The following is a 57671-nucleotide window of genomic DNA, read 5'->3' on the forward strand; positions in this document are numbered from 1 at the left end:
GGAGAATCCGCGTATTTGCTTCGCAAATCCGCACCGGCTTCGGCCGCCTGCCGGCGTCCTCGCCCGCGGGCTAAAAACGCTTACGCGTTTTCTTTACGCCCGCGCCCTGCATAGAGTTCGATTCTCCGCGGTATCTATATGTAATAAAAAAGCAGGTAGAAACACTTCTCTACCTGCCTGTAACTATTGGTGGAGGCGCGGAGAATCGAACTCCGGTCCACGAAAGCCCCCTGATTGGCATCTCCAAGCTCAGTCGCTGGTTTAGTCTCGGACGCTTTGCGCGCAGCGACACGCTCGCGGCATCCCAACCGGTTCGGTCTTAGCCCGCGCCATACCGATTACGTGCGCGGGAGCATTCCCCTAACATGACGTCGCGCCGGTGTCGGGGAAATCACCGGGTTGACGCGCCGCTATAAACTAAGCAGCGAGAGCCATAGGCTCAAAAGAAGAGTTGTTGTCAATTCAATTTGACGGTACCCCTGTTTAACGAGGCGAGGAGACCTCGGCTTGCTTCCTCTCTCAGAGCTATCGTGTCGAAACCAGTCGCCCCCGAATGTTGGGAAAGTCTGGATGGTATCGGGCCTGCAAACACCCGATAACCGTCGACTTTTCAAGGAACACGCGGGATAAACCCCGCTCGTGGATAGCTATCTTACCACGTTCTAAAGGCAGACAGCTGCTCTATGCACGAGCTGTGAAGACCCTAATGTGCACCATACTTCGCATTTTTGCCACTGAACGCGTCACGTATATTTTCCCCAAGCAAAATTGACCCGTCGAAAGGACCGTTATGGATACCAAGCAGCAACTCGTCAATGCCCTCGCAGGCCTGGGCTCAACCATTACCGAAGCTATGGATGTCATCGAAGGCTTTGTCCCCTGCGGACATCCTGCCCTCACGGTATCAAACGCACTCGTCGCGCTGGACGCTGACGATGATGCAGCTCTCGCCCAGCAGTTTGAGACCGTCGCGGGCTTTATCGACCACGTGAGCGAGAACCGCGGCGTGGCCGCCTACCACGGCATCGAGGTCGAGCTCGCGGGTCCCAAAGCCGATCTGCTTGCAGCAATCCGCGAGGTAGGCGCCCTTATGCAGACCGCCGGCGTCAAGAACACCCAGGTCAACGAGTGGGTCTACCGCAGTCTAGCAGCACTAAACGATTCCGACGAAAAGGCCGCCGAGAAGCTCGTCGAAGCTCCCGTCATCAAGGCAGCGCTTTTGTAATTAAAGGATGCGTGGCCTTCTGAGCGCCGACGTTCCGAAGGCCACGCAAACAGTTCGCGCTAACCGATAGCCGCGCCACCACGTTCGGCCAAAGCTAGAATCGGCATCATTTGGCGCGGGGTCTTTGCTGCAAGATCGGCATGTTCGAGCAGCTTGCGATTGTTGGTCACCAAGTAATCGATCTGCGCGCGCTTGCACGCGGCGAGTACCAAGTTGTCCTCGTAATCGCGATGGAGCGCTAAGTATTTGTCGGCCAGCCAAAGGTCCGATGCATCAGCGCCCACGGCCGTGGCGTTTTCGGTCATGTTCCGAACAAACGCCGACGCCGCATCGCCAATTGCACGGACAGATGCCTCGTCGAGCGCTCCCCCGCCGGCAAGAACGCTACGCTTCGGCTCGTGTTGGACAACGTACAGCACGTCCTTGGCGATATGCACCGGAAAGAACAGCAACGCCCCCGTCTCCGTCGCCTGCCCAATAAACGCGCGCGGCAAGCGACTCGGTATGCTCGGCGCAAAACGAATCGACCCATACGTTGGCGTCCACCATAATCTTAAGGGGGCCTCCACTCACAGGATCATCCCCTTTTGGCGATAATGCTCATCCATGGCCTCGGAATAGATTGTGTCCCAGCTGCGGTCATCAGACGCAGATGATGTATCGATGCCCAGGTCCGCGTAAATCTGATCCACCGCCGCCCATGATGCGACAAACGGCGAGGTGGTACCAGCGCTAGGCGGCTGGTCGTCAATGGCCGACAACACCTCTTCGCACGAACCGCCACCCTGCGCAACCTTGGCCACCACCTTTTTGATGAGCTCGGGCAGTGACCCGCCCGAAAGCCGCAGCGCCTCCTCGGCGCGGTTCTTGACCTGGCGATCCACGCAAACGTTCACCTGCGCCATGCCGCTAGCAGCACCCACGTCGATCTCGCTCCCTTCAATTGCTAGCCTCGATAGCAACACTATATAGAGACGCTATCAATTGGGGTCAAATACAAAAGGCCTGCATCCGGACGACACCGATGCCGTCTGGGCGCATGCCAGATAACGTGGGCAAACACGTCTCCTAACGCAGATATGCCTTCGCGTTGCTCAGGCTGTAGGCGATTGTCGAGCCGTTGTGCAGCAGCGACGATGCCTGCGGGGCAATCGCGCCGGTAATGCCCAGTACCAAGAGCGCCGAGTTGGTGAGCATCACCTTAGAGTAGGAGCTCGTCAGACGATCAACGAGACCCTGGCTCATGCGGCGCAGACGCACGATCGCAGCAAGATCCGTATCGATCAGGATGATATCGGCGACCTCCTTGGCGATGTCGCTTCCGCCACCCATTGCAAGCCCCACGTCGGCCAAACCGAGCGCCGACGAATCGTTGACGCCGTCGCCCACCATGGCAACATGGCGCCCCTCGCTCTTAATACGCTCCACATACGCGTACTTGTCCTCGGGCAGCAGCTCGGCCTTAAACTCGTCGACCCCTGCCCCTCGCGCAATGCGCTCGGCCGTGCGCTCGGAATCGCCTGTGAACATAACGACATGCTTGACGCCCAGAGCATGCAGGTCGGCGATGACCTCACGGACCCCAGGCTTGAGCGGGTCCTCGATGCCGAGCACGCCGACGACCTTGCCATCGACCGCCAAATACAGCGGCGACAGGCCCTGCATCTGAGGCTCGATTTGCTCCTTAATGTCGGACTCGAGCTGCGCGCGCTCATCCTCAAATACAAAGTGCGCGGAACCGATGATGACGCGACGCCCTTCGATGGACGAAGCGATGCCGTGTGCCACGATGTGCTCGACGACAGCATGCCGCACGCAATGCCCTGCACGCAGGCATTCTTTACCGGAGCGCTGGCGAGCAGCTTGATGCCAGCCGTACCAAGCAGAAAACCGCCACCGACAAGCAGGGTGTTAAACGTCGACTTCTACATGTTGCTTCTCCCTTTTGCCGCATTGGACACGGCACGGTGCCTCAGCACCCGAGTGAATAAGTTTGCATGAGCACACTTTTGGATAATAGTTAAGTTGGACTAACTATTAAGGTCAAAAATGGTTAACTTTCTGGAAATCTTAGGGTGCAGACCGGCCGACTTTCGACAATCGGTCTGCCGCAACGTACATCTCCGGCATCCAAGAAAGACTCTCCCCCGTCCCAGCAAATCGAGGTCTAATACTTTTCCCGAGAAGTGAACGAGCAAAATCGGACCCCTGAAGCATCCGCATTTTTTAGTAACAAAACCGCAGGGAAAACTCGGCAAAACCGCAGGAAACAGCGTCCAAATAGTGTCGATACTTCAGAGGTCCAAATAAGGTCGTTCACTTCTCGGGAAAAGTATTAAGTTTCGCTTTCCACAGCCCAAAAATGTGACCAAGGGACCGTCCCTGCGCCACATCCACAAAAAAATGAGGGTGCCAACGGCACCCTCATTCACCAAATTCCATTCAGCCCGACTGACCAGAACGGCCGAGTCGCCACGGAACCGAGGGGCCGGGCGCAGGGCCTTGCCTCTCAATGAGTTCCGCACGAACAGGAGGCGCCAGTGGCGCCTCCGTCGTGAGTCAGGACTGTCCGAAATTGAGAGGCAAGGCCCTGCGCCCGGCCCCTCGGTTCCCGCTTACGAGAGCGAGGTTCTCAGCAACTCGTTGAAGAGCTTCGGGTTACCCTTGCCGCGACTCGCCTTCATGCACTGGCCCACCAAAAAGCCGATGACCTTCTGGTTGCCGTCACGATACTGCTGTGCCTGCTCGGCACAGTTTGCCAGCACCTCGTCCACAATCGGCTGCAGCGCGCCGGCATCGCTCACCTGACGCATACCGCGCTCGTCGACGATCTTGTTGGGGTCGTCGCCGGTCTGGGCCATGGCCTCAAAGACCTCGTGAGCCTGGTTGGAGCTGATGGCATCGGTCGCCAGCAGCTTGGCAAGCGCTGCCACCTGAGCCGGCGCGATGCCGGACTCGGCGAGCGACACGCCCGCGCCCTTAAGGTAGGCGATCATCTCGTTCACCAGCAAGTTTGCAACCGTCTGGGCCTCCTTGCCAGCCATACCGGCAGCGGAGGCCTCAAAGAACTCGGCAAACTCCGGGTCACCGGCGATTTGCTCGGCATCGGCCGCCTTAATGCCAAAATCGGCCTCAAAACGGGCGCGCTTGGCATCGGGCAGCTCGGGAATCTCACCTCGGCAGCGATCGATGAACTCGTCGTCCAGATCGAACGGCGCCAAGTCGGGGTCGGGGAACAGACGATAGTCGTCGGCCGTCTCCTTCACACGCATGACCACGGTGCGCTTGCGGCTGGGCTCCCAGTGGCGGGTCTCCTGATAGATAATGCCGCCCTCCTCGAGCACCTCGGCCTGGCGGCAAATCTCGTAGGCAAGGCCGTCGTGCAGGCTCTTAAACGAGTTGAGGTTCTTGAGCTCGGTTTTGGTGCCCAGCTTGGTCTCGCCGCGGCGGCGCAGCGACACATTGCCGTCGCAGCGCATGGAGCCCTTCTCCATGGAGCAGTCCGAAATGCCCAGCGTCACAAAAATGCGACGGAGCTTTTCCATAAACAGGCGAGCCTCCTCAGGCGTACGCAAGTCGGGCTCGGTGACGAGCTCAATCAAAGGCGTGCCGCAGCGGTTGTAGTCGACGAGCGACTCGGCAGCGGCGGTAATGCGGCCCTCGGCACCGCCCACGTGCACCATCTTGGCAGCGTCCTCCTCCATGTGGATGCGCAGGATGCGGATGGGCACCGTGTAGGAACCGTCCTCGCGACGCTCGGGCATCTGCAGGTTGGACGCGTCATAGCTGGCCAGATGGCCGGCGCGCTGGTTGCCCTCGCGCATGGTCGACGTCATGGACGTGGACAGGCCCTCGGCGTTGGCCGAGGCGCTCGCCAGGCTCTGGGCCTCGGCCTCGCCAAACGCGCAATCGGGGCGCTCTGCCGCGCCGCGACCAGTCACGTCCAGGTCCAGGTGACCGTACATGGCAAAGGCGACTGGACCCTGCGTGGTCTGGAAGTTCTTGGCCATATCGGGATAGAAGTAGTGCTTGCGGTAGAACATCGAGTGGCGCTGGATCTCGCAGTTGGTGGCGAGGCCGGCCTTAACGATGCTCTCGATGGCGCGCTTGTTGGGCACCGGCAGGGCGCCGGGCAGGCCCAAGCACACCGGACACACGTTGGCGTTGGGCTCGTCATCGTGGCTGAGCTTGCAGTTGCAGAACATCTTGGTATCGAGTGCGGTGAGCTCGGTATGAATCTCCAGGCCGATCACGGCCTCCCAATCCTGCAGGACCTCGGAAAGCTCCTTCATTACAGCTCGCCTCCCTTCCCGGCAAAATCGGGTGCGACGGAAAGCGCGGGCGCACCCGTGGCGTCATCGGCAAAGCCGCGCTCCAGGGCGCGGGCAAACGTGAGCAGCTGACGGTCCTTAAACGCCGGACCCACCAGCTGGGCAGAAACGGGCAGCTGAGTATCCTCGCCCAAGCCCAGCGGCACCGAGATACCACCGTTGCCGCAAATGTTGAGCGAGATGGTGTACAGGTCGGAGAGGTACATCTGCGTGGGGTCGCTGATCTCGCCAAACTTAAAGGCCGTGCGCGGCGAGGCGGGCATGAGAATGGTGTCCACCTTGGCATACGCGGTGTCGTAGTCCTGCGTGATGAGCGTGCGGGCCTTTTGCGCAGCGTAGTAGTACTTGTCGTACACGCCCGAGCTCAGCAGGTAGGCGCCGAGCATCTGACGGCGCTTGGCCTCGGCGCCAAAGCCGTGGGCGCGCGACAGCGAGCTCTGGTCGGACAGGTTGGCGCAGCCCTCCTCCTGATAGCCGTAGCGAATACCGTCGAAGCGGGCCAGGTTGGAGAACGCCTCGGCCGGGCCGATGACGTAGTAGGCGGCGATGGCGGCATCCAGGTGCGGCAGGTCGACCTCGACCAGCTCGGCGCCCTGGTTCTGCAGCTCCTGGGCGGCGCGCTGAACAGCGGCCTTGACCTCGGACGTCAGGCCCTCGGCCTCCATAAACGCGGGGATGATACCCACGCGCTTACCCTCGATGCTGTCGTTGAGATGCTCGGTAAAGTCGACGGCGCAATCCTGGCTGGTGCAGTCGTAGGGATCGTGGCCCGCGCCGGTAAGCGCGTTCATGGCCAGCGCGACATCCTCGACCGTGCGGCCGAAGGGGCCCACCTGGTCGAGCGACGAGCCAAAGGCGACCACGCCGTAACGGCTCACGGCGCCATACGTGGGCTTAAAGCCCACCACGCCGCACAGCGACGCCGGCTGGCGAATGGAGCCGCCGGTGTCCGAGCCCAGCGAGAGCGCGACCTCGCCCGCGGCGACGGCGGCAGCGGAGCCGCCCGAGGAGCCGCCGGGCACGCGCTCGGTATCCCAGGGGTTGTTGGTGCGGTGGAACGCCGAGCTCTCGGTGGAGCTGCCAAAGGCAAACTCGTCCATGTTGGCCTTGCCCATGGGCAGGCAGCCGGCATCGAGCATGCGCTGGACGCAGGTGGCGGTGTAGACGCTCTGGTAGTTCTCGAGCATGCGGGAAGCGCAGGTGGTGCGCGTGCCCACAAGGTTCATGTTGTCCTTGATGGCCAGCGGCACGCCCGCGAGCGGGGGCAGCGGCTTGCCTGCGGCACGATCGGCATCCACGCGCGCGGCGGCCTCGAGCGCAAGCTCGGGCGCCACCTGCAGGAATGCCTGGACCCCGCCCTCGCGCGCCTCGATGGCGGCAAGGGAGGCCTGGGCCACCTCGGTAGCGGTAAAGTCGCCAGCGGCAACGCCCGCGGCAATCTGGACAGCGGTAAGGGAATCGAAGCTCTGCGCCATTACTCGCTCTCCCCCTCTCCCAAAATGGACGGCACGCGGAAGTAGCGGTCGCGCGCGCTGCCGGCGTTTTCGAGCGCGACGTCGAGCGGCAGGTCGCGCTCGGGCTCGCGCAGGTCATCGCCCATCACGTTGGACAGGCTTCCGATGGGATGGAACGTGGGCTCCACGTCGGGCAAGTCATATTGCAAGACGGGCTCGAGCATCTGGACGGCATCGTTCATGTAGGACGTCATCTGGGCGAGCTCGTCATCGGTCAGTGCGATCTTTGCGTACTCGGCGATACCGCGCACGTCTTTCTCGCTGAGTGCCATAGGCGCTCCCTTCCGCATAACAGTTAAACCGCTCTAGTATACAAGGCAACGCCGGCTTGGAGCAGGCGCTTTACCCAAATGCAGCGAAAACGTAACGAGGGTGGCGGTTGGCAGGCGGCGGGCCGGCGGTTCTGCAGCGAAACCGCACCGTCCATAGCGAAAACCGCCACAAAGGTGCCTGCCCCCTTTGTGGTGGCCGGATCCGCAGGATGGCATGACCCGGGGCGCAAACCATCACAACATTCGACGTTATTCGGCAAAATCGCGATTTTCATCGAATGTTGTGATGGTTTTTACTGCTTTGCGGCACGATCCAAATGCCGGCGTCCAAACAGCAGCAGTGCCGCGGGAACCGCCGTCACGACCATACCCGCCCCGATGAGCGTCTGCTGCACGCCAAACGTCGCCGCCAGCCACGGGGCAATCGCCAGCGGCGCCACGCCGGCGAACATGTTGCCAAAGCCCATGACCGAGTTGACGCGACCGAGCTGTTCGAGCGGGGCCGTCGTTTGCACGATCGTGTTGTGGAGCGGGTTGACGACGCCCCAGGCCACGCCCAGGGCAATCTGGCCGACAAGGGCTACGCCCACGTACGGTGTCCCCACATAGAGCAAACTTCCCAGGCCCACGGACAGAAGCGCCACAAGCAGCGTCTTAAGGTTGACCAGGTGCGGCGGCAAGCGGAGCGCGACCACGGCGCCCAGCACCGCGCCCACGCCGCAGGCAGACGAGAGCCAGCCCATCCACTCGACACCGACGTGCAGAACATCACGGTAGAAGAATGACTCCAGTGGATCGAAGGCGCCATAGCCAAAGTTCGAAAGGAAAATAATGCAGAACAGCAGGGCGAGGACGCTGTTGGTAAAGACTGTCTTGATGCTGGTCACGAAGGTGACGCGGGTGGATTTATTGGAGTCGGAGCTTTGAATGGCAGTACTTGCCGTTGTGCTGCTATCCGCGGGAGCACTTTCGCGCGCGGCGACGCGACCTGCTTGCGGCCTAAAGCCCCAACCGGCGACGAGCGCCAGTACGGTAAAGATCATCATGAGCAAAAACACCGCGTGTGACGATGCAGCCGCCGCGACAAAGCCGCCCAGTGTGGGGCCGACGATAATGCTCACGTTGGAGAGCATGGCGATGGCGGAGTTGATGTCTTTGAGCTCGACGGGGTCGTCGGTGAGATACGCCGGATAGGACGTGGCGACGGGCTGGGTGAATCCTATCACAAAGCCCAGGAGCACCGCGCCGGCAAGGACTGTTCCGGTCGCGCTGCCAAAGGCGATAATCGCCGCGCCGGTTGCCAACGTGCCGAAGATACTCGCCCGGAAATGCCGGCACGGACCCCAAGCGTCAAGCGCCGCTCCACCCGCAAAGGATCCCAGGATCACGAAGACGTTCATAAACAGGACGGCCAGCGATGTCGCCACGACCGAGGCATCGTCTGCATAGGTGAGCGTTCCGATGACGCCGATGAAGTAGCTGGTCTGAAAGCCGGTATATATGAGGAAGCGCATTGCCACCAGGTGCTTAGCCTGCGCGGACAACGAAGGGTGAGGTTTTGAGAGAAGAGATACGAGCACGGAGACTCCTCGTTTCATACGAATACGGGCGGTGGACATTCGTCGCCGTCTGTCAAATCAATCTATCCGCATGAAACATTAAGGACGCATCAGGACCCTTCTCTCCGTTTTTCGCCCGTCATGAACTACTTGGTAGATTGTAAGGCATGTCACAAAAATCTACCAAAGCAAAAACCACCACAAAGGTGCCTGGCCCCTTTGTGGTGGAAATGACGTTTGCCCAGATAGAACCTGCCAAAATAAACCTGTCCCTTTTTGGCAGGTTTTAGGCCAGATGGTCTTGGATAAGGTCGCAGATGGCGCGGGCGTCGTTGATGTTGATGGCTCGGGCCGCAAAGCCTGCATCGAATGCCTGGCGTGCTAGGGCTTCGTTGCAGGCAAGGGCCAGCGTGCGGCCGTCGACCAGGTCGAGCGAGCTCTTGCCACGCAGACGGTCGACACCGGAGCGCGCGACCACGATGTTGTCGAAGCCCTCGGTCTTGTAGCCCTCGATGATCACCACGTCGACATCGTTGTAACGCGACAGCAGCTCGCGCGCGGGCATCTCGTCCTCCTCGCGCGTGTCGGCGTACTCCGCCCAGCGCGTGGCGCAGATGAGGCCCACGTGCTTGGATCCGGCCTGGTGATGGCGCCAGGTATCCTTAGCGGGCACGTCGATATCAAAGCCGTGGTGCCCGTGATGCTTGAGCGAACCCACGCGCAGGCCGCGGCGGGTGAGCTCGGCGATAACCTTCTCGACGAGCGTGGTCTTGCCCGAGTTTTGGTAGCCGATAAACGCGATCGCGGGGACGGCCGGTGTCGGAGCTGCGGGCGCGACGGCGACGGGTGCGCTCGCGGGTGCGGCACCGTCAGTGGCCACGGCCTCAACAGCAGCAGCCTGACGCTCTGCGCGGTCCCATACGCCCGAGCGGCCGCCCTCCTTGTGCAACAGGCGCACGTCGACGATCTCCATGCCGCGATCAACCGCCTTGCACATGTCATAGATCGTTAGGCACGCGGCACTCGCGCCGGTCAGGGCCTCCATCTCGATACCCGTCTTGCCCGTCACGCCGGCCGTAACCAGTACGTGAAAGCCAACCTGCCCGTCCGCGCGCGCCGGTGCCCAGCCCTCGGGCACGTCCTCGGCCGGCGTCCCCGCCGGAGCGATGGGCGCAATGTCGCACTTGCTCTTGGTAATGAGCAACGGATGGCACATGGGAATGATGTCGCTCGTGCGTTTGATGGCCATGATGCCCGCCACGCGCGCGCAGGCAAGCACGTCGCCCTTTTTGGCGCGGTCCTGCAACACCATGGCCTGTGTCTCGGGATGCATGAGGATGGTGCCCTCGGCGATGGCGATGCGATGGGTCTCGGCCTTGTCGGACACATCGACCATGCGCACCTCGCCCTTGGCATCCACGTGCGTCAGCTCGTTGCGACGTGCGTCACGGGCGGGTTCGGTGGCCGCGCTGGAGGTCGGCTGCGCGGACGCGTCGGCATTGCCAGCATTCGCCGCGGCCGTGACTTTGTGGGCAGACATCGCGGCCCTGCGAGCGGCCTTGGTGGCGTCGGCGTACCTGCTCTTGGCCATATGATCATCCTCCGATTTGGGACATAAATCGTTGCGTGCCCTCAATTATCGCGTGTTCCTGCGGTTTGTGGGCCACGGCATCGCGCCAAATCGAAAGTACCTGTATATCATCACCACGGCGCAGGGCGTCGCGCACCGAATACTCGGCATCGCTAAACAGGCACGGACGCACGTTGCCATCGGCCGTCAGGCGCAGACGGTTGCAATTCGCACAAAAATGGTTGGACATGGCGCTAATAAAGCCAACCGTTCCCGCCGCGCCCGGAAAGCGCCAATAGCGCGCAGGGCCCGCGCCGGCAGGAGCGTCGTTGATGTCGAGCGGCTCGAGCTCGCCCAGTCCCGTCGCGGTGGCCCCGGCATTGATGCGCGCCCGCAGCTCGTCACTCGGCACGGTATCGCTCGCGTCCCACAGCTCGAGATTGAGCGCGGGCGCATGCGGGTCCACAGCGCAATGCGAGCTCGTGTGCTCGTCGCCGATGGGCATATATTCGATAAAGCGCAGGTGGATGGGACGGTCGAGCGTGAGCCGCGCGAGGGCCGCCACATCCTGGTTGAGCCGGCGCACAACAACGCAGTTGACCTTAACGGGCTCAAAGCCCCAAGCCAGCGCCGCGTCGATGCCGGCCATGGTCTGCTCGAGCCGACCCAGGCGCGTGATCTTTCCAAAGAGCGTAGGGTCGAGCGTGTCGAGCGAGATGTTGACGCGGTTAAGCCCGGCATCTTTGAGCTGCGGCGCCAGCTTGGGCAGCAGGGCGCCGTTGGTGGTGAGCGAGATGTCCTCGATCTGAGGGATTGCGCGGATGTCGCGAATAAGCGGAATAATACGGCGGCTGACCAGCGGCTCGCCGCCCGTCAGGCGCACGCGGCGAATGCCCTCCCCCGCCACCAAGCGCACAAAGCGGGCGATTTCCTCGGCGCTGAGTAACTCGTCGTGTGCACGGGGCGCCACGCCATCGGCCGGCATGCAGTAAATGCAGCGGAAATTGCACTTGTCGGTAACGGCAATGCGCAGGTAGTTGATATCGCGGCCAAAACCGTCATGCTGCACGTGCCCGTCCACGCAGCCCTCCCCTCACGCGGCGTTTTATTCTTCGAAAAACATAATACCCCACGAGAGAATCATGCCGACACCCGTACGACAGGAGAGGTCGCTTCGAACAAGGCCGGCTTCCCAAGCCCATCCTCAACACGCAAACCTTGACTCTACAATCGTTATAGGGTTTTCACTACACTGGTACGTAAACAGACCCAGCCAGAAAGCCCCACCTATGGAACACGACCTCACACGCGGCAATGTCCTTAAGACCATCGCGGTCTTTGCCCTGCCCTATATGCTCTCGTACTTTTTGCAGATGCTCTACGGCATGGCCGACCTGTACATGATGGGGCAGTTTAGCGGTGCCGCCGGCATCACCGCCGTGGGCAATGGCGCGCAGACGCTCTATATCATTACCGTGACGCTCGTGGGTCTGGCCATGGGAACGACGGTTATCGTCGGCCACGCCGTGGGCTCGCGCCGCTTCGATCGCGCCGAGACCGCCATCGGCAACACCATCACGCTGTTTATGGGTGTCTCGGTAGTGCTGGCAGCCATCCTGCTCGCACTGTGCCCGCAGATCGTGGCACTTATTGGCACGCCAGCCGAGGCAGTCGAAGGAACCGCCGCCTACCTGCGCATCTGCTTTGTCGGCATCCCGTTTATCGCCGCATACAACATTCTCTCGGCCATCTTTCGCGGCCTGGGCGATTCGCGCTCGCCCATGTACGTGATTGGCGTGGCGTGCATCATCAACATCGCACTCGATTTTCTGTTTATCGGCCACATGGGACTCGGCCCCGTGGGCGCGGCGCTCGGCACGGTAACCGCCCAGACGGCCAGTGTTGCCCTCGCGCTCGTGTGGCTTAAGAGCCGCCGCACGAACATCCATGTTAAGCGCAGCGACCTGCGCCCCCAGCCCGAGGTGCTCGGCGGCATCCTTAAGATCGGCGTGCCCGTGGCCGTACAGGACGGCTGCATCCAGGTGGCGTTTATGTTTATCACCGTCATCGCCAACCATCGCGGCCTGGTCGACGCCGCCGCCGTGGGCCTGGTCGAAAAGATGATCAGCTTTTTGTTCATTGTACCGAGTTCCATGGGCGCCACCGTCAGCGCACTCACGGCGCAAAACGCCGGCGCGGGCAAGGGCGACCGTGCGCGTCAGGTGCTCAAAGACGCCATGACCATCTCGGTGGTGTACGGCTGCCTGATCACGGTGCTGATGTGGCTGGTGGCGCCGGCGTTTATCGGCTTTTTTGCCAAAGACCCCGCGGTGGTCGCGGCCGGCACCGGCTATATGCGCAGCTACATTTTCGATGCAATCTTTGCCGGTATCCACATTTGCTTTAGCGGATTTTTCGCTGCATATGGCAAGAGCTACATCGGCTTTGCGCACAACGTGCTTGCCGTGGCACTCATTCGCGTGCCGGGCGCGTGGCTGCTGTCGAACGCCTATTCCGACACGCTGTTTCCCATGGGCATCGCCTCGCCGTGCGGGTCGATTCTGTCGGCAGTCATTTGCGTGATGGCGTTTACCGTACTCAACCGCCGCGGAGCTTTTGACAAGTTGGCAGCGTAGCGGGGCCACGCGAAATCGCCCTCATTGACGACATCATCAGCGACGACCCCGCGACCTACGTGACGCAGATCACGATGCCGGTTTCCCCAACAAAGTAAGAACCGCCCGGAAGGCATCGCGCTTTCGGACGGTTCTTCAATTTGACTATTGATGCCTTAAGCCTGGGGCACCTCACCGGTAGCCAAGATCTGCTCGAGTGCGTCCTCGTCCAGCACGGGCACACCCAGCTGCTCGGCCTTGGTGAGCTTGGAGCCCGCTTTGGGGCCGGCGACCAGATAGCTCGTCTTCTTTGACACGCTGCCCGAGACCTTGGCGCCGAGCACCTTGAGCGCCGCGCCCGCCTCGTCGCGCGTGCGGTTGACGAGCGTGCCGGTCAGCACGAAGGTCAGACCCGCGAGCGGCTGTGCGTCGGCGAGCTCGCCTGCCACGCCAGCGTCGGCTGCGGCTTGCGCGTGCGCGGCGCCCAAATCGACCTCGAGCGAAAGGCCCGCCTGGCGCAGACGTTCCAGGACGGCAAGGTTCTCGGGCACGGCCAGGAACTGCTTGACGCTCGCCGCAATCTTGGGGCCGATGCCCTCGCACTCGGCAATATCCTCTTCGCTCGCCAAGATAAGCTTGTCAATCGACAGGAATCGCTCGGCGATGACCTCGCCCACGCTCTTGCCCACGTGACGGATGCCCAGGGCAAACAGCACGCGACCGAGCGGCTGACTCTTGGACTTGTTGAGCTCGGCGATGATTTTCTCGGCCGTCTTGAGGCCTACCGGAATGGGGTCGCCCTTCTTAACGCCCTTTTTGCTGTTGGAGCTGGCATAGGTGCGCCCCGTGTCCAGGCCTGCGATGTCGTCGACCGTGAGCTGGTAGAAGTCTGCGACGTCGTGAATCAGGCCGGCGGCGATCATCTTGTCGACGATCTCGTCGCCTAGGCCATCAACGTCCATGCAGCCGCGGCTCACCCAGTGGAGCAGGCGCTCCTTGAGCTGTGCGGGGCAGTCGATGGACACGCAGCGGTAAGCCACCTCGCCATCCTCGTGGACCACGGGGCTACCGCACACGGGGCAGACCTCGGGCATCTGCCAGTCGACCGAATCGGCCGGGCGCTTGTCGAGCACCGGGCCCACGACCTCGGGGATAACGTCGCCCGCCTTGTGCACGATGATAGTGTCGCCCTCGCGCACGTTTTTGCGACGGATCTCGTCGATATTATGCAGCGTGGCGCGCGCGATGGTGGAGCCGGCAACCGTCACCGGGTCGAACTCGGCGACCGGCGTGAGTACACCGGTGCGGCCCACCTGGATGCGAATTTCGCGCAGGACGGTCTGCTTTTCCTCGGGCGGGAACTTAAAGGCAATGGCCCAGCGTGGTGCGCGAGCGGTAAAGCCCAGGTCGAGCTGCTGCTGGAAGCTGTCAACCTTTACGACCACGCCGTCGATGTCGTAATCCAGGTCGCCGCGGTGCTCGAGCGCCTGGGCACAGAACTCGTGGACCTCGGTCGGCGTGGCACAACGAGCCACGTTAGGGTTGACGCTAAAGCCGGCGCTACGCAACCAGTCCAGAAACTCGCGCTGGCTGTGGACGTGCAGCGGATCGGTATCGGCGATGGCATAGATAAAGGTGGCCAGATCGCGGCGCGCCGTGACCTTGGGATCCTTCTGACGCAAGGATCCGGCGGCGGCGTTGCGCGGGTTGGCGAAGGGGTCGCGGCCCTCGGCATCGGCCTCTTCATTCAGGCGAACAAAGCTGCCCTTGGGCATATAGACCTCGCCGCGTACCTCGATGGTGCGCTCGCGGTCGGTGCCCATATGGGCGAGCGCCGGCTCGGATAGGTGCATGGGCACATCCTTGATAGTGCGCACGTTGAGCGATACGTCCTCGCCCGTGGTGCCGTCACCGCGCGTGGCGGCGCGTACGAAGGTGCCGTTTTGGTAGGTAAGCGCGACGCCCAGACCGTCGATCTTAAGCTCACAGGTATAGGTGACGCTACCGGCGCCGAGCGCATCCTCGGTGCGCTGGAGCCATGCGTCGAGCTCGTCCAGATCCATGGCATCGTCCATGGAATACATGCGTGCCATGTGCGTGACCGGCGTAAACTGCTCGCTCACGTAGCCGCCCACGCGCTGGGTATAGCTGTCGGGCGTCACCAGGTCGGGGTAGGCAGCCTCGATTTCCTGCAGCTCAACGAGCATTTTGTCAAAGGCAGCGTCCGTGATCTCGGGCGCATCGAGCATGTAGTAGCGGTAAGCATGGTAGTCGAGCTCGTGGCGCAACTCAGCCGCGCGCGCTGCCGCCTGGGCACGGGTATCGGCCGGCGCAGCGGTATCCGTGCTCGCTGGCGTTTCGGTATCGATGTCCACGCCGTCACCAAACAGGCTCGATTGCTCCATAGCGGCACTCCTTCGCTCGATTTCAAACGGATACAAGAGTACCACCGGTCGCGATGGGGCCGAATAGCAGTCTCCAACCGCACCGAATTGGCAGCGACCGAACCAGGGTTGGACAGTTAGTTCAGATTTGTATAATTACGCGCGCCGAATCGAGCTGAAATATCGGCTTTTCGCCCCAATCAATCGTTCTGAACGGCAAATTAGGTTTGCTTCCGTCTTCGAGACACCCATCTCGGCCCGTCTTTCATTTCAAAACCGCTCAAAACACGCCTCAGACCGCATCCGTTTTATACAAATCTGAACTAACTGTCCAAGCCCTTCCGAACCATGCCCTTGCCATTTCTAAATGATCCGTTTTCCTCCGCCCCCAACGGATCAATAGGAAAAGAGGGGCTGTCCCGCGCTGGCGGAACAGCCCCTCTGGCTTCGATATGTGCGATACAGCTCGTTAGAAACCCTGACCGTAGCCTTGCCCCTGACCCTGTTGGCCCAGCAGTTCTTCCAGGTACTGGCGCAGTTGCTCGTCGGTAATGCCGCCGTTGCCGGTGTCGGTCGCGCTGTCGTTCTGCTGCTGGTTCTGCAGCTCCTCATCAGAACCCAGCTCGACCGTGACCTTCTTCTCTTCCTTGCCGCGCACGAGCGTAATCTCGACCTTCTCGCCCACCTCGTGGCTGCGCAGCGCGATAATCAGGCCATCGGCGCTCGTAATCTCATCGTCACCCAGCTTGGTGATGACATCGCCCTCTTGGATGCCAGCCTTGGCGGCAGGACCGTCCTCGACGACACTTGCCACATACGCGCCGCTATCGGTGCCGAGATTGTTAGTGCGGGCGTTGAGCGCGTTGACGCTCGAAAGCGTGGCGCCCAGGTACGGATGAACCGGCGTCTTGCCGTCGATGATCTGGTCGGCGATGTTCTTGGCATAGTTGACCGGAATGGCAAAGCCCACGCCCGAGCTGGAGCCCGAGTAGCTCTCGATAAGAGAGTTAATACCCACGAGTTCGCCATTGTCGTTAACGAGCGCGCCGCCGGAGTTGCCCGGGTTGATGGCGGCATCGGTCTGGATCATGTTGGCGTAGATGGTGTTGCCGCTGGTAGAACTCATGGCCGTGGAGCGATACAGCGCCGACACAATGCCCGTGGAGACAGATTGCTCATTGCCGAACGGCGAGCCGATCGCCATGACCCACTCGCCCACGTTAAGCTTGGAGGAATCACCAATCTCGATCGGCGTGAGCTTGGAGGCGTCAGCATCCTTGAGCTTGATGACGGCCAGGTCGCTCGAGGCGTCGTTGCCCACGAACTCGGCCTCGTAGGTGGTACCGTCGTCCATGGTAACCACGTACTGGTCATAGCCATCGACCACATGGTTGTTGGTGAGGATGTGGCCCTCGGTATCGAGCACCACGCCCGAACCGACGCTGCCCGAACCATCCGACTCGTCGGCAGACTGCGAAAGCGAGCCATTCTGGCTACCGCTCGAAGTGGCGGTGATGGAAACGACGGAGGGCAGGGCCTTGGCAGAAACGGCCTCGGCAAGCGTGGTGTCCTCGGAGTCGATCGTAATCTTTTGCGTCGATGAACCCGAAGCACCCGCCGTCACGACATTCTTTCCGCCGCCAATGTTGAGCGTGCCACTCATAATGAGCGCGATGACCAGCAGGGCGCCGCAGGCGCAGCCGGCGAGCGCCGTAATAAAGATCGGTAGCTTTTTGGTCTTGGTCTTGACCACCGTGTGCTTGGTTACAACCTGCTGACCGCCCAGCGGCTGGCCGGTCTGTGTGTCGTAGGCCTGCACGTAGGGAATGTTGCCGTCGGCAGGCGTCGACTCCACCTGCACGCGCGGCTGCTGCTGGGTCTCGCCAGCGTTGCCCGCATCCTGGGGACGCTGGGAATCGTTCTCGCTCATAGCTGCGATCCTTTCGTCTAATAACCAAAGGCCCGCCAAACATGTGGCGGGCCATCATTGTTCACGTTGAGTTGTACCCCAATATGCGGGCGAGCGTGTATGAGAACGCAATCTTTAAGGAATGCTTAAGTTCTGCTGCAAACTCGAAAGGGATCCACGCATGCGGCAAAACCACCACGAAGGCACCTGCCCCCTTTGCGGTGAAAAGCTAGTCCTTAAACAGATAGCCCACGCCGCGGACGGTGGTAATGTGCGCCGCGATCTGCGGGCCCACCTTAGAGCGGATACGTCGAATGTGCACGTCGACGGTGCGCGTGCCGCCGCAGTACTCAAAACCCCACACGCGGTGCAGCAGCACCTCGCGGCTGTAGGCGCGGTTGGGGTGCGTCGCCAAAAAGCTCAGCAGCGAGTACTCCATCAGCGTCAGGTCGATGGGCTCGTCGTCGAGTGTCACCTGGTAGGTAGCCAGGTTAATCTCGAGGTTATCGATGTTGAGCACATCGTCGGCGGCGACGGTCTCCTCCTCGCCCATCAGGCGCTGCGCACGAGCCTTGAGCTCGTTGGGCGTCGCCGTGGGGCATACAAAGTCGGCATGCGCGTGATTGGGCAGGCGCAGGGTGCCGAGCGCCTCGTCGTCGACGATTACCAACATGGGAACGCCGCCGCGGTCGTCGAGCCATTTGGCAATCTGATCGATGCGGTCGCTGCGGATGCCATCGGAATCGAGAATCAGCAGGTCAAAGTCATGCGCCGCAGTCGGCGAATCGGGGGTTGCCAGGCTCACCTCGACACCCAGGGTGGTCGTCAAGCTGCGGGCAAACTCGTGGAAGCGCGTCGTGCGCGCCATGAACAGGGCACTCTTTTCGGACATATCGACCTCCAAGGAAATGAGCTCAATCGTACTGGAACGAACCAGCGCGATTAGGAGTTCGCCAGATAATGCTTGATCTCCCACTCGGTAATCGTGGACTCAAACTTATGCCACTCGTCGCGCTTCTTTTTGAGGAAGAAGCTGTGGATGTGCTCGCCGAGGGCATCCTTCATAAACTGCGAGTCCTCAAACACGTCGAGCGCCTCTTTGAGCGAGCGCGGCAACGGCGTATAGCCGGCCTCGACCATCTGACGGTCGGTAAGCTTGAGCGTCTCGGCCGTTGCCTCGGGCGGGAGTTCCAGCTTGCGCTCGATGCCGTCCAGACCAGCCGCCAGCGTGACGGCGTTGACCAGGTACGGATTGGCCATGGGATCGGGACTGCGCAGCTCGATGCGCGTGGACAGCTGCTTGCCGGGCTTGTAGACCGGGATGCGGACCATGCTCGCGCGGTTGCGCAGGCCCCACGTAGCGTACTGTGGCACGGAGTCGCCGCCCGTGGTGATGCGCTTGTACGAGTTGACCGTGGGGTTGGTGATGGCGCTGATCTCGCGCGCGTGTGCCAGAATGCCGGCCATATAGTGCTTGGCGATATCGGAGAGGTGGTACTTCTCGTCGTCCTCGCCCCAAAAGACGTTGTTGCCGTCGTGGTCGAACAGCGACTGATGCAAAAACATGGCGCTGCCGTCCTCGCCCGCCAACGGCTTGGGCATAAAGGAGGCGTGGCAACCGCTCTCGTAGGCCTGCTGCTTAATGATGAGTTTGGCCGTGGTGATGGCGTCGGACATGCTCAGGGCCTCGGCGTGACGCAAGCTCATGCCGTGCTGCGAGCGGCCGGCGGCGTGGAAGGTGTACTCCACGGGCACGGACATCTTCTCGAGCGTGAGCACCGTGTTGCGGCGCAGGTCGCGAGCGGCATCGCTCACCGAAAGGTCGAAGTAGCCCACGTTGTCGAGCGGCTCGGGGGTGTGCTCGTCGGGGAAGTAGTAATACTCCAGCTCGGCACCCACGTTGAGCAGGTAGCCGGCCTTCTCGGCCTTATAGAACATGCGGCGCAGGGCGTCGCGCGGGTCGCCGGCAAACGGCTTGCGATCGGGAGTGCACACATCGCAGAACACGCGGGCGACGCCGTTATGGCTCGGGCGCCACGGCAGGATCTGGAAGGTCGAAGCATCGGGGAATGCGAGCATGTCGGCTTCCTCGGGCGTGGCAAAGCCCTCGATGGCGGAGCCGTCAAAGCCAATACCCTCCTCAAAAGCGACCTCGAGGTCTTCGGGGCTAATGGCAAAGTTCTTGAGGCGGCCGAGAATGTCGACAAACCACAGACGCACAAAGCGGATGTCACGCTGCTCTACGGAACGGAGTACGTAATCGATGTTCTGCTGGTTCATGTCGCTCCCCTTTCTTTCGGGCGGGTTTCGACTGGTCTATATCGCAGATACTATCGCAGAAAAATGTTTCCGCAGGGTTAAAGCGTATCAAGCGCCCAAAAAACGTGCGCGAACAGGCAGTTACGAACGAGCGGCTAGCGCGAGGTCGAAGCGCGGTGTTCGATGTGGCCGGGAACCTCGATGCGTTCGGGCGCCAGCTTTGCGGCATCGCCCACGGTGGTGGTAACAACGTCGATACGCTCGGAGAGGCGATCGACCACGCGCTCGGCGATGGTGGGGGTGTCCTGCGCGGCCGTGGTGACTCCGCCAAAGAGCACATGGTTCCAGGGACAGTCGTCAAACGTCGCGATCTTGAGCCCCGCCGGCAGCGAGGGACCAAGCTGCGCCAGCGCCTCGGTCAGGCTCAGGAAAACCAGGCCGTTGACGGCAATGAGGCCGAGCTCTTTTCCTGCATAGCCGCGGATGGTCTCGTCCAGGCGGCCGACGCCCGTGGCACCGCCATCGGCCAGGGTGACGACCTCGCCGGAAAGGCCGCGGCGCGAAAGCTCGTCGGTAAAGGCCTCGTCGCGCTCGCGACGGACGGGGCTGTCGTCGCTTGCTTCGGTGAGCAGGCACAGGTGCTCGCTGCCCGCAGCAGCCAAGGCGTCTACCAGGCCGGCGACCAGCTCACGGTTGTTAGATGTCACCAGATCGACACCGCCGTCGGCAACGTCGCGGTCGAGCAGCACAACGGGCAGGCGTCCCGCTGCCGCGACGATCGCCTCGTCGTTACCACCGCAGGTATTGACGACCAGGCCGTCCACGCCAGCGTCGATAAGCCTGGTGAGCGACTCGGCCTCCTTGGCGGGATCGTTGCCGCTAATGGCTGTCATGAGCGAGCAGCCGCGCGCGGCGGCGCTGGCGGAAAGGCCCTCGAGCATGGCGCTAGAGAACGGGTTGGCGATGTCGGCCAAGATCACGCCGATGAGGTTGGTACGCGAGCTGCGCAGATTGCGCGCGGCGGCACGTGGGCGATAGCCGGTACGCTCGATAACCTCCGCAATGCGAGCACGGGTTTCCTCGGTCATTTGCCCGGGGCGGTTATTGAGATAGCGCGAGACCGTGGCCGGGCTCACACCCGCCTCGACGGCAATGTCCTTGATTCTCATCTGCGCCATAGCGCACCCCGTTTCCCCATTGTCGGCAGTCTGAGCCATTTTAGGCATTTTTTAAAATTCTCGGTTGCAAAACGCTGTAGGTGAGCAGCATCGTTTTTGCGTCTCGAGCAGATGCGATAATGGGCTAGATAGCCGAGTCTTTGGACAGCTCAAAATAATCGGGCTGTAAGGCGATAACCGGACCTTGCTCTTCGGGCATCAGGTGCAGGTGTGTCTCGGCCAGATAGCTCGCCGCGTCGGTATCGCCCCTCTTAATGGCCTCGAGAATCCGGCGATGCTGCCGACGAATCGGCTCCCAATCTAGATCCTGCGACACCATACGCAACCAGTTGTATCGCTCAAAATGCGTATTGACGCTCTTCATCCAATCCCACAACATGTGACGGCCGGCAATCTCAAAACACGTCTCATGGAACAGGTTGTCCAGGTCAAAGAAACGACGCGTTTCGCCATGGTCGAGCGACTCGGACTCGGCAAGAATCTGATCGAGCCGATGCTTTTGCTCGGGTGTGGCGACCGAGCAGCATTTAATGAGTACGCTTCGCTCGAGTTTCTCGCGCAAGAAACAGGCGTTCTCGGCGCGCTCCATGCTGATCTTAGAGACGTAGGTGCCGCTTTTGGGACGCGTTTCCACCAGCTCCTGCTCACGCAGGCGCACAAAGGACTCGCGAATGGGCGTACGCCCGATTCCCGTCTCCTTTTCCAGACCAATCGCCGAAAGGCGCGTGCCGGGCTTGAGCTCGGCATAGATGATCTTGGAGCGCAGTGCATTGTATGCCTGATCTTGCAAGCTTTGATTATGCTGGTGCTGTTCCATAAAGCCCTCGGATAAACCCTCGGTTAGTCGAATACCACCATGCAATACTATCGCATCGACACGCCCCAGCTCCCAATCAGTCTTTTTGGGACGGGGCTCTTTTAGCTACCCTAGCCCGCAGATCGGCCCCTTGCCACAAAAGTGGCCCATTTACTACGTTAACACGGATAGCCTCGGCCATACCAAAAACCGTGAAAACAAAACCGCAGGTAGGCAGCTTGTCGATTTTCGAAAAAGCCGACTATGGTTGACCCCTTCGGCTTAAACGTAGTAGATAGGCCCTTTTCGTGGCGCAGCACTACTGCACCCCAAATTGGCACCCCGAGCCTGTTATAAGTTGCTGCGAAATACGGACGGTTGATGATCAAGGCGCGCTATGCGGGTTGCTATAGCTCGAACGTCCCACGTCCGATGCACCAAAGCATTTGCGACAGCTTCGCGAAACGCCTCGAGAGGAATTCGATCGGTTTGGACGCGCTCCATCCCTTCGATACGCTCATAACGGTAGTAGCGTGCAAACATAGCTACCGCCCTGTCCACCCGCTCAATTGCGGATACATTTGTCGCCGCCTCGCGATCCAAGATCACATCCTCGGTATCACCAAAACGGACGCAATCGATGCCAGGAAAATCATTCTTATCCGCCAAAATCGCCGCAGCGTTGGTATAGCCGTCCTTGCCGAGCAAGCGAAGCGTGCGCATAATATCCGACGTTAGTTCAGAAATGCCGAGATGTTCAACGCACTTATGCTCGAGCGTGTGAAAACTCAAGTCCTAGCGAACCGACGCGAGCGCGTCGAACGTTACGTTGCTGCCTTCGAGCGTCAGCCTGCCATACTCAAACCGGTCGACCTCCACCGTTGCCGAATCGTTTCGCCTGTAGGCCTTCAAGATATAAGACGAAAACCGTTTGCGTACTGATTTATCCGAGACGCAAACGGTTTTCGTCTTGATTTGCGTACGGAATTAAGATGCATAATTTCGCTTTCGTATGGCTCAATACCGGACGCAGACTGTTTTCGTCTGTCAATACGTCTGCAGTCCAAACGAAAAGAGCCCCGAGCTCGTATGAACTCGGGGCTCTTGGTGCCGCACATCTATGAGAGGATAAATTCGATGCGTACGGGCGCTATTCCATGAAGCCGCCCTGGGATGGCGGCAACCTCGTCGTTACCCGTCTGATGGGTGTGTTCAAGGCGTCCGTTCCCCTTTTTATCGACGTAACGGGCAAAAAGCTCGTCGAGGAGACCATCCACACGCACCACGGTGCGGCCGACGCCATCGAGGCGCACAACCCCACTGCCGCTCACGATGCGATGTATCTGCACCTTGCCTACAACCGCAACATGATTGTGGAAGGCACACAGACAAAAGGCATTTAAGGCTCGGCAATGATCTTTCTTTGATAAAACGCAAGCGGCGGCCGCCCAAACACGGGACGGCCGCCGCTTGCGTTTTATCAAATGGTGCAATGGGGTCAGGTTCACATGCACCAAGTTGGTGCAAAGCAACCTGTCCCCATGCAACAAGGGGTTGACTAGAGCTCGCAGGCGACCTTGTAGCCATCGCCGATGGCGTCGCGGATGTTGCCGCACTTGTTGGCGTCGCCCAGCACATGGACAGCAACACTGGCTGCAGCCAGGTCGTCGGCCAGTTTGGTATTGGGACGATAGCCCATAGCCAGCACCAGCGTATCGGCACCGGTGATGGTGTGGACCTCGCCGTCCTTCTCGTAGCTGATGGTGCCCTCCGTGATCTCGGTCACCTTGGCCTCGGTCAGCACGCGGACACCCTTGGAGAGCATGCGCGTGATGAGCACCGCGCGACCGGCGCCGCCCTCGTTGGCGGCGAGCGTCTTGGTCATCTCGATAACGGTGACGTCGCGGTTGGCCGGCGAGAGGTCGTTGACCAGCGGGGCCAGGTAATCGGCCGTCTCGCAGCCAACGGTGCCGCCACCCACGATGACGATCTTCTTGCCCGGGAAAGCCTTGCCGCCCAGAAGGTCGTCAGCCGTCATAACCTGCTTAAAGCCCTGCATGAAGGCCGGGGCGATAGGCTCGGCGCCATAAGCCAGGACGACCTCGTAGTCGGCGTAGTCACGCTGAATGTCCTCGGCAGTAAGCTCGGTGCCAAAGACGCACTTTACGCCGGCCTCGGCCAGGCGACGGTACTGATACTTGACCACGCGGGTGAGTTCCTGCTTTGCCGGCGGAACGGCTGCGATGCGCATCTCGCCGCCCGGCTCGTCTTGCTTATCCACGAGCACCACGTTATGACCGCGTTTGGCGGCAATGTAGGCTGCCTCCATGCCCGCGGGACCGGCGCCCACAACCAGTACGTTCTTGGCCTCGGCGGCGGGCTCGTAGCCAGCCTCGTCGCGCTCAACATCGGGGTTGACGGTGCAGGAGATGCGCTTGCCAAACATAATGCCGTTCAGGCAACGCAGGCAACCGATGCAGGGACGGATCTCGTCGGCGTTGCCAGCGGCTGCCTTGTTGCAGAACTCGGCATCGCACAGATTGGCGCGACCCATCATACAGATGTCGGCCGCGCCGTCCTCAATCAGCTCCTCGGCGATCCAGGCCTCGTTAATGCGTCCGACGGTGGCGACGGGAATGTTGACGTGCTTTTTGATCTCGCGCGAGCAGGCGGCATGCGAGGCCTGCTGCGTGCCGGCGGCGGGAATCGCGGAGCCGCGCTTGATGGTGGTACCGCCCGACACGTGAATCATGTCGACGCCGGCCTTCTCCAGGCGACGTGAGACGTAGATCATGTCGTTGAGGGTCAGGCCGCCATCGGTGTACTCATCGCCCGAGATGCGGACGTCGATGATAAAGTCCTTGCCGCAGCGCTCGCGAATCTCGGCGATGACCTCGAGCAGGAAGCGCATGCGGGCGTCGAGCGAGCCGCCGTACTCGTCGGTACGCTTGTTGTAGAGCGGGGTCAAAAAGCCGCCGAGCATGCCGTGGGCATGCGCCGCGTGGACCTCGACGCCATCGACACCGGCCTTCTGCATACGCACGGCAGCGTCACCAAACTGATGCGTGAGCTCGTGGATCTCATCGACCGTGATAGGACGCGGTGCCTCGCGGGCATAGGACGGGCCCACAAAGGACGGAGCGATCAGGCGCGGCGTGCCCGGAATGTTAAAGGCCATGTAGGCGGGGTGGAAGAGCTGCGGCATGATCTTGCAGCCATACTCGTGGACGGCTGCGGCGAGCTTTTCCCAGCCGGGGATAAACGTGTCGTCGTAGCAGCACATGTCACCCGGCAGATAGGTATAGGTGGGCTCGACCGTCACGACCTCGGTGATGATGAGGCCAACGCCGCCCTTGGCACGGGCACGGTAATGATCGACCAAGTCGTCGGTCACATAGCCGTGATCGGCCAAGTTGGTGGACACCGGCGGCATAAAGACGCGGTTCTTAACCTCGGTCGTACCGACCTTGATCGGGCTAAAGAGCATCGGGTAGGCACAGGACTCCATACAGGCTTCCTTTCGTTTAAGCCGCTCGGCGGCAGTTGCTGATGTACCTATCGTATCAGCGACCGCCGCATCTGCAGTCATACATGCCCAAGCGCCGTTCGACTAATGAATACCGCGGCCCAAGTCTTCGGCGATTTTGTCCACGCCCTTAAGTGCGGCACACGTCTTTTTGTTGGAGCAATGCCCCGTGCAAACGCCACCCTGAGCACAGTCGGCGCAGGTGCCCTTGCGGTAGATGCGCACGCATACCGCGACAAACGCAATACCGATAACAGCCAGAACAACAATATCGATAGGTGCCATAGCAAGCCTCCTCTAGTTAACCATCACTTACTTTACCCCATTTTCCACCTGCCAAAAAGGGACAGGTTTATTTTGGTCGGTTTTATCTGCGGAAACGCCACATCTTACTTCTGGATCAAAGCAATCTGTCCCCCATTACGCCAAAAAGCCCGAGTGTCGCTGGGACACCCGGGCTCGTGGAAAGGGGCCAATCCTTATTCGGACTTAAGCGGAAACTGCGGCGGAAGCAGTGTTGGTCTCGTCCTCGTCGGTCCATGCATGCGCGGGGATAGGGCGAAAGATCTGGAAGAGCATCGCAACCAGCAGAACGATGGCCACAATCGTCCAGATACCAAACTGTCCCAACACAAACAGGTTGTAGAACTGGTTGATGAACAGGCCGATCACCCAAGCGAAGGCGCACTCGTAACCGATGGCAATCGCGGTCCACTTGCCGGACTCCATCTGGTTGCGGATAGTACCCATGGCGGCAAAACACGGAGCGCACAGCAGGTTGAACGCGCCAAAGGCAACGCAAGCGCCCATGGTGGGGAACATACCGGCAAACGCAGTCCACAGGCTCGGGTCGGTCTCGGCGGCGTCAGCCACGGACAGCAGCGAGCCGGCGGTGGCGACGACGTTCTCCTTAGCCACAAGGCCCGAGACGGTCAGCGCAGTTGCCTGCCAGGTGCTAAAGCCGAGCGGGGCGAAGATCCAAGCGACCAGGTTGCCGAGCATGGCAAGCACGGAGTAGTCCATAAACTCCTCGGGGATGCCGTCCATCGCAGGCAGGAAGCCAAAGGAACCGTTGTAGCTTCCAAAGTTGGAGAGGAACCAAACGACGACGGTGGACGCGAAGATGACCGTGCCGGCCTTCTTGATAAAGGCCCAGCAGCGCTCCCACACGTGCAGCGCCCAAGAGCGGATCGCCGGGAAGTGGTAGGCGGGAAGCTCCATAACGAACGGCGTCGGGCGGCCGGCGAAGAGCTTGGTCTTCTTGAGCATAAGGCCCGAGGCGATGACGGCGAAGACGCCCAGGAAGTAGAAGAGCGGGCTGATCCACGCCGCGGTGGTGGAAGAATCACCGATGATGGAACCCATGAGCAGGGCGATGATCGGCAGCTTGGCGCCACAGGGAATAAACGTGGTGGTCATGACCGTCATGCGGCGGTCCTTCTCGTTCTCGATGGTCTTGGTGGCCATGACGCCGGGGACGCCGCAGCCCGAGGACACGAGCATGGGGATAAAGGACTTACCGGACAGGCCAAAGCGGCGGAACACGCGGTCCATGATGAAGGCGACGCGGGCCATATAGCCGCAGTCCTCCAGGAAGGACAGCATCACAAAGAGCAGGAACATCTGCGGCACAAAGCCGAAGATAGCGCCCAAACCGCCGACGATGCCGTCGCAGACCAGCGAATCGACCAGGCCACCGTCTTCGGTGCCACCCGCCACAAGGGCATCGTGCACCACGGTGGTGATACCCGGGACATAGGGGCCGTACTGCGCTGGGTCAACCGAGTCGGCATCGTTGCCCGCAGCCTCGACGGCTGCATCGTAGGCGTCGCGGCCCTGACCGAGCACATACCAACCGTCGGTACCGAAGAGCTGGTCGTTGGTGAAGTCGGTCACCGTGCCGCCTAAGGTGGAAACGGCGATGTAGTACACGCAGAACATGATGACCACAAAGATCGGCAGGCCCAGGATACGGTTGGTAACCACACGGTCGATCTTCTCGGAGGTGCTCATCTTGGCCGGAGCCTTGGTGAGGCACTCGTCGATGATGTGCGCGATGACGCCATAGCGCTCACCGGTAATGATGGACTCGGCGTCGTCATCGCAGTCCTGCTCGCACTGGGCGACCAGCTCTTCCACGCGAGCGGCCTTCTCCTTGGTGAGGTTGATGAGCTTGCAGGCGTCCGCATCACGCTCAAACAGCTTGACGGCATAATAGCGACGCTTGTTAGCGGGAACGCTCGCCGGAAGGTTGTTCTCGATGTGGTCCAGAACGTCCTCGATGGAGGAATCGAACTTGTGCTCCGGCACCTGGCCCTTGGAAGCAGCGGACTTCTTAACCTGCTCGAACAGCTCCTTAATACCCTTGTTCTTAAGGGCCGAGATCATCATGACCGGGCAGCCGAGCTTCTTGGAGAGCTTGTCCGTGTCGATCTTGTCGCCGTTCTTCTCGACCAAGTCGGCCATGTTGAGGGCGACGACCACGGGCAGGCCGGTCTCGATAACCTGAAGCGCCAGGTACAGGTTGCGCTCGAGGTTGGTGGCGTCGACCACCTGGACGATCACATCGGGCTCGCCGCTCATGAGGTAATCGCGCGAGCATTGCTCCTCGGGGCTGTAGGGGGAAAGCGAGTAGATGCCGGGGAGGTCCGTGATGGTAACGTTCTTGTCGCTTAGGAGCTTGGCCTCCTTTTTCTCAACCGTGACGCCGGGCCAGTTGCCAACGTAGCCGTTGGCGCCGGTGATCAGGTTGAAAAGCGTGGTCTTGCCGCAGTTGGGGTTACCCGCCAGCGCGACATGGATCTGAGAATCCGCCATTCAATCCTTCTTCCTTGTGCGCCCGCGCTGCTTTCTCCGCGCGGGCTGGATGATGTGCTTCAAAATTGCTGCATTAAGTTAGAAAAATCTAACTTAATCTGCAGAAATATACGCCGTGGGCCCTTACTGGACCTCGACGACGGCCGCCTCCTCCTTGCGGATGGAAAGCTCGTAGCCGCGCACGTTGAGCTCGACCGGATCACCGAGCGGTGCAACCTTCACGACCTTGAACGAAGTACCCTTGATGAGCCCCAGGTCCATAAGGTGGCGGCGAAGTGCGCCCTCACCGTGAAGCTTGACGATGGTAGAGCTCTCGCCCACCTTAACGTCACCCAACGTCTTCATCCTCTTATCCCCCTTTCGGTTTTTATGAAATGCTGCAGATTAACCGACGGTCATGATGTGCATGGCAACCTTGGAATCGATGCCAAAGCGTGAGCCCAGCACTGTGACGATGATATTGGCGCCACTCGAGCTCACCACGTGGATCTCGCTGCCCTCGACAAAGCCGAGGTCCTTGAGACGGTGCTTTATGTCCTCATTGCCCTTTACACGAGACACGTGCACGGTTTCGCCCGCTTTTACCATAGAAAGCGGCATGGCCGGCATCTGCGGTCCGCAAGACATGAGTGAGCTCCTAACATCGGTTCGTCCTCAACATCGACGCGATAAAAGTTAACCGCGTCTATGTTCGAACTAGTAAACTAACACGTGGTTAACTTTTTGGAAAGGATCTCTATTCAGTTTTCGAAAAAGTTTCCCATATTAAACAAAGGCTCCGCAAAGACGGTCTCTTTGCGGTGCCTTGTCATACCAATGTATGCAACAGAGGGGACTCTCCCCTTTTTACATTGTTCCGCTTAGAGTGAGAGATTTCTGATCGATGTGACGCAGGAGGCCTCATCCACGCCCGAAACACGAAAGACGACGCTCTCACCGCACTCACCATAGAGGGCCATGAGTCCCATGATATCGCGGCCATCCGTGTGGCGATCGCCGATGCTGACCGACACGTCACTACGATGCTTGGCGATAATGCCATAGAGAAGCGCAACCGGGCGGGCATGTAGTCCCAACGGATCTTTAATCGTCTTTGTAAACTCGACCATGTCCCCTCCCGCAGCATCGCACATTTGGCCGGCCAAACCCAGCCACGTGGTAGTTATTGTAGCGTTAGATGCTTGTCGAGAGCGGGACGGAAACCACATCCCACTTCGAGTGTCAACGATGGGACACAGTTTCCGCCAGAAGGCTCAACCGGAAACTGTGCCCCATTATTTTGCCGAATTCTGGGCCGCGCTTTCCCAGAGGGCCCCCTTTGGGAAAGCGCGGCCCATTCTGGACGCAGATTCCGGGACGCACTTTCCGCGACGTCCGGTCACCCTATGCCCTCGCAACGCCCGCGCATAAAAAACGAGGGAAGGCACGAGTCCTTCCCTCGTTAGAGACAATATGTAGCCGCTCGCCTACATCAAGCGCAGGCTGACGTCCTTGAGCTGGGCGCCGGAAACGGCACTCGGGGCGCCCGACATAAGGTCGGAGCCGCTGGCCGTCTTGGGGAACGCCATGACGTCGCGGATGGAATCGGAGCCAGTAAGCAGCATGCACACGCGGTCCAGGCCCAGGGCAAAACCGCCCATCGGGGGCGCACCAAACTTGAGCGCCTCCATGAGGAAGCCAAACTGCGACTCGGCGCGCTCCTCGGTAAAGCCCAGGAGCTTGAGCATGGACATCTGCATCTCGGCGTTATGGATGCGCATGCCACCGCCGCCGGCCTCAAAACCGTCCATGACAAAGTCGTAGGTGCAGGAACCGGCAGCCAACGGGTCGGCCTCGATCTTGGCGATGTCGGTCTCGGTCGGCAGAGTGAACGGCTGGTGCTCGGCTGCATAGGCCTTGCGGTCCTCATCCCAGTGGAACAGCGGGAAGTTGACGACCCACAGGAAGTCGTGCCCCTCGCGTTTGATCTCGAGTGCGTTGGCCATGTGAGAGCGCATGCCGCCCAGGATCTCGTCAGAGAGCAGGCGCGGGCCGGCGGCGAACATCACGAGGTCGCCAGGCTCGACGTTCATGCGCCCGCGCAGAGCCGCCATCTCCTCGTCCGAGAAGAACTTGACGATGGGGCTGTTGATGGAGCCGTCCTCGCGGAAAGCGATCCAGGCCAGACCCTTGGCGCCAAACGTGGAGGCCACGCCGGCGAGCTTATCGATCTTGGCACGTGCCCAGGCACCGGCGCCCTTGGCGTTGATGGCCTTGACGACAGAGCCCTCCTCGTTTGCGGCAGTTGCAAAGACCTTGAACTTGGAGTTGGCAAAGATGTCGGTCAGATCGACCAGATGCATGCCATAGCGGGTATCGGGCTTGTCGGAGCCATAGGTGTCCATGGCCTCCCAGTAGTCCATGCGACGCAGCGGCATGGGCATCTCGACACCCATGCGACCGAAGGCGTCGGCCAGGACCTCTTCGAGTGCGCTCATGACGTCGTTCTGGTCCACGAAGGACATCTCGATATCGACCTGGGTGAACTCGGGCTGACGGTCGGCACGCAAGTCCTCGTCGCGGAAGCACTTGGCAACCTGGTAGTAGCGCTCGACGCCACCGACCATGAGCAACTGCTTTAGGAGCTGCGGGGACTGCGGCAGGGCGTAGAAGTTACCCGGCTGAATACGGCTGGGAACGATGAAGTCGCGGGCGCCCTCGGGCGTAGACTTGAACAGGGAGGGCGTCTCGACCTCCATGAACTCACGGTTGTGAAGCGCCTCGCGAATGGCAAAGGTGAAGTCGGAGCGCAGCTTGAGGTTGGCCATCATCTCGGGACGACGGAGGTCCAGATAGCGATAGCGCAGACGGGTGTCCTCGCTGGTCTCGATGCCGTCCTCGATCTGGAACGGCGGGGTGACGGAGGTGTTGAGCACCTCGGCGTGGTCGGTCAGGACCTCGATCTCGCCGGTCGCGAGCTTGGCGTTGGTGGTTTCCTCGCCACGGGCGCGCACGACGCCGTGAATCTTGATGGGCCACTCGGGACGCATGGTCTCGGCGATCTTAAAGGCATCGCCGTCGGAGTGCTCGGGGTCGAAGGTAAGCTGCGTGATGCCCTCGCGGTCGCGAAGGTCGCAGAAGATAAGGCCGCCGTGGTCACGGCGACGGCTCACCCAACCGGTGAGGGTGACCTCTTCGCCCACGTTCTCGCGGCGAAGCTCGCCGCAGGTATGGGTGTGCATGGAATGCTCGTCGATGGGACGGGTCTGGCTCATACCAGTGATCCTCCTTTATGGATCTGTGCCGCCCCGTGTCGTTCCGGGCGGCGTCGTACAGATTTGCCCAGCCTGCGTAAACCGCGCAGCCGGACATGGCGTTCTATCTTATCGCACCCGCGCCGATGTACCGCGAAAAAGTGGCTCCCGCTCAAAGACTTGACGGAGACGAAACAATTGGCGCACCGCACTGCCCGCCCGCGCTTGTCACGTGCGACAATGTGCCTACAATACAACCGCACTCGGAAAGGCCCACCATGACTGCACGCCTCATCGTTATGGATATCGATTCCACGCTCATCAACCAGGAGGTCATCGACCTGTTGGGCGAGGAAGCAGGCGTGGGCGGGCAAGTTGCGCGGATCACCGAACGCGCCATGCGCGGCGAGCTCGACTTTAAGCAGGCGCTCGAGGAGCGCGTGGGGCTGCTTGCCGGCCTGGACGAGAGCGTTTTCGAGCGCACCTTTGAGCGCGTGACGTTTACCCCCGGCGCACTGGAGCTTGTGCGCTCGGCGCACAGCAAAGGCTGGAAGGTCGGCGTGGTAAGCGGCGGCTTCCACGAGGTCGCCGACAAGATCGTGGCCGCTGCGGGCATCGATTTTTGCCTGGCCAACCGGCTGGAGGTCGTAGACGGCAAGCTCACGGGCAAGCTGGCGGCAGACATTGTGACCAAGGAATCCAAGCTCATCCAGCTACTGGATTGGGCGGTTGAGTGCGGTGTCGATATGGCCCATACCGTGGCGATCGGCGACGGCGCCAACGACATCCCCATGATTCAGGCCGCGGGCACGGGCATCGCATTTTGCGCCAAGCCCAAGACGCGCGAGGCCGCTCCGTTTGCCATCGACGAGCGCAACCTGATGCTCGCCATGGACATCATCCTGCGTGACTAGCCGATCCATCTAACAACAGAATCAAATCCCCTATATCTAGTTTCCGAACAATTTTGTCTTAGTGTTCGGAAACATACCCTTTGAGTGCTAGACTTTGCGCCGTCGAAGGGAAGATATATGGATAAGCGAGATCTAGAGCAGCTGCTGAGCGATGTTGCCGACGGAGCAGTCACCCCGGCAGTCGCCCTTACGCGCATCCAAACGGCGCCAACCGCCGATCTGGGTTTTGCGCAGCTCGATCTTTCGCGCGGGGTGCGCCAGGGAGCCGGCGAGGTTGTCTACGGCGCCGGTAAAACCGCCGAGCAGATTGCCACCATTATCAAAGCGCTGCGCGATGCCGGTCAGGAGCGCACCCTGGTTACGCGCCTGGATGCCGAAAAAGCAGCCCGCACCTCGGAGCTTCTCGACAACGGGATCGACCTGGGATATGTCCCGAACGCCCAGCTCGCCCTCGTAGGCGGTAAGCCCTCCCCTACCGGTAACGGACGCATCGTTGTCGCCTGCGCCGGTACGAGCGACTTGCCCGTCGCCGAAGAAGCCGCGTTGACGGCCGAGTTCTACGGCAACGAGGTCGACCGCCTCTACGACGTAGGTGTCGCCGGCCTGCACCGTCTGCTCGCGCATGCCGAGGAACTTGCCCAGGCACAGGTGGTCATCGCCATCGCCGGCATGGAGGGCGCGCTGGCGAGCGTTATCGGCGGTCTGGTAAGCTGTCCGGTCATCGCCGTTCCCACCAGCGTGGGCTACGGCGCGAGCTTTGGTGGCGTAGCCGCGCTGCTCGCCATGCTCAACTCCTGCGCCAGCGGCGTTTCGGTCGTCAATATCGACAATGGCTTTGGTGCTGCCTACCAGGCAAGTCTTATCAATCATCTGAGCGCCGGAACACCCTGCGCCCGTTAAGGAGCATTCCATGTCCAACCATCAGCATACGCTTATCATCGACGGCACCTCGGGCATCAGCGGCGATATGACCGTCGCGGCCCTGCTCGATCTGGGCGCCAGCGAGGAGCACCTGCGCGAACAGCTCGCCACGCTGCCGGTCGACGGCTTCACGATCGCCGTCACGCGTGCAAACAAGCATGGCATCGACGCCTGCGACTTTGACGTTCAGTTGGCAGAGGAGCTCGAGAACCATGATCACGATATGGCCTGGCTCTTTGGCAACGAAACAGCTGCCGAGCACACGCACGAGCATGAGCACCACCATCATGACCATGGCGGACATGAACACGAACACTGCCACGAGCATACGCACGAGCATGACCACGAGGCTCACGACCATGGCCACGAGGACCATCACCACGCCCACCACCATCACCACCGCTCTTTGGCGGACGTCACCGCCATCATCGACGGCTCACAGCTAAGCGATGGCGCCAAGCGTCGTGCCCTCGCCATCTTTACCGCGCTCGCTGCTGCCGAGGCCAAAGCTCACGGCAAAACGCCCGACACCGTCATGTTCCACGAGGTGGGCGCCATCGACTCCATCGTCGACGTCTGCTCGGTCGCCATCTGCCTCGACGACCTGGGCATTGAGGATGTTGTGGTCGAGTCGCTCTCCGAGGGTCACGGCACCATCCGCTGCGCCCACGGCCTCATGCCCATTCCCGTCCCCGCTGTCGTCAACCTGTGCCAGGCAGGCAATATCGCCCTCACGCCTGCACCGGTCGCCGGCGAGCTCGTGACGCCAACGGGCGCCGCCATCGTCACCGCGCTGCGCACGTCCGACCAACTGCCCTCACGCTACCACATCGAAGCCGTCGGCTACGGCGCCGGCAAACGCCCCTACGAGGGTTGCTCCGGCACGCTCCGCTGTCTGCTCGTTCACGCGGACGCATAGCCATGGATGCCCGCAAGGCAAAAAGCCGCGCTGCCATCGTTGCGGCGTTCTCCGAGCTCCTGCGCGAAGAGGACTACGGCAAGATTGCCGTTGGCGACATCATCGCTCGCGCCCATGTGGGTCGGGCAACGTTCTACGGCCTCTTCAAGAGCAAAGATGACCTGCTCGCTGAGTTCGTGTGCGATATCTGCACCCATGCCCTCGACGATGACGGTACACCCCTCAATGACCCGCTCGTACAGGTCGAGCATATCCTCAACAACCTCTGGGATCGTCGTCAGGGCGTACGCGCCCTCGTAGCCGGCGCCGGCTCGCGCGTCTTCGCCGACTGTCTCCGCAAGACCATCATGTCGCGCGCAGCCGAAACCGTCCCTGTCGACCCCGCAGGCCCCGCCAGCACCATGGATCGCAACTTCCTCCTCCACCACATAGCCTCAAGCTTCGTAGCCACCGTCCAATGGTGGGCCTGGCACAACTTCCAAGCCGACAAGGCCGACGTAGCCAAAGACTACCTCTCAGCCATAAAACCCCTCTTCACCTAAGTAAGAGGCTCATCCCAGAGCATCGCCCCAACCCAAGGCGCCCGCGCATCCCAACGTGTCACTCGCACTTCAACGCCCCCAACAGCAACAAGCCCCTCCCATCCAAATTCAGATATATATGTTGGGTTGCTTGTACGAACGCAACAAAGACCCCGCAGCTGGCCGCATGGGGTAACTTCCCAGCGCATTCCGCAGGACGAAAGAACCCCCGCCGCACGAAGTGCGCAGCGGGGGTTCTTTCATGTCCGAGGACGCGCTGGGAAGTTACCCCATGCGGCCAGCGGACAACTATGTGGCCTTGGACTAGAACATGCCCAAGAAACCGTGCACAAACAGCGCGGCCAGAGCGGCACCGATAAACGGAGCGATGCCAGGAACGAGCAGGCCGTACTTCCAGTTGTTGTCAGCCTTGTTCTTGATCGGCAGTACCTGATAGGCCATGCGAGGACCAAGGTCGCGTGCCTGGTTCATGGCGAAGCCGGTGATGCCACCCATGCCCATGCCAACGGCCCAAACGATCAGGCCGACGCAGATAGCGAGCATCAGAACGTTCTCGCCGGCGCGGCTAGCGGCAGCAAGGATGGCGCTGATGAACACAAAGGTGCAGATAGCCTCACAGAAGAAGTTGCGGGCATAGTTCGTGCCCTCGGTGGTGGGGTTGGTCGAGAAGATGTTGCGCTGGGCAATGGGGTCGACGACGCCCTCGGAAGCCTTGAACTCGTCGGTATACATAAACCAAGCGATCACGGCGCCCACAAAGCCGCCGAGCATATCGGCAATCATGAAGGGGATGCAGCTGCTCCACGGCACCAGACCGACGATGCACTGGGCAAGCACCATAGCCGGGTTCATGCACACGGCGCCGCCAAAGACAAACAGGCAGACCGAGATGCCAAAAGACCAGGTGGTGATGGCAAACATGTGGCCGGAGCCCTGATACTTGGTGCCCTTAAGCACGGTATCGCAGTGTACGCCCACGCCAAAGATGATCATGAGGGCCGTTGCACCGAATTCGCTGAGAAGTTTGGTAAGCATAAAACCTTATCTTTCTTGTCGGTAACAAACGATTCGTTTAGGCCGCGCGCTAGTGCTGAGCGACGACAACGCCCAGGCCATCGGGAATGACGGCTACCTTGGCATCGGCACCCTTCATTTCAAAGGCGAGCTTGAGCGCCTCCTCGAGGGTGTTGACCGGCGTCATATGCATATCCTTGAGCATCTGGTGATCGCACAGGTCGGTGACCATGATCACAGGGTGATGCGCCAGGATGCGGGCAAAGATCTGGCTCGTCCACTGGTCGGGCAGGGTCTCGTCCTTAGGACGGTCGATGCAGGCGCGCTCAAACTCTGCCGGATCGTTGTCAGCGATGTTGTGATAGAAGCCCTCGCCACCGTGACCATCGGCGCAACCGGCGACATCGATGATCACGCCGCCCTCGGGAAGTGTGGCCTCGGCAGCGCACATGCCCTTCACGGCCTGATAGACGTTCTGATCGAGCGGATAGCCACCGTTGGTGGTGATGGCAATCTCGCACTCGACGGGCTCAACGCCGGCAAGGCTCTTCACAAACTCGCAGCCGGCCTCGTGCGCCTTGTGAATGTCGCCGGCAAAGGAGCCGATGACCTCGTGCTTGCCGTTGAGCACCACGTTGAGCACAAAGGCAAGGTGAGCCATCTCGGCAGCGGCAAACATGTCCTCGCTCACGTGGTTGTGGCACAGGTTGCCGGCGCGCGAATGGGAATCGTTCACAAACTGGCCGTTGTGGTTGTACATGATGGTCTTGTAGCTAGCGATGCCGGGCAGCACGGACTTGCGGCTGCCAGAAAAACCGGCAAAGAAGTGCGGTTCAATGAAGCCCTCGGCAAGCAGTAGATCGCAATCGGCGGCAATCTTGTTGATGATGCACTCGCCACCAGAAGGCAGGGTGCCAATCTTTTCCATCATGCTGTCGTCGGTCGCAACGTGCATGACAATTTCCTCGTTGGCAACGATCTCCTCGCCATACTTGTTGACGAGTTCCTCGTGTGTCGATGGACGATGCATACCCGTAGCAACCAGAATGCGAACGCGCGCCTCAGGCGCAGCGGAGTGGATGTGATGCAGCAGAATAGGCATCGTCACACGCGAGGGAACGGGGCGCGTATGGTCGGAGCTAATGATGACAATATCCTTCTTGCCAGCGCAAAGCTCCTCGAGCGAAGGCGATCCATAAGGGTTGGCAAGCGACTCCTCTACCAGCTCTTCCTGCGATTTTGCAGTCTTAAACTCGTTTTGGTGACCTTCCATCACACCCGCGAAGTTCTTATCCTCGAGCTCCAGATGCAATGTCTTGTGGTCAAACGGCAGTTCACATTCAAACAATGACGAGCGCCCTCTTCCTTTCAACTGACACACTAGATAAACCGTTGGAAGGATACGCCGCTCACCGAAAAACACCACCGTCCACCGAGTCGTTAACACAACGTTCATATTTGACCCACAACAAAACGGCCGCGATCCCAAGAGGGACCGCGGCCTCCTGTCAAAGAAGCTATAGGCAGGGTGGCTTACGCAGCGCCGAGGCAAACATCAATCCTGTGGCATGCGCGTGTAAGCTATCTTGCATAAAAAGGTCAATATACTGCATAGAATGACGCATTGGGTTTCGAACCGCAACATGGTAGCCCCCTCCGGAGCGTGCATTTTTGCGAGTATTCAGCATCGCAAGATAAGATTTTGGTGTCAAAAGTCTTTCAAAAGGTAGATCGTCCTCATGACTCGTCCCATCTGGATAACATGCGGCGAGAAACCAGCCATATATGAGCATCGCCAAGGCCCAATTGTCTTGCAAAATCATCAACAAAGGCAGCGAGGGCCGGCTATGACCTTATGCATCGATCTTTGGCTGCTGAAAACTCCGTTTTTTGCACGTCGCCCCAGGCACCACCCTCACCCAGCGGCCTTCCGCCGAAGCTGGACATCGCAAGGCCCGCCATCAGTTTACTTTTAGGCACACTCCGCAGGACGCAAGAAGTCCTCGCCGCACTCCACGCTATGCGCGAAGCGCGCCATTCTTCTCCTCAGCTTTAATTCCAGAAGACCGAGGACGAAGGGGGCCGACGGGTTTCCCTCTGAATGCATTCCGCAGCACGAAGCCCTTTCCAAACGCGCGAAGCGCGCCATTATTCCCCCAGCAGTAATCCGCCGAAGACCGGACATCGCAGGGCCCGCCATCAGTTTACTTTTAGGCACACTCCGCAGGACGCAAGAAGCCCTCGCCGCACGAAGTGCGCAGCGAGGGCTTCTTGCATGTCCGAGGACGTGCCTAAAAGTAAACTGATGGAGGGCCCGGACGACTGCAGGGCTATCGATTACCCCGTGTTCTGCAGACCTGCCGAGACGCCGGTCACAGTCGAAAGAATCAGGCTCATGTACTCTGCCTTCTTCTCCTCGGCCATCTCATCCTGGTTCATACGCACCTCGCGAAGGGCGCGGACCTGGGCGATGGACAGGGCGTCGACGTAGGGGTTACGCACGCGAACGGCACAGCCGAGCACGCGACGACGCTGCAGCGGCCACTCGTCACCGACGATGGCAAGGACCCACTTACGGGTGAGCTGCATCTCGGTAAAGACCTTCTTGGACAGATCATCGCGGTCGCCCAGATGCAGATACATCTTGGCAATGCGCTGATCGGTCTTAGCAATCGACATCTCGATGTTATCGATAAAGGTGCGGAAGAACGGCCACTCCTGGTAGGCAGCCTTGAGCTGGTCAAGATCGCCCAGCTGCTCGCAGGCGGTGCCCAGGCCGTACCAAGCGGCCAGGTTAATGCGTGCCTGGCTCCAGCTGAAAATCCACGGAATGGTACGCAGGTCGTCGAGCGACTTGGCACCCAAGCCGCGCTTGGCGGGACGCGAGCCGATCGGCAGCAGACCGACCTCGGTCAGCGGCGTCACAGTCGAGAACCACGGTGTAAAGTCCTCGGTGTTCAGCAGGTCCAGATAGCGCTCGTGGCTTGCGGCGTTGAGTTTCTCGGCCATATCCCAGAACTTCTGCGTGGTCTCGGTGTTGGTCTTCTCGACGCTCGGGGCCGACTGCAAAAGCGTTGCGGCGGCAACGGACTCAACATGGCGCTGAGCCAGCGTGCGGTTGCCGTAACGGGCAAAGATGACCTCACCCTGCTCGGTGAGCTTAAAGAAGCAGTTGACCGAACCCTTGGGCTGCGCCAGTACGGCCTTGTTGGCCGGGCCGCCACCACGGCCCACGGCGCCGCCGCGACCGTGCATGAGCACCAGGTCGATATCGTTCTTCTCGGCCCACTTGGCGATGCGCTCCTGCGCGGAGTGCAGCGCAAGCATGGCCGTGGTAGGACCGGCATCCTTGGAGGAGTCGGAGTAGCCCAGCATAACCTCCATGCGGCGGTTGGTCTGGGCAAGGCGCTTCTGCACCACGGGCAGCGTAAGCATCTGGTCGAGCACGTCAACACAGCCCTCGAGGTCCTCGAGCTGCTCGAACAGCGGGATCACGTCGAGCTCGGGAACGTCCTCCTCGTGTGCGAAGGACAGGTGGGCCAGCTCAAAGACGTCGGCCACATGCTGGGCACTCTTGGTAAACGAGATGATGTAGCGGTGTGCCATCTTCTTACCGTAGCGCTTTTGGATGGAGCCGATAGCGCGGAAGGTGTCGATGACCTCGCGCGTCATGGGCTGCAGGTCGCCATGGATACCGTTTTCGTGGATATCCTTGAGGGCGCGGGCATGCACCACGGAGTGCTGACGGAACTCCATCTCGACCATATGGAAGCCGAAGGACTCGACCTGCCAGATGATGGTCTGCACCGGGCCGTAGGCGGCACGGACGGCACCGCAGGCGGCCAGCGAACGCTGGACGACGCGCAGGTCATCTAGGAACTCGTCGGCGCTGTGATACATGGTGTCGGTGATACGGCGTACGGTGGCGTTCAGACGGTCGGCCATGACGAGCATGACGGCGCGATGCGGCTCGTGCTCGGAGATAAGCTCGGCGCGGGCCGTGTACCGGGCACTCATCTCGACCTGATGGTTCCACAGGTTGATGAGCTCGGCAGACGGCTTGCTGTAGGTGGCCTCGAGCGTGAGGTTGCGGCCGATGCGGCGGCACTTGTCCTCGAGCTTGAGCACCATGTGGGTGAAGTACTTGGCGGCGACCTCACGGCTCACCTTGGCGGTGACGTTGGGGTTACCGTCGCGGTCGGAACCGATCCAGCTGCCGGGATGGAAGAACGCCGGGCACAGCGGCGGCACGGTACCGGCCTTGTCACCCAGCACCCAGTCGTCAAAGCGACGATAGATGACGGGGATGACATCGAACAGCGTGTTATCGAAGATGTCGATGATGGTATCGGCTTCCTCGACCGGCGTGGGCTTCTTGAGCGCGATGGGGCTCGTACGCACCAGGGCGTCGATCTCCTGCAGCATATGGCGCTCGTTCTCCACCAGGTCGGAGCCGCCCAGACGCGGACGCTCCTCCAGCAGGTTAGAGATACGGCGAATCTTGCCCTCGACGGCCTTGCGACGGGCCTCGGTGGGATGCGCGGTAAAGACGGGATGGAACTCAAGCTTGCCGAGCAGCTCGTTGGCGCCCTCGACACCCATCTCATCCACCAGCTGGTGATAGGCGACGGTGAGTTCGTTGGCGGGATCGACCTCGGTATCGGTCGATGCGCCGGCCTCACGCTCGCGCAGCTGCTTCACACGGTAGTTCTCCTCCGACAGGTTTGCCAGATGGAAGAAGCTCGTAAAGGCGCGGACGATAACCTGCTGCTTATCGAGCGGTAGGCTGTCGATCAAATCGACGACCTCGCGAAACGCCACAGCAGTGGGCTCGTCGGCGGTGGGCACGCCCTGCTCGTCGACGGCCTCGTCGGCGGCACGGCTACCGGGGTTGCCGGCATTGGCCACGATCTCGGCCGACAGAATCTTGTCGAACAGGTCCGCGATCTCGGGATCATACTCGCTAAGCACACGGCGCTCCAGGCGCAGGAACAGCGCAAGGTTGTCGCGCAGCTCCTCGGGAATCTCAATCTCGGCGAGACGCTCCCTGGACTCGGCATTCGAGCCGATTCGGTTAACGAGGCGGTTGACCACGGCAGCGACGCGCGCCGCGGCTTCGGGTACAGACTGGTTGCTTAGGTTCTCAGCCACGTTTCCTCCCATTCCTCCTTCTGTGCACGTAACATGCGGTATTCATTATAGGCACTTGAGAAATACTTTCGACACTGATTGCGCTTTACCACACAAAAGTATTTTCTGCATTGCAAGGCTTTTTGCCCCAAATGGTCGTATTTCTCGGTGGGCGGCATATGCAAACGGGGACATTCCGCATAAAAGCGAAACACCCCCGTAACAATCGTTCGCCGCGAGCGGGACGCGTTAGCAGACCCGCAGCTCAAAATGATGCCCTACAGGCGCTCGCGAACCGCCTCGACAACGTTGGCCAGATCGACCAGCACCTCGTCATGGCTTTGCATGTCGCGCACCTTGACCTTGCCGGCGGCAAGCTCGTCGCCGCCCAAGACCAAAATGAGCTTGGCGCCCACCTTGTCGGCCTGCTTAAACTGAGCCTTGAGCGAACGACCCTGATAGTCTGCCTCGGTCACGATGCCTGCGGCGCGAAGCTTCTGCGTAATGGCAAAAACGTTCTGACGCAGTTCCTTGCCGGCGTTGGCAACGTAGACACACGGAGCCTCATCGGCACCCAGGTCGCTGCCAAAGGCCTGCAGGGCCAGCAGGGCGCGCTCAAAACCGACGGCGAAGCCGACACCGGCCGTGGGCTTGCCGCCCTCGAGCTCGACCAGGCCGTCGTAGCGGCCGCCGCCACCGATGGAGCCGACGCCGGCGCCGGGGGCCTCGACCTCAAAGACGGTACGGGTGTAGTAGTCCAGGCCGCGCACCAGGGTGGGATCCTCGACATACTCGATGCCGGCGGCATCCAGATAGCGCTTGACCTGCTCGTAGTGCTCGCGGCACTCGTCGCACAGGTTGTCACCCATCAGCGGGGCCTCGGCCATGATCTCGCGGCAATGGTCGTTCTTGCAGTCGAAGGCGCGCAGCGGGTTGAGCTCGGCGCGCTCGCGGCACTCATCGCACATCTCGTCGGCGTGATCGAGAATGAACTGCTTGACCTGCTCGCGATAGGCCGGACGGCACTGGGCATCACCCATCGAGTTAATGAGCAGACGGAGCTTGGAAAGATCGAAGCCCAGACGCTTGTAGAACTCCATGAGCATAATGATGCACTCGGCGTCCGCAGCCGGATCGGGAGCACCGAGCCACTCGATGCCCACCTGATGGAACTGACGCAGGCGGCCCTTCTGGGGGCGCTCGCCGCGGAACATGGCCTCGGCATAGTAGGCCTTAAACGGCGTGGAGCCCTGGGGCACCAGGTTGTTCTCCACGACGGCGCGCACCACGCCGGCAGTGCCCTCGGGACGAAGCGCCAAGCGCTGTTTGGGCTTGAGCTTGGCATCGGTGCCCTCGGTAAAGACACGCTCCAGGTTGGCGCCGCTAAACACGCGGAACATCTCCTTGCGCACGACATCGGTCGACTGGCCGATGCCGTGGACAAACACGTCCACCTGCTCGATCGCGGGCGTCTCGATGGGCTTAAAGCCAAACGGCTCGAACACGCCGGCAGCGATCCGCTGCATCTTTTGCCAGGCGCGCATCTCGGCGCCGATAAGGTCGCGGGTTCCCTCCGCCTTCTGTGCCTGCATGGGCAAACACCTTTCTTTTAGTATCGCGTCATAGGTAGTGGTCATTATACGGCACAAAAACAAAACGCGGCGACGCGTCTGACCGAACGAGGGTATGGGAGCTCGTTCGGCCAGACGTGCCGCCGCTGCAGCCGATCCGCTTTCCTCCGCCCCCTTCGAATCACACGATCTGTTGGGGACAGAGGAAAACGGATCATTTTGTATGCCCGTGGCCGCCTTGGAAACCGAATGATGGTACGAGCATCCATTCGGCTTCCAAGGCGGCCACGGACAGAACGCAGGGCGAACAGAAAAGAGCGACGGACGTCTACTCCCCCGCCACGCTCGCACGCAGCTTAGCGGCGATGGGCTCGGATGCCAGCAGGAATACGAGCATGACCACAGAACACACCAGGCACACGATCCAGGTGCTCGCAAAGGAGCCCGTGGCATCGAACAGCACGCCCGAGACAATGGCACCCACGGTGCCGCCGACCATCTCGAGCGAGGTAATGGTGCCCGTGACCTTGCCCAGATCGGCCATGCCAAACTGCTTGGACGCGGCGATAGTGGGCGTGATGGTGCCCATGCACGTTCCGACACCAAAGCTCACGGCAGCCACGATGGGACCAAGATCGGTCGCGGGGAAGCACAGGGCGACGCAGGCGATAATGCACGCAACGGATCCCAACACGTTGCCAAAACGTAGGCCAAAGCGATCGTAAATGACGCCGAGCGAAATCTTGGCGATAACGACGGTGACCATATAGGCCGAAAGCACAGTGCCCGCCCACACGGGGTCGTGACCGCCCGTGACAATCTTGGCGCCGTTGACGGTAACGCTCGTCATGTTGGTGACCTGGTTGGGCAAGATGGCACCGTTAACGAGGCCCATAAGGAGAAAGGCGACGACAAGCAGCCAAAACGCCGGGCTCTTCTTGATGCGAGACCAACCGACGTTAACCTCGGGAGCCGTGTGCTCGTCCTTGTCGCCAGCTGTCGAGACGGACGGATCGCCCGGGTTCTCGCCGAGCGGCTTAAGGCCTATCTCAGAAGGCTTGGTGCGGAAGGAATAGGCCGTGATGGGCAGCGCCGCCACCATGCAGATAGCCGCGAGCACCAGGAAGGCGGAACGCCAGCCAACGCTCACGATAAGCGAGCTCACGGTGGGAGACAGAACAGCGCCTCCAAAGCCCGAGCCCGAAAGTGCTATGGAGATCGCAAGACCTCGCTTGGCCGTAAACCAGTTGGCGGTCACAAGGCTAATGAGCAGGCGGGTCGAGGCGACGGCAAAGCAGCCCGAGACGGCAAAGAGCACGTAGACCTGCCACAGCTCACCGACAAAGCTCATCCCGGCAAGAACGGCAGAGGTGGCGATAACGGTAAGGGAACCCAAGATGCGACCGCTCACTTTGTCGGCAACATGGCCAATGACAAGCGAGCCGACAACGCTCACCACGGTTGAGATGGCGTTGGAGATGTTGTACTGAGCAAGGGAAATGCCCAAGTCGCTCACGATAAGCGGCTGAAACAGGCTCATGCAGTTAACGAAAATCGTGTAACACGTGGCCATGATGACAAAGCCGGAGGCCACGACGAGCCAACCGGGGAAGAATTTATGCTGCTGGGACATGGATTACTCCTTGTGGTCGGCGATATAGCCCAGGGCGACCGCCGCATAAGCCGCGGCGCCGAGCGGCAACTCGGCATCGCTAAAGCGTGCCTTGGGATGGTGCTGGGCAAAGTGCTCGTCCGTATCGGTCACAGCCGCACCGAGCGTAAAGTACGCGCTCGGTATCTCACTCGAGATAAGCGCAAAGTCCTCGCTCGCCATGGCATGGAACAGAGGCAGGAAGGCGGCCTTGGGCAACGTCGCACCCACATAGCCAAGCGAAGCCTGGGTCATATCGTCATCGAGCACGAGCGGGGGAACATCCGAGAGCGTCTCGATAGTCGCCGGCGTACGATAAGTCGTGGCAACGCCTTTGACGACCTCCGCGATGCGGGTCTTGAGGTGCTCCATGAGCTCAACGTCAAAGCCGCGCAATGTTCCCTCGAGCACGCAGGTGTCGGGAATCACATTGGCCGCTTGGCCACCGGCAAACTTACCCACGGTGAGCGCGACCTCCTTGGCCGCCGGCACCTCGCGAGCGATAAGCTCCTGGAGCGCCAGGTGCACATGCACGCCTGCCGTGATGGGGTCGATGCAGATCTCGGGGCTCGAACCGTGACCGCCCTTGCCCTGCAGCGTGATGCGGAAACCGTACACGCCCGAAAGCGCCGGGCTGCCGTAGAGCACCAGGCCAAGCGGCGACTGGCCGTTGACATGCATGGCAAAAGCCGCCTGAGGACGCGGGTTCTCGAGCAAGCCGTCGGCGATGGCAGCACGTGCCCCCTCAAAGGTCTCCTCGCCCGGCTGGAACAACAGCTTGACGGTGGCATTGGCGTCGACAAGCGCGGCCTCGCGAGCCTTGAGCAGGCGCGCCGCACCAAGCAGCGCCGTCGCGTGCATATCATGACCGCAAGCATGCATGCAGCCATTGGTAGATGCAAAGGGCTCGCCGGATTCCTCGACAACGGGCAGGGCATCCATGTCGCCGCGCAGCATAACGACCGTACCGGCCTGTTCGTCCGTGCAGACGCCATTGCCCTGGGCCGCGGCGGCACCGGCACCGACAAGGCCCACAACGCAGGAACCATCGACGAGCGTGGAAAATGGGATGTCCATCTCGTTCAGGCGCGCTTGGATATACGCAGAGGTCTGTGGGAGGTCGTTACCGAGTTCGGGCATCCGATGCAGATCGTGACGCCATGCGGCAAGCTCATCGGCAAAAGCCTGAGCCTCTTTGACCAGACCGTCGCCAATGGCGGCTTGCGCCGCCGCTGAGGTCTGAAGCGCTGGTTGTGGTTGGAAATCGGACAGAGCTGGTGCCATAGATGCCCTCCAGTAAAGTTTTAGCAGCAAGCACTTTCATACTCTAAAGTGCAGGGCATAACTTTAAAGGCGACGCATAAAAAACGCCGCCCCAGAGGGACGGCGCAACAGATTGTTTACAAACGCGCTCGCGGCTTTTTACGCAAAAAGTCAAAGTGCGTCTCGCTCAAGATAATCGACAGGAAGATGAGCGCAAAGCCGGCAAGCAAACGCGAGGTGAGCACCTCCCCCATCAGCAGCACCGAGAATAGCACGCCCGATGGCGACTCCATCGAAAGCAGTAGTGAGCCCGTCGAGGCCGGGACATGCGCCAAACCCACGTTTTGGATGAGCAAACCCACGCATGTGCAGCCCACCGAGAGAAATGCCATCACGCCAATAAAGCTCGGCGTCCACACGGATAAAGGCGCCTGGGTCTCGAACGGCAGCGAAGAGATCAGGCACAGCACACCGTTGCCCGCAAACATCCAAAACGTGATGACGTTGATGTCCATCTTGCGACCGTACTTAGCGGCCACCGCCATCTGGATGGCAAAGAAGACCGCGCCGCCCAGCGTAATAACATCGCCGACATTGAACTCGACGCTATCAAGCGCCACCAAGCCAATGCCCGCCAGACACAGCAACGCGGCGCCCAAGTTGTAACGGGTAAGTTTTTCGCCGCTTAGGACATAGCTCGCAAACGGAACCAAGATGCAGTACGTGCCCGTCAAAAACGCGCTTTTGCCTGCCGTGGTCTGCGCCAGGCCAATCGTCTGCAAACCGTAGGCACCCCACATGAGCGCGCCCATGCCAAGTCCAACAATCAGATTTCGAGCGTTGAAATGGGCAACAATGCGCTTGTGGAAGACGGCAAGCATGACCAGCGACGCCGGAAGAAAGCGAATGTAGAGCAGCTCGAACACCGGAATGGTATCGAGCGCGTCCTTCATGGTGGTAAAGGAATAGCCCCAGATGACCGCTATCGAAAGCAGCAAGACCTTCCAGAACAGCGGCGAGCGCGCACCGGCACCGCGAGAGGCACCGCCGGCACCCAGGTCTTCGCGGGCTACAGGGCTATCGGGCATATTTTCGATTTCAATAGCGGCATGATGGGCCATAGGGCATCCTCGCGCTCGGTCTGGGCGTGGTGTCCGCACGCGCGCGACCGCATGCCGCCTCATGGTCAAATAAAAACGGGACGCGCCGGACCCCCGGCACGCCCCGCAACTGTAGCAACAATCAAGCAGCCCACGCAATTCAGCCCACTAAAGTATCGAACACAAAAGCCTCGATGCTCCGGCAACATCAGCGTTCACATTGTTGCGCTAGATTAATTTAGTACTCTCCAGCTTTTCGATAATCCAGTCGTTGGCTTTGATGACCGGACGGCGGAAGACCACACCCAGGGCCAGCGACGGAATCAGATAGCTCGCCAGAATACCCAGCTCAACCCAGTACTCCATATGGTAGGCGCCAGCCATGGCAGCATGCATGGCATTGATGCCATGGGTAAACGGCAGGAACGGATAGATCGCCTGGAACACGGGGCCGGTCATCTCGATGGGGAATGTACCGCCCGAACCACCGACCTGCATGACCAACAGCACGACAGCGAGCGCCTTGCCGATATCGCCAAACGAAACCGTAAGCGTGTAGACGATATTGGAGAACACGAGACTCGCGATCCAGCCCGCCAACACAAACTGCAGCGGGTTGTCGCACTGGATTCCAAAGAACAAGATATCGCCGGCGCACACGAGCGTCGCCTGCAGCAAGGCCAAGCCGCCAAAGAACAAGTAGCGGCCCAAATAGATCTCGTGCAGGCGTACGGGGATGAGCTCGTTGATAAGCTCATCGTCGACCGAGACCTTCATCATGGCTGCCAGCACAATCGAACCCACCCACAGCGACAGAATCGTATAGAACGGCGCCATGGCCGAACCGTAGTTGCGGATCGGATAGACCGGCTTGCGGTCGAGCGCGACGGGGCCGGAAAGCGACACGGCCAAACCCTCGGGATCGTTGCCGATCATCGTCTTAATCGTCGCAAGATCATCCGACATCAAGGCACCGTCGAGCTCGTCCTTAAACGCGCCGATCTTGTCCGACGCCTCGCCCAGCTGATCGGAAACCTTGTTGACCAGCTTTGCAGCCTTGGAGAGGCCCTTTGCCAGCGAACCGGATGCATCGGTCAGGCCGTCTACGGCGCTATCCAAATCGCCCGAGATACCATCGAGCGAGTCTAGAATGCCCGAGACGGTCTTCTTGAGCTCCTTGGCCTTAACCGAGAACGTGGAATCGTAATCGGATTTGGCGCCCGCAATGCCGGCCTTGGCATCGGCGATGGCCTGATCGACCTCGGCACGCGTGCTGTTGACCTCTGCCATGCTGTCAGAAAGGGACTTAGCAGTTGCCGTCAGGTCCTTGGCGTTGTTGCGATACTCCACCGCAATCCTGCCCAGCGATGTTGCTACAGACTTAAGGCTCTCCTGGAGCTTTTCGTCACTGACCTGCTCGGCAAAGCCGCGGAGCTGGTCGGCCGTGGCGTCGATATCGTCGGCACGTGTATTGAGCGCCGCCGCGGCATCGTTGAGCTGGGACACCGTAAGGTCCACATGCTGGTTTGCGGTGTCGAACGCCTTCGCGAGCTCGGCAGACACATTGTCGAACGAGCCCGCGCTTCCGTCAATCGCCGCGTCAACGGCATCGTTGGCGGCCTTGAGCGCTTCCTTGGAATCATTGATGCCGCTCTTGGCGTGTTCCATCAACTGCTTGGTCGACTCATCGACGGTACCCGTCTGCTGGAGCATACCGCTCGCCGACGTCAGCGAATCGGACGTGGAGCTCAAAATGCCCGCAAGCGACGTTGCGCTGGCCTGAACGCCCTGCAGGTCCTGGACCGAATCGCCGAGCGTCGAGGACAGGTTGGCGATAAAGTTGCTGACCTGGTCGGTGCTCATGTAATCGAGCAGGCTGGACACCGTCTTAAGACCGATGCTCGTAATGGTCTCGGTAAAAGTTTCGTTAACCTGGCTTTGAACGGCGTTCGAACCCTTCTCGGTCACGATCTGCGCGATGGCGTTGGCCTTCTGGTTCTCGTAAAACTCGATATCGGCGTGCTTCACCTCAGTCGAGAAAAGCGTCATCATGTCGGCGCTAAACGTTTTAGGGATAACGACGGCAGCGTAGTACGCGCCCGACTTAACGCCCTCGATCGCCTTATCGCGGTCGTTGAGGACAACCCAGTCGAAGTTCTCGTTGCCGCGCAGGGTGGCGGTTACGTTTTCGCCCACGTTGACCTCGACGGGAATCAGATCGCTCTCGTAGCCCTCGTCGGTGTTGACCACGGCAATCTTAAGATTGCCGGTGTTGCCGTACGGATCCCAGCTGCCGGCGATGTTAAACCACGCGTACAGACACGGCACGATAATGAGGCCCATCACGACAATCAGGCCGATCACGGAGCGAGACACGTTTTGGACATCGCGCTTAAACAGATGCAGGATGTTCTTCATTTATGCCTCACCTCCTTTGGAGTGCTTGCCAAGCGCGGTGGTATCTCCATCATTTGTGGCTGTGCTGTCGCTGCCCTGAGATTTATGGTGCGATCCTATATGCGGCAAGCGGCCCGCGGACTGATCGCCGCCCTTGGCACCACGCTCGCTGGCGTTGAGGCCAAACATGTGGCGGGCGGCAGGAATGGCGGCCGTGTGTTCGCGCATCTCGCGACGCAAGTCCTCATCCGAAAGCGCCGAGATGCGCATCTGGGTATTGAGGCTCGCGCGGATATATTCGATATTGATAAGCCAGCCGCAGATAGCAATAACCGAGATGATCCAAATGACAAGCAGGATGATCTTGCCGTTATTGTCGATATCGAGAACCGTCGACAGGACAAAGAGCAGGACCTGAACGCCCACCACGGCGGCAAAACCGCCCTTGATGTAGTAGGGGTAACGGTGCTCAAAGGTCACCGCATGGTCGAGCAGTTCGCGACGGTACGAATCAGAATCGAGCATGACACGCATGGCCGTGCGCAGCGAGTAGCGCTGGCGCGGCAGGTCGTTGGACTCGCAAATCATCATACCGGTCGTGGAAAGCTGTTTATCAAAGAGCAGGTTAAGGTTGAGCAGCAGCGGACGCAGCTGCAGGCCGATAAAGAGCGCCACGATCAAGAACACGCCCAGAATGCACAGGTTAAACAGGTAGTTGAACGAATACATGCCGCCGACCGTCTCGCGCAGCAGATTGATGCCGTAGGTAAAGGGCAGCAGCGGATGCAGCCACTGGAAGAAGCCGGGCATCATCTCGATGGGGTACATGCCCGAAGAGCCCGGAATCTGCACAATGACCAGGATGACGCCGATCGCCTTGCCGATATGCTTAAACGTGGTGGACAGCGCATAGATGATATTGACGTAGGTGAACGAAATGGCGATGCCGCCCAGCACGAACAGCAGCGGGCTGACGCACTGCACGCCAATCACCAGATCGCCTACCGTAACGATAATGGCCTGGAACGCGCCCAGGATCACCAGTAGCAGCCAGCGGCCAAAGTAGCCCTGACGCGCGGTAAAGCTGCCGATGCCTTCGCGGTCGACCTCGAGCTTGTAGATAGCGATAAGCACGTAGCCGCCCACCCAAAGCGCCAGATTGGTATAGAAGGGAGCGATGCCCGAGCCAAAGCTCTTGACCGGGAAAATTGACTTGGAAGTCAGCTCTACGGGAGATGCCATAAAGTCTGCCACGTCATTGACGTCGACACCCATCAGTTCAGCCAGCTCGCCCATGGACTCGGAGGTCTGCAGCGCCGCAATGTCGTTGGCGGCGGTTGCGAGCTTGTCCTGGACCTTGGCAAGCGAGGCATCGGTCTGGGACAACGTGGTCTTGGCCTGACCGAGCGTAGCGTTGAGTTGCGAAAGTGTACCGCGCGCACTTGCAATAGCAGGCGTGAGGCCAGACACGATTCCCGTCAGATCACCCGAGACGGCGGCAAATGAATCAAGCGCGCTCGAGGCCTTCGGCAGCGCGTTTTGACCCAGGTCCGTCTGGGCCTGGCCAAGGTTAGTCGCACCGGTCTGGATTGCGTTATTGATAGCGTCGCTGGCACCCGAGACAGCCGCGGCGTCATTCGCCATGGCGCTCGACTGCGCAGACAGACTATCCTTGATGCTCTGAAGCTTTTCATTCTGCTCGCGGAGCAAATCGATGGTCGATACAATGCGCGCGTCAATTTCCTCGGAACCTGTCGACGTGTCATTAACGAGAATTTCCAAGTGCCCGATAACGGCCTTATTGTGGTCGATCGTCGCCTGGAGAGACTCAAGCGAGTTGTCGATACGGGTGGTCGTAGATGTGACCGTGCCCGTCAGCTTGCCAATCGCAGCGTTCGCGGAGGCTGACGTCTTGGTGAGCGCAAGGCTGCCTTCCGAGAGCGCCTTGGAGAGCGAGGTGATGGAATTACCCGCCGTGGCGCGCGCCTCGCCCAGCAGGTCGTTGCCCTGGGAGATCGCCTGCGTCAGCGACGGCGCCTGACCCTGTAGACCGTCAAGTGCTGCATCTGCCGAGGCAATGGAACCACTCGTCTTATCGATGGCGGCATTCATGTCGCCAATCGAACCACGCACCTCGCCCAAGGTATCGGATGCTTCGGACACCGAACTTGCCAGCGAATCCTGGGTCTGGGTTGCCTTGTCCTTTAAATCGACTCCGGCATCCTTGGCGATACCGGCAACAGTCTCGCCCGCCGTGGAGACAAATTCCGAGTTGATCTGCTCCTCGATGGTGCTTGCACCGGTGTCGGTAACCTTGGGCGCAATAGCGCTCTTCTTCTCATTGACGTAGTACGTAAGCTTGGGCTGATGGTAGTTGCCGTCGAGCATCGAAACCAGGTTATCCGAGAAGTTCTTGGGGATTACGATGGCCGCATAGTACTCACCGCTCTCGACGCCCTCTTTAGCATCGGCCGCCGAATCGACGAAGGTCCAGCCCAGCCGATCGTTCTCCTTGAGCTGATCGACGACCTTATCGCCCGCGTTGAGCTCGCCCACCAAGTCGTTTTGGGTGCCCTGATCGTTGTTGGCGATGGCAATCTTGATACCCTGGGTGTTTCCGTACGGATCCCAGTTTGCCACGATGTTGTACCAGGCATACAGCGAGGGAATAACGCACACGCCGAGGGTAACCACCAGGGCGACGGGATTCACAAGCAGTCGCTTAATGTCGCGCTTAAATATCGCAAAGGAGACCTTTGCATCGGATAGTTTGCTGCCGAGACTCACGCTTGGACCATCCATCCTGTCGTTGAATCGAATCGTACTATCGATAACCATTGTACGAAGGCGTTTTAACGTCTCGATGCACAATGGTATTGAGTTTTGCGGGTAGCAATATACTACGAAGATGAGTTAGCGTACAGTTGTACAGTATCTTAAATTTCAGCAGGTCACAAAACCACAACCCACACAAATTAGCAACCCAACTAGTCATTGGGGACGCTCTTAAACGACCAGTCAAACAAGAACGTCCCCAACGACTAGTTTGGACCACGGTAACGTCGATGTTTTGGCAATGCCAGCGAGCGGGCACCAGAGCGAACAAATTGGCATGAAAAGAGGACGGCATAGACCTTCTGGTCATGCCGTCCTCTTTGAATGACAAGTTGTCGCTCTGGTGCCCGCGCAGCGTCGACCGGTCCGCCGTTCGTTAGAACGGCGGAACTGAGGGCAGCGTCGAGCCGTTCCGCCGTTCGGCAGAACGGCGGAACCAATTACATAAGCTCGCAGACAGCCGCCGCGAAGGCAACGGGGTCCTCGGGCAAAATACCCTCGACGAGCAGGGCCTGGTCATAGAGCAGGCCGGAGTACTGCTTGATCTTGTCGGCATCGCCCGCCTTCTGAGCAGCGACGAGCTTGGCAAAGACCGGGTGCTTGGCGTTGAGCTCGAGCACACGCTGGCTCTTGGGCATACCGTCGGGCGCACCCTCGGGACCCTTCTGAAGCACCTTCTCCATCTCGAGCGAAAGCGGACCCTCGGTGGTGATGCACGCGGGAGCATCGGTCAGGCGCGCAGAGACGGCGACCTTCTCGACCTTGTCACCGAGTGCCTCCTTCATGGCGCTAAAGAGGTCCTCGTTCTCCTTAGTGGCGTCCTCGGCCTCCTTCTTCTCGTCCTCGGTCGCCAGGTCAAGATCGCCGGTAGCGACATTCTTGAGCTCCAGGTGACGATCTTCGACCTCGGGCTCGGCACCGTCGGCAACAGCCTTCTCGGCAGCCTCGCGGGCAGCATCGTCCTCGTAGATCTTGGGCATATCGACGGCAACGTACTCACGCATAGCCTGGAACGTGAACTCATCCACATCCTGCGTCAGCAGCAGCACGTCATAGCCGCGGTCGAGCACACCCTTTACCACGGGCATCTTGGTCAAGCGCTCACGCGAGTCGCCGGCGGCGTAGTAGATGGCCTTCTGATCTTCGGGCATGCCCTTGGCATACTCGGCCAGGGTAATCATCTTCTGTTCCTTGGCAGACCAGAACAGCAGCAGGTCGGCGAGCTCATCGGCCTTCATGCCATAGCTCGAATAGATGCCGTACTTAAGGCCGCGGCCAAAGTTCTCAAAGAACTTCTCGTAGGCCTCGCGGTCGTTGTCACGCATATCCTCAAGGTCGGCGGTAATCTTCTTTTCCACACGCTTGGCGATAGCCTTGAGCTGACGGTTCTGCTGCAGCGTCTCGCGCGAGATGTTGAGCGACACGTCGGCGGAATCCACGACGCCGCGGACAAAGTTATAGTAGTCGGGAAGCAGGTCGTCGCACTTCTCCATGATCAGGACGTTGGAGCTGTAGAGCGCCAGGCCCTTCTCGTAGTCCTTGCTGTACAAATCGAACGGCGCGCGGCCCGGCACAAACAGCAGGGCGTCGTACTCGAGCGTACCCTCGGCGTGGAAGCTGATGGTGCGCGCAGGATCGTCAAAGTCGTGGAACGTAGACTTGTAGAACTCGTCATAGTCCTTCTGCTCAACATCGGAGCTGCGCTTCTTCCAGATCGGCGTCATGGAGTTAACGGTCTCGAGCTCCTGGTAGTCCTCGTACTCGGGCTTGTAATCCTCCGGCGCGTCCTCGGGCTTGGGTTTCTGGCGGCTCTTGGAGACCATCATTTGGATCGGGTAGCGCACATAGTTGCTGTACTGCTGAATCAGGCTCTTGAGGCCCCACTCGGTCAGGAAGCGATCGTAGGTCTCGGCCTCGCCATCGGCGTCGAGCTTCTCGTTCTCGCGCAGCGTCAGGATGACATCGGTGCCGTGCTCGGCGCGCTCGCCGTCCTCGATGGTATAGCCCTCAAGACCGTCGGATTCCCACACATGGGCGACATCCTCGCCATAAGCGCGGCTGACCACCTTCACGTGGCTGGCGACCATAAAGGCCGAGTAGAAGCCCACGCCAAACTGACCGATGATGTCGACATCCGAACCCTGCTGCTCGGCGTTCTCGGTCTTAAACTCCTCGGAGCCGGAATGGGCGATGGTGCCCAGGTTGCGCTCGAGCTCCTCGGCGGTCATGCCAATGCCGTTATCCGAGATGGTAATGGTGCGGGCGTCTTTATCAAAGGAGACGCGAATAGCCAGGTCGCCCTGGTCGAGCTTGACGCTCGGATCCTGCAGGCTCTTAAAGTTGAGCTTGTCGACGGCGTCGCTCGCGTTAGAGATAAGCTCGCGCAGGAAGATTTCCTTGTTGGTGTAGATGGAGTTGATCATGAGGTCGAGCAACTTTTTGCTCTCGGTCTTAAATTGACGCATGTGCAGTCCTTTCGCGCTACCCCCGTCCGCAAAAACAGCCCGGTTGCCCGAGCCGTATCGCAGACCTGCTATGTTCAGACTTAGATTTTATAACCCATTAGCGCGCATATATACATGCGGAATCGAAAAACTGTATGTCCGAGCACTCCGATGCGCCAATTGCCAAGGAGTGTCCCCAACTGTCGACAGAAAAGGAACGTCCCTATCTGCCATCTACGCGCTTGGCCATCCAGGCATGGGGCTGGCCCTCGTCTTCGTAGTCAACCGGGGCAATTTGTGTGTAGCCAGCCTTTTCATAGAGCGGCAACACGTATTCCTGCGCGTGCAGCTTAATAAGTTTAGCGCCGGCATCGCGTGCGCATGTATCGCTGGCCTCGACGATCGCGCTTGCCAACCCGCGACGACGCATGGCCGGCAGCACGGCGACGCGCCCCATAATGTAGGTCTCCCCCGCGGCGACGCCTTCGTCCAAGTCGCACGCCGGTGGCACCGGAGCCTCCGCATCTGCCGCGCGCTCCAGCTCCTCGGGAAACACGCGCGAGCAGCCGGTGAGTTGGCCATCCACATACAGCGTCACATGGATGCAGCCCGGGTCCTCGTCAATCTGGTCAAACTCGTTTTCATAGCCTTGTTCGTCCATAAAAACGGCGCGGCGCACCAGCGCCGCGTCCTCAAAGCAACCTGTCTTAAGTTGGATATCCAAGGCGGCCCCTTCATTCAGTAAGAACGTTAGGGACAGATTTTAGCGAAAATGAGCCCCGCGCACGCTAAACTTCGCACGCACTTTTGCCAGGCAATCGTAGTGGCCCACGTTATGGGCGTCACTCGCGATAAAGCTGTACAAGTTCTGGTCGAACAGGCGCTGCGCCGGCTTTTTCTCGCGACCAAAGCGCCCACCCGCAATAAAGTCGGCAGAAGCCTGCAGCTTACAGCCCATGTCGACCAGACGCTTAGCAATGCTTACGTCCTTTTGAATGGCACGGTAGCGCTCAGGGTGGGCAATAATCACCTGGCAACCGCGACACTGCAAGTCGTAGATCGTGTTCTCGTATTCCTCAAAGTCATACGAATCAGCACGCGTCGAGAGCTCAAGCAAAAGCTCGTTTGAGTCATCGAAATGCAGGCGGTCGGCCCATTCGATGCCCAAATCCATGAGCTTGGCATGATTGACCTCAAAGCCCATCTGCAAATGCATATCGCCCGCATGCGCGCAAAGCAGTCGATAGGCCTCCCACATTTTTTCGAAGTCAAAATACGGGTCCCGGCAGTGTGGTGTACACACCATGTGCGTAACGCCGACGGCGCGGGCCGCCTCGAGCATCGCCAAGCTTTGCTCGAGGTTCGCCGCGCCGTCATCGACTCCGGGCAGGATATGACAATGGATGTCTCGCATATCGCCCTCTTATCTGCGTCGTTGCTCATTTCTTAAAGCGTTGCGCCTTCGCAGGGATGCCCGTTGCAGCCGCGCCGCCAACAGTGGGATCGACCCCCGCCGCAGCGTTGTTCTGCCCCTTATCCCCGCCATAATACGAGTAATAGTAGTCGTGGCTCGAAGTCTCGCAGTAGTTCATGACCGTACCGATCACGTTGACCTCGGCCTTGTTGAGCTGATCGAAAGCAGCGAGAATCTCATTGCGCTTGGCAAAGTCCTGGCGGACGACATAGATGGTGCCGTCGGTGATCGCGGCGACTTCGGCAGCGTCGACAAACGTGCCCACGGGCGGCGTATCAAAGATGACGTACCGGTACTTTTCCTCCAGCGCGGCGACAAGCTTGGCAAAGCGGCGCGAGGCAACGATGTCTGCCGGATTGGGAATGCGCGGCTCGGCGTCGAGGAAAAAGAGGTTGGGCTGACCGGTGTCGACAACGGCCTCATCGATCGACATCTGATCGGAAAGCACGGCGTACAGGCCGCCGGCATGACGGACGCCCAGCATATTGGCAAGTGTGTGGTGGCGCATGTCGCACTCAACGAGGAGAACACTCTTGCCGCTGGTTGCGATGGCCTTGGCCAGGTTGAGCGCGATGGTGGACTTGCCCTCGTTGGGAATGGAGGAGGTCACCGTAATGGACTTGATGGGCGTATCGACACTCGCAAAGCGAATGTTGGCGAGCAGCGTCTTGGCTGCGTTGTTAAAGGCGAGGGTATCGCCGGACTTCTTTTTACGGGCCATGGATTACTTACCGCCCTTCACAACGGGGAAACGGCCGATAACGGGCACGCCGAGCAGCTCGACGGCGTCATCGACAGAACGGACACGCGTGTTGAGCATGTCGAGCAGCACAACAATCGCGACAGCGACAAACAGGCCGGCCAGGGCGGCAACTGCAATGTAGAGCTTGCGGTTGGGGCCGCTGGGCTGGGTGGGGACCTTTGCCTTGTCGATGACGTTGACGGCCTGGGCGGCGTCGACGTCCTGGGCGACGGTGGAAACCGAGTTGGCCATGGCGTTAGCGACAGCGGCAGCGCCATCGGGGCTGGCACCGGTCACAGACAGCGAGATAACTCGGGTCGTGGTCTCGCTCGTAACACTCACCTTATAGTCAGCCAGGCTGGAAAGGCCCAGCTCCTTGGCGGCACCGCTCTTGACGCTGTCGCTATCGAGCAGCGTGGCGATGTCGTTGGAGAGCATCTGGCTTGCAGACAGATCGTTGTAGTAGCTCGTCTGGCCGCCATCGGTCTTGGCGAGAATGTACATGCTCGTCGTGGCGGTGTAGGTGTTGTCCATCATGATGAAGGAGACGACGCCCATGGCGATCGCGCAGACCACCGGAAGGGCAATGACCAGCTTGAGGTGCTTTTTAAGCAGCTGGAACAGTTCAAGAAGGGTCATGCGGTTCGCCTTTCATTTCCCTAGTTCGTATCGACAAAACTGCTCGTATAATATCGCATATTTCTACCATACCCGAGCTCTAATACATAAGATACAGCGTCCGCGTGTAAGTTGCGCAACAATTCACGCGGCAGCGGAGGCGCGGGCGTACCGTCTAATCCTCGGTTTTTGCTATGCCGCTACGCGAACGGTCCCTCTTGTTGCACGGGAAACGTTACCGTAATGGTGGTTCCCACGCCCGGCTCACTCGACAGGTCAATCGCGGCGTGATGGTACAGAGCGGCGTGTTTGACGATCGCCAAACCCAGGCCGGTTCCGCCACGCGCCTTAGAACGACTCTTGTCCACGCGATAAAAACGCTCGAACACTTTACCCTGCTCCTCGGGCGCAATACCGATACCCGTATCGGCAACAGACAGGTACGGATGACCCTCGTCATTGGTCCCGCAGCGCAGCGTGACCGTACCGCCAGGTCGGTTGTAGCGAATGGCGTTGCTTGCAAGGTTGTAGATCAGCTCGTCAATCAGGCGCGGCACGCCTTCGATCACCATGGGCTTCGTCTCGTGCCCAATGGTCACATTCGACTGCCGGGCAACTTGCTCAAGACGCTGTTCCACCGTCAACATGGCGCGAGAGAGCTCGATGGGTTCTGTGGACCCAATGGGCACCGCCTCGCCCTCGGATGCTCGCTCCACCTCGTCCAAGTTGGAAAGCGTAAGAATGTCGTTGACGAGCGCCGCCAGGCGGCCCGCCTCGCGATAGATGCGGCCACCAAAGTTGCGCAAGTCGTCCTCGCCCTCAACCATGCCGTTTGCAATAAGCTCGGCATACCCCGAAATCGCGGTAAGCGGGGTCTTGAGCTCATGGGTGATATTGGCCGTGAACTCGCGGCGCATTCGGTCGTTGTCCGCTAGCACCGCCATTTGG

45 protein-coding genes and 1 other RNA gene (1 of these 46 running past the window's edge) are annotated in these 57671 nt (G+C 60.1%); 7 read left to right on the plus strand and 39 right to left on the minus strand.

The features are described 5' to 3' along the window. Positions 1–187: 187 nt before the first annotated feature. Positions 188–551, minus strand: a transfer-messenger RNA (tmRNA) gene (ssrA, locus tag ACTQV4_RS06840). A gap of 239 nt (positions 552–790) precedes the next feature. Here ssrA and ACTQV4_RS06845 point away from each other — a divergent pair. Beyond that, entirely contained in the window at positions 791–1225 is a 435-nt protein-coding gene (locus ACTQV4_RS06845; protein ID WP_427719414.1) for a hypothetical protein, read from the plus strand. A gap of 59 nt (positions 1226–1284) precedes the next feature. Here ACTQV4_RS06845 and ACTQV4_RS06850 read toward each other — a convergent pair whose 3' ends face one another. The 9 genes from ACTQV4_RS06850 to moaA all read right to left on the minus strand — a co-directional run bounded on the left by ACTQV4_RS06850 (position 1285) and on the right by moaA (position 11552). Beyond that, a complete protein-coding gene (locus ACTQV4_RS06850) occupies positions 1285–1719 on the minus strand; it encodes a hypothetical protein (RefSeq protein WP_441569531.1) in 435 nt (144 codons plus the stop codon). A gap of 75 nt (positions 1720–1794) precedes the next feature. Then, on the minus strand, positions 1795–2148 hold the full coding sequence (locus ACTQV4_RS06855) for a hypothetical protein (protein ID WP_441569532.1): 354 nt from the start codon (positions 2146–2148) through the stop codon (positions 1795–1797). Positions 2149–2293: 145 nt separating this feature from the next. Beyond that, positions 2294–3040, minus strand: a complete 747-nt coding sequence (locus ACTQV4_RS06860) for an HAD-IC family P-type ATPase (RefSeq protein WP_441569533.1) — start codon at positions 3038–3040, stop codon at positions 2294–2296. Positions 3041–3840: 800 nt separating this feature from the next. Then, entirely contained in the window at positions 3841–5517 is a 1677-nt protein-coding gene (gene gatB, locus ACTQV4_RS06865) for an Asp-tRNA(Asn)/Glu-tRNA(Gln) amidotransferase subunit GatB (protein WP_441042508.1), read from the minus strand. Next, entirely contained in the window at positions 5517–7031 is a 1515-nt protein-coding gene (gene gatA / locus ACTQV4_RS06870) for an Asp-tRNA(Asn)/Glu-tRNA(Gln) amidotransferase subunit GatA (RefSeq protein ID WP_441569534.1), read from the minus strand. Before gatA ends, gatB begins: the two co-directional genes overlap by 1 nt. After that, positions 7031–7342 (minus strand): Asp-tRNA(Asn)/Glu-tRNA(Gln) amidotransferase subunit GatC, encoded by a 312-nt coding sequence (gene gatC, locus ACTQV4_RS06875; RefSeq protein ID WP_035136890.1) that lies wholly within the window; start codon positions 7340–7342, stop codon positions 7031–7033. The genes gatA and gatC overlap by 1 nt, the downstream gene beginning before the upstream one ends. Positions 7343–7635: 293 nt before the next feature. After that, positions 7636–8922 (minus strand): MFS transporter, encoded by a 1287-nt coding sequence (locus tag ACTQV4_RS06880; RefSeq protein ID WP_441569535.1) that lies wholly within the window; start codon positions 8920–8922, stop codon positions 7636–7638. Positions 8923–9187: 265 nt separating this feature from the next. After that, complete coding sequence (mobB, locus tag ACTQV4_RS06885) at positions 9188–10492, minus strand: molybdopterin-guanine dinucleotide biosynthesis protein B (RefSeq protein ID WP_441569536.1); 1305 nt, start codon at positions 10490–10492, stop codon at positions 9188–9190. 4 nt (positions 10493–10496) lie between these two features. After that, complete coding sequence (gene moaA / locus ACTQV4_RS06890) at positions 10497–11552, minus strand: GTP 3',8-cyclase MoaA (RefSeq protein ID WP_441569537.1); 1056 nt, start codon at positions 11550–11552, stop codon at positions 10497–10499. A 61-nt stretch (positions 11553–11613) separates the two neighbouring features. Here moaA and ACTQV4_RS06895 point away from each other — a divergent pair, with 61 nt between their 5' ends. Beyond that, positions 11614–13107: an MATE family efflux transporter gene (locus tag ACTQV4_RS06895; protein WP_441569538.1), complete on the plus strand. Its 1494-nt coding sequence runs from the start codon at positions 11614–11616 to the stop codon at positions 13105–13107. A gap of 155 nt (positions 13108–13262) precedes the next feature. Here ACTQV4_RS06895 and ligA read toward each other — a convergent pair whose 3' ends face one another. The 7 genes from ligA to ACTQV4_RS06930 form a co-directional block, all read right to left on the minus strand. Then, positions 13263–15491, minus strand: a complete 2229-nt coding sequence (ligA, locus tag ACTQV4_RS06900) for an NAD-dependent DNA ligase LigA (RefSeq protein ID WP_441569539.1) — start codon at positions 15489–15491, stop codon at positions 13263–13265. 448 nt (positions 15492–15939) lie between these two features. After that, positions 15940–17400 carry a S1C family serine protease gene (locus ACTQV4_RS06905; protein WP_441545375.1) on the minus strand — a complete coding sequence of 487 codons (1461 nt, stop codon included), beginning with the start codon at positions 17398–17400 and terminating at the stop codon, positions 15940–15942. 208 nt (positions 17401–17608) lie between these two features. Then, positions 17609–18271, minus strand: coding sequence for a response regulator transcription factor (locus ACTQV4_RS06910; RefSeq protein ID WP_161145500.1), 663 nt, complete (start codon positions 18269–18271; stop codon positions 17609–17611). Positions 18272–18321: 50 nt separating this feature from the next. Then, positions 18322–19659, minus strand: coding sequence for a glutamine synthetase family protein (locus ACTQV4_RS06915; RefSeq protein WP_427728639.1), 1338 nt, complete (start codon positions 19657–19659; stop codon positions 18322–18324). A 134-nt stretch (positions 19660–19793) separates the two neighbouring features. Further along, on the minus strand, positions 19794–20816 hold the full coding sequence (locus ACTQV4_RS06920) for a LacI family DNA-binding transcriptional regulator (protein ID WP_441067982.1): 1023 nt from the start codon (positions 20814–20816) through the stop codon (positions 19794–19796). Positions 20817–20940: 124 nt separating this feature from the next. Beyond that, on the minus strand, positions 20941–21606 hold the full coding sequence (locus ACTQV4_RS06925; RefSeq protein WP_441569540.1) for a GntR family transcriptional regulator: 666 nt from the start codon (positions 21604–21606) through the stop codon (positions 20941–20943). Positions 21607–21963: 357 nt separating this feature from the next. Further along, a complete protein-coding gene (locus ACTQV4_RS06930) occupies positions 21964–22404 on the minus strand; it encodes a hypothetical protein (protein WP_441569541.1) in 441 nt (146 codons plus the stop codon). Positions 22405–22769: 365 nt separating this feature from the next. Between ACTQV4_RS06930 and ACTQV4_RS06935 the strand changes: the two genes are divergently transcribed. Then, positions 22770–23015 carry a hypothetical protein gene (locus tag ACTQV4_RS06935; protein ID WP_441569542.1) on the plus strand — a complete coding sequence of 82 codons (246 nt, stop codon included), beginning with the start codon at positions 22770–22772 and terminating at the stop codon, positions 23013–23015. 155 nt (positions 23016–23170) lie between these two features. Here the strand turns inward: ACTQV4_RS06935 and ACTQV4_RS06940 are convergent, their stop codons facing one another. The 7 genes from ACTQV4_RS06940 to aspS form a co-directional block, all read right to left on the minus strand. Next, positions 23171–25120 (minus strand): FAD-dependent oxidoreductase, encoded by a 1950-nt coding sequence (locus ACTQV4_RS06940; RefSeq protein ID WP_441569543.1) that lies wholly within the window; start codon positions 25118–25120, stop codon positions 23171–23173. A 102-nt stretch (positions 25121–25222) separates the two neighbouring features. Continuing rightward, on the minus strand, positions 25223–25423 hold the full coding sequence (locus ACTQV4_RS06945; protein WP_117634210.1) for a hypothetical protein: 201 nt from the start codon (positions 25421–25423) through the stop codon (positions 25223–25225). Positions 25424–25627: 204 nt separating this feature from the next. Beyond that, positions 25628–27955, minus strand: coding sequence for a ferrous iron transporter B (feoB, locus tag ACTQV4_RS06950; RefSeq protein ID WP_441569544.1), 2328 nt, complete (start codon positions 27953–27955; stop codon positions 25628–25630). Between the two features lie 123 nt (positions 27956–28078). Further along, complete coding sequence (locus ACTQV4_RS06955) at positions 28079–28300, minus strand: FeoA family protein (RefSeq protein ID WP_427728624.1); 222 nt, start codon at positions 28298–28300, stop codon at positions 28079–28081. Positions 28301–28339: 39 nt separating this feature from the next. After that, the gene (locus tag ACTQV4_RS06960; RefSeq protein ID WP_427747574.1) at positions 28340–28582 is read right to left on the minus strand and encodes a FeoA family protein; all 243 of its coding nucleotides are present in this window, start codon (positions 28580–28582) and stop codon (positions 28340–28342) included. Between the two features lie 233 nt (positions 28583–28815). Beyond that, positions 28816–29064, minus strand: coding sequence for an HPr family phosphocarrier protein (locus ACTQV4_RS06965; RefSeq protein WP_441569545.1), 249 nt, complete (start codon positions 29062–29064; stop codon positions 28816–28818). A 357-nt stretch (positions 29065–29421) separates the two neighbouring features. Next, positions 29422–31209, minus strand: a complete 1788-nt coding sequence (aspS, locus tag ACTQV4_RS06970; RefSeq protein WP_441569546.1) for an aspartate--tRNA ligase — start codon at positions 31207–31209, stop codon at positions 29422–29424. 257 nt (positions 31210–31466) lie between these two features. Here aspS and serB point away from each other — a divergent pair, with 257 nt between their 5' ends. The 4 genes from serB to ACTQV4_RS06990 all read left to right on the plus strand — a co-directional run bounded on the left by serB (position 31467) and on the right by ACTQV4_RS06990 (position 34484). Beyond that, entirely contained in the window at positions 31467–32102 is a 636-nt protein-coding gene (serB, locus tag ACTQV4_RS06975; RefSeq protein WP_427747576.1) for a phosphoserine phosphatase SerB, read from the plus strand. Between the two features lie 117 nt (positions 32103–32219). Continuing rightward, positions 32220–33002, plus strand: a complete 783-nt coding sequence (gene larB / locus ACTQV4_RS06980) for a nickel pincer cofactor biosynthesis protein LarB (RefSeq protein ID WP_441056475.1) — start codon at positions 32220–32222, stop codon at positions 33000–33002. 10 nt (positions 33003–33012) lie between these two features. Further along, on the plus strand, positions 33013–33942 hold the full coding sequence (locus tag ACTQV4_RS06985) for a LarC family nickel insertion protein (RefSeq protein WP_441541237.1): 930 nt from the start codon (positions 33013–33015) through the stop codon (positions 33940–33942). Positions 33943–33944: 2 nt separating this feature from the next. After that, positions 33945–34484, plus strand: a complete 540-nt coding sequence (locus ACTQV4_RS06990; protein WP_304211247.1) for a TetR/AcrR family transcriptional regulator — start codon at positions 33945–33947, stop codon at positions 34482–34484. A gap of 303 nt (positions 34485–34787) precedes the next feature. Here the strand turns inward: ACTQV4_RS06990 and larD are convergent, their stop codons facing one another. The 15 genes from larD to ACTQV4_RS07065 form a co-directional block, all read right to left on the minus strand. Further along, positions 34788–35519: a D/L-lactic acid transporter LarD gene (larD, locus tag ACTQV4_RS06995; RefSeq protein WP_441541235.1), complete on the minus strand. Its 732-nt coding sequence runs from the start codon at positions 35517–35519 to the stop codon at positions 34788–34790. Positions 35520–35568: 49 nt separating this feature from the next. Continuing rightward, positions 35569–36846, minus strand: coding sequence for a nickel-dependent lactate racemase (gene larA, locus ACTQV4_RS07000; protein WP_427748316.1), 1278 nt, complete (start codon positions 36844–36846; stop codon positions 35569–35571). 989 nt (positions 36847–37835) lie between these two features. Then, positions 37836–40649: a phosphoenolpyruvate carboxylase gene (locus ACTQV4_RS07005; RefSeq protein WP_441569547.1), complete on the minus strand. Its 2814-nt coding sequence runs from the start codon at positions 40647–40649 to the stop codon at positions 37836–37838. A gap of 257 nt (positions 40650–40906) precedes the next feature. Beyond that, entirely contained in the window at positions 40907–42220 is a 1314-nt protein-coding gene (gene hisS / locus ACTQV4_RS07010) for a histidine--tRNA ligase (protein WP_427729192.1), read from the minus strand. A gap of 307 nt (positions 42221–42527) precedes the next feature. Continuing rightward, positions 42528–43832 carry an MFS transporter gene (locus ACTQV4_RS07015; protein ID WP_441569548.1) on the minus strand — a complete coding sequence of 435 codons (1305 nt, stop codon included), beginning with the start codon at positions 43830–43832 and terminating at the stop codon, positions 42528–42530. A gap of 3 nt (positions 43833–43835) precedes the next feature. Next, positions 43836–45134 carry a M20 family metallopeptidase gene (locus ACTQV4_RS07020; protein WP_441569549.1) on the minus strand — a complete coding sequence of 433 codons (1299 nt, stop codon included), beginning with the start codon at positions 45132–45134 and terminating at the stop codon, positions 43836–43838. Between the two features lie 116 nt (positions 45135–45250). Beyond that, positions 45251–46234, minus strand: a complete 984-nt coding sequence (locus tag ACTQV4_RS07025; RefSeq protein ID WP_427719031.1) for a DMT family transporter — start codon at positions 46232–46234, stop codon at positions 45251–45253. A gap of 207 nt (positions 46235–46441) precedes the next feature. Continuing rightward, entirely contained in the window at positions 46442–48631 is a 2190-nt protein-coding gene (locus ACTQV4_RS07030; protein WP_441042485.1) for a YhgE/Pip family protein, read from the minus strand. Beyond that, positions 48632–51448, minus strand: coding sequence for a YhgE/Pip family protein (locus ACTQV4_RS07035; protein WP_441569550.1), 2817 nt, complete (start codon positions 51446–51448; stop codon positions 48632–48634). 437 nt (positions 51449–51885) lie between these two features. Further along, positions 51886–53910, minus strand: coding sequence for a molecular chaperone HtpG (gene htpG / locus ACTQV4_RS07040; RefSeq protein ID WP_427719038.1), 2025 nt, complete (start codon positions 53908–53910; stop codon positions 51886–51888). Between the two features lie 202 nt (positions 53911–54112). Then, positions 54113–54613, minus strand: a complete 501-nt coding sequence (locus tag ACTQV4_RS07045) for a GNAT family N-acetyltransferase (protein ID WP_427795298.1) — start codon at positions 54611–54613, stop codon at positions 54113–54115. A gap of 39 nt (positions 54614–54652) precedes the next feature. Then, positions 54653–55303: a tyrosine-protein phosphatase gene (locus ACTQV4_RS07050; protein ID WP_441569551.1), complete on the minus strand. Its 651-nt coding sequence runs from the start codon at positions 55301–55303 to the stop codon at positions 54653–54655. Between the two features lie 25 nt (positions 55304–55328). Then, positions 55329–56084: a CpsD/CapB family tyrosine-protein kinase gene (locus ACTQV4_RS07055; protein ID WP_427748321.1), complete on the minus strand. Its 756-nt coding sequence runs from the start codon at positions 56082–56084 to the stop codon at positions 55329–55331. A 3-nt stretch (positions 56085–56087) separates the two neighbouring features. Then, positions 56088–56744 carry a YveK family protein gene (locus tag ACTQV4_RS07060; protein ID WP_154517680.1) on the minus strand — a complete coding sequence of 219 codons (657 nt, stop codon included), beginning with the start codon at positions 56742–56744 and terminating at the stop codon, positions 56088–56090. A gap of 179 nt (positions 56745–56923) precedes the next feature. Further along, positions 56924–57671, minus strand: partial view of a sensor histidine kinase gene (locus ACTQV4_RS07065; protein WP_441569552.1) — the 3' portion only. 677 nt of this gene lie beyond the right edge of the window; the window shows 748 of its 1425 coding nt (coding positions 678–1425); the start codon falls outside the window, past its right edge — the gene reads right to left on this strand; its stop codon occupies positions 56924–56926.

The sequence above is a fragment of the Collinsella sp. LCP19S3_B11 genome, assembly GCF_052121915.1.
Classification (GTDB): Bacteria; Actinomycetota; Coriobacteriia; order Coriobacteriales; family Coriobacteriaceae; genus Collinsella.

Coding starts and splice junctions, on each gene's coding strand:
- gatC (WP_035136890.1), bottom strand. CDS start 7,342: ATGGCACTCAGCGAGAAAGACGTGCGCGGTATCGCCGAGTACGCAAAG.
- feoB (WP_441569544.1), bottom strand. CDS start 27,955: ATGGCGGATTCTCAGATCCATGTCGCGCTGGCGGGTAACCCCAACTGC.
- ACTQV4_RS06960 (WP_427747574.1), bottom strand. CDS start 28,582: ATGTCTTGCGGACCGCAGATGCCGGCCATGCCGCTTTCTATGGTAAAA.
- htpG (WP_427719038.1), bottom strand. CDS start 53,910: ATGCGTCAATTTAAGACCGAGAGCAAAAAGTTGCTCGACCTCATGATC.
- ACTQV4_RS07030 (WP_441042485.1), bottom strand. CDS start 48,631: ATGAAGAACATCCTGCATCTGTTTAAGCGCGATGTCCAAAACGTGTCT.
- ACTQV4_RS07055 (WP_427748321.1), bottom strand. CDS start 56,084: ATGGCCCGTAAAAAGAAGTCCGGCGATACCCTCGCCTTTAACAACGCA.
- ACTQV4_RS07015 (WP_441569548.1), bottom strand. CDS start 43,832: ATGTCCCAGCAGCATAAATTCTTCCCCGGTTGGCTCGTCGTGGCCTCC.
- ACTQV4_RS07025 (WP_427719031.1), bottom strand. CDS start 46,234: ATGGCCCATCATGCCGCTATTGAAATCGAAAATATGCCCGATAGCCCT.
- gatB (WP_441042508.1), bottom strand. CDS start 5,517: ATGAAGGAGCTTTCCGAGGTCCTGCAGGATTGGGAGGCCGTGATCGGC.
- ACTQV4_RS07020 (WP_441569549.1), bottom strand. CDS start 45,134: ATGGCACCAGCTCTGTCCGATTTCCAACCACAACCAGCGCTTCAGACC.
- ACTQV4_RS06915 (WP_427728639.1), bottom strand. CDS start 19,659: ATGAACCAGCAGAACATCGATTACGTACTCCGTTCCGTAGAGCAGCGT.
- ligA (WP_441569539.1), bottom strand. CDS start 15,491: ATGGAGCAATCGAGCCTGTTTGGTGACGGCGTGGACATCGATACCGAA.
- aspS (WP_441569546.1), bottom strand. CDS start 31,209: ATGAGCCAGACCCGTCCCATCGACGAGCATTCCATGCACACCCATACC.
- ACTQV4_RS06955 (WP_427728624.1), bottom strand. CDS start 28,300: ATGAAGACGTTGGGTGACGTTAAGGTGGGCGAGAGCTCTACCATCGTC.
- gatA (WP_441569534.1), bottom strand. CDS start 7,031: ATGGCGCAGAGCTTCGATTCCCTTACCGCTGTCCAGATTGCCGCGGGC.
- mobB (WP_441569536.1), bottom strand. CDS start 10,492: ATGGCCAAGAGCAGGTACGCCGACGCCACCAAGGCCGCTCGCAGGGCC.
- ACTQV4_RS07035 (WP_441569550.1), bottom strand. CDS start 51,448: ATGGTTATCGATAGTACGATTCGATTCAACGACAGGATGGATGGTCCA.
- ACTQV4_RS06920 (WP_441067982.1), bottom strand. CDS start 20,816: ATGGCGCAGATGAGAATCAAGGACATTGCCGTCGAGGCGGGTGTGAGC.
- ACTQV4_RS06985 (WP_441541237.1), top strand. CDS start 33,013: ATGTCCAACCATCAGCATACGCTTATCATCGACGGCACCTCGGGCATC.
- ACTQV4_RS06910 (WP_161145500.1), bottom strand. CDS start 18,271: ATGTCCGAAAAGAGTGCCCTGTTCATGGCGCGCACGACGCGCTTCCAC.
- ACTQV4_RS06945 (WP_117634210.1), bottom strand. CDS start 25,423: ATGGCACCTATCGATATTGTTGTTCTGGCTGTTATCGGTATTGCGTTT.
- ACTQV4_RS06940 (WP_441569543.1), bottom strand. CDS start 25,120: ATGGAGTCCTGTGCCTACCCGATGCTCTTTAGCCCGATCAAGGTCGGT.
- ACTQV4_RS07050 (WP_441569551.1), bottom strand. CDS start 55,303: ATGCGAGACATCCATTGTCATATCCTGCCCGGAGTCGATGACGGCGCG.
- ACTQV4_RS06905 (WP_441545375.1), bottom strand. CDS start 17,400: ATGAGCGAGAACGATTCCCAGCGTCCCCAGGATGCGGGCAACGCTGGC.
- larD (WP_441541235.1), bottom strand. CDS start 35,519: ATGCTTACCAAACTTCTCAGCGAATTCGGTGCAACGGCCCTCATGATC.
- ACTQV4_RS06935 (WP_441569542.1), top strand. CDS start 22,770: ATGAAGCCGCCCTGGGATGGCGGCAACCTCGTCGTTACCCGTCTGATG.
- ACTQV4_RS06965 (WP_441569545.1), bottom strand. CDS start 29,064: ATGGTCGAGTTTACAAAGACGATTAAAGATCCGTTGGGACTACATGCC.
- larB (WP_441056475.1), top strand. CDS start 32,220: ATGGATAAGCGAGATCTAGAGCAGCTGCTGAGCGATGTTGCCGACGGA.
- ACTQV4_RS07060 (WP_154517680.1), bottom strand. CDS start 56,744: ATGACCCTTCTTGAACTGTTCCAGCTGCTTAAAAAGCACCTCAAGCTG.
- serB (WP_427747576.1), top strand. CDS start 31,467: ATGACTGCACGCCTCATCGTTATGGATATCGATTCCACGCTCATCAAC.
- ACTQV4_RS06845 (WP_427719414.1), top strand. CDS start 791: ATGGATACCAAGCAGCAACTCGTCAATGCCCTCGCAGGCCTGGGCTCA.
- hisS (WP_427729192.1), bottom strand. CDS start 42,220: ATGCAGGCACAGAAGGCGGAGGGAACCCGCGACCTTATCGGCGCCGAG.
- ACTQV4_RS06895 (WP_441569538.1), top strand. CDS start 11,614: ATGCCGACACCCGTACGACAGGAGAGGTCGCTTCGAACAAGGCCGGCT.
- ACTQV4_RS06990 (WP_304211247.1), top strand. CDS start 33,945: ATGGATGCCCGCAAGGCAAAAAGCCGCGCTGCCATCGTTGCGGCGTTC.